Genomic DNA, 57,671 nt, shown 5'->3' with positions numbered 1-57,671 from the left:
CACACCATGGCGAACCCGTCCCCCGGTCGACCGCCATCGCTGCTGCCACGGTTGCCGAGAACCTGGTTGAATCCGAGCGCGTGAGAAACCTCGCGGCGGCGACCCCGTCCATCGAAAGTCGCATGGATCCGACGATCGCCTCGGGAGCGACAAACATGGTGGCGCTCCCGGTCGAGGCCCCGGTTGAAACGGCGGAGCCGAGCGCGCCGCCCAGCGCTTCTCGGCCCATGCCTCCCGAAGCGATCCCACAGCACATTGAATGGTTGGTGGCACGTGGAGGTGGCAGGGCAGAAATTCACCTTCATCCGCCAGAACTGGGAAGGCTATCGATTCAGGTAATCGTGCGGGGCGGGGACGTACAGGTCGTGATGAACGTGCAAGAGGGCGCGGCCCAGACCATCGTCGCCGAATACCGGGACTCTCTCGAAAGCAGCCTGGCGGCGAAGGATCTCAAGCTCGATCAATTCGAGGTTCGCAATTGGTCGAACCGCGATGGATCGGCATCTCGCGACGATCGGGCCGATCGAGATCAATCGGAGTCCGATGGGGGCGGCGACTCGCAAGACGGAGAGGGGCAAGGGGCTCCTCGAGGCGTAGCGAGTGCGTTGATGCATCCGAGCGGCGGCAACGACTCCAGGAATGGCGACGATCGAATCAATCTCAGGGTATAGGACGATACGCTGACCAAAAGAGGTGAACAATCATGAGTTTCGATATTGGAAATGACTTCGGTTTGCAGGCTGCGACGGACGCCGCTGCAGCACGCAAGAAGGCAAACGATGAACTCGGCCGTACAGAGTTTCTTACCATGTTGGTGGCTCAACTCGAACATCAAGATCCCCTGAACCCTCAGGATGCTTCGGAATTTTCTGCACAACTGGCTCAGTTCTCGAGTCTCGAGCAGTTGATCTCCATCAAGGCGAGCATCGACAAGCTCGTCGAATTCCAGATCGCTGGCGGTGACCAGCGAGATACCCTCGGTGAAGATCTCATTGCGGCCAATCTGCTGGGCAAGGAAGTCTCGGTGTTTGACGACCGGCTCGACGTCCCGGCTCCCGGCGAGACGCAGTCGATCAGTTTCTATCTCGATGGACCCGCGAGCAAGGTCGAAATACGAGTGCTCGACGATCAGGGCAACGCCCTATACACGATTCCCGCAGTAAACCCATCCACTGAAGGAAACGACTCGAACACGGTCTGGCAGCGGGGCCTGAACACTTTTGAGTGGACGAGACCCACCGGCGCGGAGGATTACGTGCGCGGACCCGACGAAGTTGTTTTTGAAATCTCCGCCAACCTGGGCGGCAACACGGTCCGGGGGAACGGCGTATCGATCGGAACCGTGGTTGCCAGTTCGATGGGGTTCGACACGACGGTATTGCGACTCGCGGACGGTCGCCGAGTTGACCTCGTGAATGTCTTCGAAGTTCGCAGCAATTCAGAGGAAATCTAAGATGGGTATGAAGTTGCGTGCGCGTCTGGCCCTCGCGGGTGAACGCGTTCTCAAATGGATGGGGCGCAGGGATCGCGCTCTCCGAACTGATCCGGTCGAATTCAGGGACGTATTCGACCAGGTCCTGGAGGAAACTGATTGGGTTTGGCTGCGGGCCGGAGCGCTCGAACGATCGTGGCGCGCGGATCGCGCGAATCGGGATTGAACTGAACGAAATTGAATTGGGCTCGGTCTTCGGGACCAGCCAAGAAACTGCTCTGGAACAGAGACTTCAGAGCCATCAGGAGGCGAGACTGCAATGGGACTTTCAAATGCGTTGTTCAGCAGTGTTACGGGATTGGATGCGACATCTACCGCCATTTCGGTGGTCGGCGACAACATCGCCAATGTAAATACCCCCGGCTTCAAGGAGCGCAGAGCCGAGTTTTCGGACGTGCTGGGGCAAACGATTTCCAGCGTGGGTGGCTTCTCTCAGGTCGGCGCGGGTGTGAAGACCGCGAGAATCTCCACCATCTTCTCCCAGGGAACATTCGAAAATACCGGGCGACCGACCGATCTCGCGATCGAAGGTCGCGGGTTCTTCGTGGTCGATACTCCGGCCGGATCGCGATCGTTTACCCGCGCCGGAATCTTCGGTTTCGACAAGAATGGATTCCTGTCCACTCCGGACGGATTGCGTTTGCAGGGGTATTCGATCGACCAGGCGACTGGCTCAGTGTCCGGGACATTGAGTGCGATCCAACTCAACTCCGCAGTTTCGCCGCCCAGTCAGACCGCCAACTACCAGTTGTCGGTGAACCTTGATGCCCAAGACACCGACCTTGGTGGGTTCAGTCTGTCGACTCCCGACACGACATCAAATTTCCGGACCGTGGCGACCGTTTACGACTCCCTCGGCAATCCCCACGCCGCGACCACCTTCTTCGAGAAGACGGCGACCGACAATGTGTGGAACTACTACGTGGGAATTGATCCGGCGGAAACCGACACCGCAGTTGCGACAGCAGGTGATCTGTTCGTTCAGGTCGACTCGGGTGTTCTCACGTTCGATACTAATGGCATCTTGATCGGCGTCAATCCGGCCTCGGCTGCAGCGCTGATCGATGGGTCCGAGTCGCACTCGATCACCTTCCCCTTCAACGGGGGCGCGGATCCCACTCAGGTCATCGGCTTGAACTTCGGGCCCTTCGCTAGTGGAGGATCCGGCGACGCGACCACCCAGTTCGGTGGCGCGGGCAGCACCGTCAATACATTCTCCCAGGATGGATTCGGTCCGGGAACCCTGCAGTCGGTATCCATCCGACTGGATGGTGTGTTGAGCGGCCAGTTTTCCAATGGCGCCAACATCAATGTCGCCCAGCTCGGTTTGGCGGTATTTCCGAACCTCGAGGGCCTGGTCAGCATTGGCAGCAATCGCAGCATTGAGTCGGATGTCTCCGGACAGCCGCTCTACGGCGGGCCGACCACGGGTAACTTCGGTTCGGTGCGGTCGAGTACGCTCGAGCAGTCCAATGTCGATCTCGCGAGCCAGTTTGTGCGAATGATCATCAATCAGCGTGCCTTCCAGGCCAACACGCGAGTCGTATCGGTGACCAACGAGTTGATGGGGAACCTGGTCGGTCTCGGCGGGTAGGTTCCGTAAGATTCGTGGTGCGCGCCCGAACTCTTTGAGGGTTCGGGCGCGCATCGGGCATCGCTGCAGCGCGCCGGCGTGGTATGGTTTGCCGGGGGGTGGTAGGCGAATGCGATCGACTGCGAGCCGAATTGTGACGGCGATGGCCAGGATTATCCCTGGTGCACGAATATTTCTGGCGCTGACAGCCGCCACATTGGGCGTTTCGGCTCCGGCGATGTCCGAGGTCGGCGATCAGGCGCCATTTAGCCGGGTCATCATCGACGCCGGCCACGGCGGCAAAGACGAAGGTGCCACCAGCACCAACGGGATCCTCGAAAAGGAACTCGTGCTCGACGTCACCTCGCGTCTAGAGCGCTTGCTCAAGGCTCGTGATTTGAAAGTCATCCTCACCCGCACCACCGATCGCTTCGTGCCCCTCGAAGTGCGCACTTCGAGGGCCAATGACGCTCGGGGCGACCTCTTCATTTCGATTCACGCCAACGCGGCGAGCAGTCGCCGCGCCAGCGGTATCGAGACCTACTTTGCTTCTCTAGAAGCCAGCGATTCGGCGTCTCGCCAGGTCGCCGAACGCGAAAACAAAGCCCTCGGCCGAGGTGGTGCGGCGTCCGCGCAATTCGATCCGTTCCTGGCGTTGTTGGGGGACATGATCAGCGCCGATCACATGGCGGATTCCAGCACCTTCGCGAAACTCGCGCAGGCCGAACTCTCCGAAGTCGACTCGACTTCGTCGCGCGGGGTGAAGCAGGCGCCGTTCGTCGTGTTGATGGGTGTCCAGATGCCGGCGGCCCTGATCGAGATCGGTTTTCTGAGCAATGATCGAGATGCTGCCTCGCTTTCAAAATCCGGATATCGCCAGCGGGTCGCCGAGGCCCTCGCCAGAGCGGTGATCGCCTTTGGAAAGCGGTACGATGCGCGTCGCGGCCTCGCCTCCCTGGCGGACTAGGCCGGGCCCAATCGATACCGGAGATTCCATGAGAAAAGACGGACGCGCACTCGATGAGTTGCGACGGTTTGAACTGATACCCGATTTTACCGAGAACCCGCTGGGCTCGGTGCTTTGCAGCATGGGCAACACCAAGGTGCTGTGTACGGTTTGCGTAGAGACCGGCGTACCGCGCTGGCTGAAAGGCAGCGGTGAAGGCTGGATCACGGCCGAATACTCGATGCTGCCGGGTTCGACCGATCGCCGCAGTGAGCGCGAGAGCAGCCGCGGCAAGCTGGGCGGCCGCACCATGGAAATCCAACGTCTGATCGGCCGAAGCCTGCGCGCCGTCGCCGATCTTCGGGCCCTGGGTGAACGCACCCTATGGATCGACTGCGACGTACTGCAAGCTGACGGCGGCACGCGCACGGCATCGATCACTGGAGCCTACGTTTCCCTCGCGATCGCTTGCGGCCGGCTGATCGCCGACGGAAGCATCAAGAGAAATCCACTGCGCGATTCCGTGGGTGCCATTTCCGTCGGCGTCGTCGGCGGCGAGATGATGCTCGATCTTCCCTATGAAGAGGACGTGCGGGCCGACGTAGACATGAACGTCGTGGGGACTGGAAGCGGTGCGTTGATCGAAGTGCAGGGAACAGGAGAAGGCACAACATTCAGCGAAAAGCAACTCCACGAGTTGACGTCGATGGCACTCAAGGGTATCGCCGAGCTGAGCATCCTACAGACCGAGGCGATCAGCGCAGCCCTCGAGAAAAACAAGCGTGGCTGACAAGCCAGTTCTCTGGGTGATCGCAAGCGGCAACCCGGGCAAGCAACGCGAGATTTCCCAGATCCTGAAGGCGATGAACCTCGAAGTCGAAGGCCTCGCCCGCTTCGCCCCGGTCTCATTTCCCGAAGAAGGTCTCGACTACCGGGAAAACGCGATCGCCAAGGCGATGGCGGTGGCGAGCCAGATCGGGGAGATCGCGGTGGCCGACGATTCGGGGATCGAGGTCGATGCCCTCGCCGGGGCGCCGGGGCCAATCTCGGCTCGCTACGGGGGTGAAGGACTGAACGATCGAGAAAGAAGCGCAATGCTCCTGGCTGCTGTGAATGATGTGCCCGGGGCGAAGCGCACGGCGCGGTTTGTTTGTTACGCGGCTCTTGCTACGCCGGACGGCGACACGGTAGTGGCCTATGGCGAATGCAGTGGTTTGATACTCGATGCCCCGCGTGGCGATGGCGGGTTTGGATACGACCCGATCTTTCAACCGAACGGGTACGTACAATCAATGGCACAGATTGACCCTGCGCTAAAAGACCGGATTTCGCATCGGGCGCTGGCAATTCGGGATTTGTATGTGCGGTGGGCGGGGAGCGTGGATTCGTAGGACCCATTCGGGGTCGGGCGCAAGCTAAACCTGTAGGCGATCAATACATTCCGAAATGTATTTCTTCATCCGCTTCTCGTCGCTGCGATCGAGCGGCTCGAAGTGCACCCCCATCCCCAAAGGCAGACCCGGTCGCTGCAAATTCCCGGGAACGTTCGCGTACACGACCTTCGCGGCAGTCAGAATTGGGCCACCCGGAAGGCGAAGCTCGAGACCAAGCTGCGCTCCAGTCATGCTCGCTCTGCGAGTCGCGAGAAAGGCACCATTCGCAGCCAAGCTGTAAATCAACGCTTCCTTTGTGCGGTCCACAATCGTTACCGTGCAACCAAGCTCCGTGGGTATCCGCGGATTGCCGCGATTGCCAAATCCGCTGTGGTTGGCGAAGAGGGCGCGATTGATCTGGAAGCGCAGGTCTGCCTCGCAGATGGGGCTCCACAGGGCGAGTTCTACGCCGGCGTTGCGGAGTTTCTTGCAGTCCGATTTTGTAGCGGCCTTGCCTACGGAGATGAAGTTGATTCCCGCTGGTGGGGCGACGGCGCGCAGGGTCTCGAGTGGTTCGGTCAATGTACCGGGTGAGAAGTGAGTCGGAATCAACAAGGCGCCGACGTCCAGGCCTCCCTTGCTGAGCAATTGCTCGACTTCTTCAAAAGATTCGACAATCGTGGTCGGGGCACCGATCTCGCGTAGACGGCGAGCGAGGTCTGCCGTCGCCATCTCCTCGGGGCTCATCAGGACGAGAACATGCCGTGTGATGGGCTCCGTCGAGACCAACGATGGGACCATGGATCGTACCCTGGGCTGATTGAGAGACATGATTTGCGCTCCGCCAGCGGGTCATCGGTGTAAAACTGTGTCGGCTTTAGGTTGTTTGCGGGGCCGCGATTCGCTCCATGAACTCGTCGGGGGTGGCGAACCGAGGGTTGTAGCGTTCGAGAGCGCGCCGGAGTCGCCTGCGAGAGCGCGGGGTGAGCGGGGTTCCCCCGTGCGCAAGATACGCATCTAAGTGTGTGTCGAAGAAGAAGAGCAGACCCTCTCGGTCCAGCTTCTCAGGGGTGAGACCTCGATCGCACAATTCCAACCACAGCGCATATCTCGCGATACGCCGATCCTGCGCGCAACAAAGCTCTATATAGAAGTGGTTGAAGCGCCGCTGACTCATACCTGTTAGTGGGTCGAACGACCCACAAGTGTCGGCAAAAATGAAGAATTTGACCTGCGGGCAGGGCGGCGGCGCGTCAGACGAATGCAACAGACAGGGTCGAGAGCACGACCCCGAGCCCCGCGGCCGTCAGGGCGAGGGGAAGCTGGGTGCGAACGTGATCCATCAGATCGCAACCGGTAAACATGCTCGACAGAATTGTGGTGTCGGAGATTGGTGAGCATTGATCGCCGAAGACCGCGCCCCCGAGCACGGCGCCAAAGCAAATTTGGATGAACAAAGGATCGGGCAGCACCGACCACGCCAGCGGAAGCGCGATTGGAAAGACAACCGCGTAGGTTCCCCACGAGGTGCCCGTCGCAAAGGCGATAATCATGCAGAGCCCGGTGAGCAGCGCCGGCAATGCCATTGCGGGAATTGCGTCGCCACCGATCGAGACCAGGTAGGCCGCGGTGTCGAGGCTCTTTGAAACTTCGGCGATCGTCACCGCGAGACCCAGGATGATGGCGCCGATCGTCATCTTGCTGCATCCGGTGATGAACCCGTCGAGCACCCGGCCGAGCGACATGCCCCGAGACCGGGCCAGGATCATGGCGCAGAGCACCGACGCCATGAAGGCTTCATTGACGTAGCTCCCCATGCCGAGCATGACCGGGACGATGTTGATGCCGAGCAAGATTCCGAGCGGCAAGAGAAAATCGATCAGTGCGGGCTCGTATCCCGCCCCTTCATTCGGCGCGGCCGTACTCGCGAGTGCTTCGTCGACGATCATTGGCTTTGCATCGGGTGCGTTGAGGCCTTCGCCCCGAATTGCGCGTGCACGGGCCTCGCGCATGGGTCCTGACACGAAAGGCAGTTTGCCGTACGCAAACAGCAGCGTGGAGCCGACGGCGAGGATCGCATAGAAGTTGAAGGGCAGACTCTTGATGAAAAAGGCGTACCCCGCAGCTTCGTCGGGGATTAGTGTGATGCTTCCGGCAACCAGGCCCGCGATGAAGATTGGCCAGGCGTTGAACGGCAAAATGGTGGCGATTGGGGATGCCGTCGAGTCGACGATGTAGGAGAGTTCTTCGTGGCTTACACCGTGGGCGTCGGAGACCGGCTTCACCGTCGATCCGGTGAGCACCGTGCTCACGGTTCCGCCCTGGTGAAAGATGCAGCCCAACAGCCAGGCAAAGAACAGCGACGACTCCCGTGTCTTTGAAAAACGCAGTCCGATTGTGTCGGCAAAGTGACGCGCCGCGCCGGTGGCTTCCCAGATGCCGATCAACCCACCCAGGGACCATAAATAGATCAGCAGAATCTGGGCGTACTTCTTGGAGCCGAGCGCGGGCAAGAAGTAGCGATTGATGAAGTTCAGGTCGGCCGGGTCGCTCGAAACCGAAAACAGCACCAGTGAACCGGTGACGATTCCCGCGAACAGTGCGGGTAGCACCTGGCGAGTCGCAAAGGCCAGACCCAGGGTCACCAGTGCAGGGAGGAGTGAAAGCCAGCCGACATCGATGGTTTCAGTCATGGTGACGGAGAATAACGCCGGCAACTCGAGGCGCACGTTCGAGAATCTCAACGGGAATGCTTCGGATTTGGAGAATGGCGACCGATAGAGTCCGCATCCCCCGGCCAATTCGCGAGGTTGTATGTTCGATACCCGAATGGCCTATAGTGCCGACGCCGTGAAGAAAACCCGATTTACCCTTGTGCGACACGCCGAATCCCTGTGGAACGCCACCGGGCACTGGCAGGGTCACGGAAATCCTCCGCTTTCTGCCCGGGGTTTCGAGCAAGCCCATGACTGTGCTGCGCGGTTCAGGGATTCGGGAGAGCGGATCGACCGGCTGCTTTGCAGCGATCTGCTGCGCACCCGCCAGACCGCAGAGGCGATCGGTGAGAGTCTCGGACTCATCCCACAACCCACGGCCCTGCTGCGCGAACTCGCCATTGGACGCTGGACCGGGATGACCCGCGCAGAAATCGAAGTTGCCGACGGTAGACTGCTCGATGCATTTGATTCCGGGGACCCGAACGTTCGCCCCGGCGGAGGCGAAACCCGAAACGAAATCCGAACCCGGGTGCGGGCAGCCGTCGAACGGCTGTCGGTCGCGCATGCGGGGGAGCATCTCATGCTGGTGGTTCACGCCGGAGTGATCAAAGCCCTGGTTCCGGAAGCCAACCCGGCCAACACCGAAAGCGTCGAGATCACCCTCGAAGGGATTCGCGATGCGCGGCCCCGCGTCCGCTACGACAACGCGAGCTTGCCCGCAGCCAACGGCAACAGTCTCTACTGAGCGTCGGCGTCGGGGTTCGAGAGTACGCGGATGCCTTCGAACATGATCCAGATGTCGAGCACCAGGACAACCGACCCCGCGCATGCGAGCAGCCACAGTTCTTCGAAATTGGTGAAGTAGTCGATCAGGTTGCCCAGCATGGCGAAGGCCGTAACCCCACCGACCAGGATCATGGGGACTAACGTGTAGATCACCGGTCGCCCGAGCTTCTTCAACCAGACCGAGACGATCAGCAATGTCACCCCCGCGACCAATTGATTCGTCGTTCCGAACAGCGGCCACAATGCGAGCCCGCCCTTGCCACCACCCTGGGTTATGGCGAGGACCAACGCGGCTGCAATGCCGAGCCCGCCGGCGATGAACCGGTTGCGGAGCACCTTTATTCCGTAGAGTTCGCCGAGTTCGGAGAGCACAAGTCGTTGGATTCGCGCGCCTGTGTCCAGGGACGTGGCGGCGAAGGCGATGATCACGACCGCCATGAAGGTCTCGGCCATTTCTACGGGAATCCCCAAGCTGCCGACAAAGCGAGCTCCGCCCTCGACAAAGGCGCCGAGCTTCGAGCCCAGCCCGTTGGCGGCTCCCCAACTCGAGTAGTGGCTCGACCACTCGGCCGCGGTGGCGAAGCCTGCGGTGGCGGCGAGGGTGGCCAACAGACCCAGGTAACCCTCGGCGAGCATGCCTCCGTAGCCGATCGCCCGGGCGTCGGTCATCGAACTCACCTGCTTCGATGTCGTGCCCGACGCCACCAAACCGTGAAACCCCGAAATTGCGCCGCACGCGATGGTCACAAAGAGAAACGGAAACATCGACGGCGCACCCTCGGGCCACAAGTTGATGACCGGGGCTACCATGGTCGGTTGCAGGGTGAAGAGGCCGAGGGTCAGAACCACGAGGGCTGTCACGAGTTGGTGTGAGTTCAGGTAGTCGCGCGGCTGCAGGAGCAACCAGACCGGCATGACTGAAGCCGCGAACGAATAGGTGAGCAACAACCAGACCCAGGTCGTGATGGAGAATTCGGTGATGAACGGGAACGCCGCGGCAACGTCACCGCCGATGAAGATGGCACCCAGTAGGATCGCGTATCCCACCAGCGAGGGTACGAGCATCGAGATCCCGCGCTTGTACACCAGCCAGCCGAGGATCATGGCCACCACGATTTGTACGTTGATTGGGAAGATCGAAGCCGGATTGTTCTTGAACAAGGTGGCGATGATGAAGGCAAAGACCGCGAGCACGACCCAGATCAGAAACGAGATCACGATCAAGAACAACACCTGAACCCGGCGATTGATTACATGGCCCGCAATCTCGCCGATCGAGCGTCCCCGATGACGCAGGCTGATGACCAGAGCCGAGAAGTCGTGCATGGCCCCCATCAACAGGGTTCCGACACAGATCCAGATCAGCGCCGGGAGCCAGCCCCAGATTACAGCGATCGCGGGCCCGACAATCGGCGCGGCCCCGGCAATCGACGCAAAGTGGTGTCCCCACAAGACATGCCGGGGGGTCGGGACGTAGTCGACCCCGTCCTCCAACTCCCGGGCGGGCACGGGTTCGCTGGCGTCGAGCTGGAACACGACGTCCGCGAGAAACTTGGAATAGAAGCGGTAGCCGAGGGCAAACGCGACGAGAACGATGACGGCGAGCAGCGCAGCGTTCATTCGGCAGCTCCTGTGTGGGTGTCCTCAGCGGACACAGTCTTTGAGATCCCCGGAGCCCAATCTACCAACCCCCTTCGTTTCCAAACTCGCGTACATAATAGAAGAAGGACGATTCCGGCCGCCGCCCCAAACCCATCGAGAGCAACGTCCCAGACCGACCCCAGCCGAACCGCCGAGAGACTCTGACGCGTTTCATCCGCGGCGGCAAAGGCAGTGGCGAGCCCCAGGGCGGCGAGTGCAGGCCTGATGATTGCAGGCCGCCGCCCCGCCGACAGCGCGCGCAGGATCAGCACGGCCAGCACGGCGTATTCCGCGACGTGTGCGGTCTTGCGGACATAGAACTGCACCAGCTCGCTATCGACCTGGGAAACGTTTGGGAGCAGCCATTGGATCAGCTGGCCGAGGAAGCGGGACGTGCTCTCCATGGATAGATATTCGGTTCCGAGCGCCCAGATGAACGCTGCCCATAGGGCTGCCCAGATCCAGGACCGGACGGCGCGCGAGTGGCTTGTGGGATCGGGTGGGTTCACAGAGGAGGAAGATAACAGCGTGCCCGATGGCCAACACCCTTTGCTCGCGCAGGGGGGCAAGGGAGGGGGAGGTTGAGGGATCAAGGGTAAGCCATTGTCTCATTGACAGGCGCATGAGTTCGTATACGCGTTGGATGACATGACGGGTCGACGAAGTGCTTGGGCTTGGATGGGTTCTCGACTTATCTCGCGAATATAATTAGGCTGTCATACATCCAGCTCGATTGGGGGCTGGGGGTTGAATGGTAGTTGGGCCGCCGGGGAGGTGAATGAAGCGAGTCATTCGGATATTCGTGGGCGTCATTGTCCTGGCCGTGATCTTCTACGCGAGCCTCTTTGCCGTCGCAGAGGTTTACACGGAGATCGTCGTGCTCCGGACCTACGACTCTGATGGTCTTGCGCACGAGACGCGGGTCACGGTCATCGATATCGCCAATACGCCTTGGGTGCGAGGTCGGCCATATCGAGGCTGGTTTCGGCGTATCGAGGCGAACGCTATCGCTGAACTCTATCGTGGCGGCGCCTGGCTCCCAGTCCGTGCATCAGTCTCTCGCAACCCCGCGGATGCGGCAGAGTTCGACCGAGTGATGCTCGAGCGCTATGGACTCGTGTATCGCTACCTTGATTTCATCGCACGAATGTCGTCCAACGAGACCCCCGTTCGCCTAGATTCACGAGTCCCACAGCGGCCAGCAGCCTAACACCTGTCAGGCCCCCGTCTGTCAACAGGCACTGTCGTCCCTTGACGCCTGCCAAGTAGATCGGCGTTAGCAAGGAGCAAAGCGTGATTTTGGGTAGCTGCCTTTGCGGAGCAATTCGCTACGAGCTCACTCAGGAGCCGGTCTGGGCTCATAACTGCCATTGCCAGCGTTGTCGGAAGATTCGCGGGAGTGCGTTCGCATCGAATCTGTTCGTTCCACTCGAGTCCTTTCGCTATACGCAGGGCGAGGAGCTCCTCAGATCCTACAAACTACCCGAGGCAGAACGCTTTACTCACGTGTTTTGCGACGAGTGCGGGTCTAGCCTTCCATTCCGAAATGAAGCGCGAGGACTTGCCGTCATCCCGATGGGTAGTCTCGATGACGACCCTGGCCATACGCCACAGGCGCACATCTTCGTCGGATCCAAGGCGACGTGGTTCACGATCACGGATCAACTGCCGCAGCACCGATTCAATCTCGGGGAGGACTGAGAGCCCAGAGGCTTACCGCAGGCACGCCCCGCCGTATAACCAGGCGTTGCAATCGGGCCGGCCAGGGCTTCGTCCCATTTTAATGGTGTTAGCATGCAAACGTCTACGGTGTGTCAGCTGCAGCGGAAAATCGACGCGGGCCGCTGAACGCCAATCCGCTAAACGGCACCGGCCTCGATTACCGGGAGTTCAATGAACGATCCGATTGAAGCACTGATCCTCGATCTTCTCGAGTCGCTTGCTCCCGAGCCGCGGGCCTATTCAGAGGTTATAGAGGTTTGGCGTACCTCCTGTCCTCGCCTGCCCGTATGGGAAGAAGCGAGCGATCGGGGCTTGATTAGTCGAGACGGCTCGTTGGTTGCTTTGACGCCCGTCGGCCGGGAGCATCTTGCAAAGCGTCGCGGGCGATGACTTCAGATAACGTCTATCAGCTACCCGACGACTTGCCCGCTCCTCCGGACGACGGTGCAGCGCGGCACTTGCCTGGGACTGCCTTACCGGATCTTGATCTTCCGGCGACCAACGGAGCTGTCGTCTCACTCGCGCAACTGACAGCCCGGACCGTTGTGTATTGCTACCCGCGGACCGGAAGGTCGGGCGAAGAGCTGCCGCCGGGATGGAATGAGATTCCCGGAGCCCGTGGCTGTACTCCGCAGGCATGTGCATTCCGGGATCATCACAATGAACTCCAACGGGCCGGTGCGCACGTCTACGGGCTAAGCACGCAGTCAATCGAAGATCAGCGTGAGGTCGTAGACCGACTGCACCTCCCGTTCCCGCTCTTGAGCGACGCGAGCTACCACCTCTGCGATGCGCTGAGGCTTCCGACCTTTGAAGTGGAGGGGATGAGGCTTCTCAAACGCCTTACGATGATCATCGAGAGCGGCAAAATTGATCACGTCTTCTACCCTGTATTTCCTCCGGATCGTCACGCAGAGGAAGTCTTGAATTGGTTGGGCGGCATCAGAAGAGAAGGAGCGTAGATCTACAGTGCTGAGGCTCTACGACTACTGGGAATCCGGAAACTGCTACAAGGTCCGCCTGCTGCTCAGTCAGCTCGGGCAGCCCTTCGAACGGGTGCATCTCGACATCCTCAAAGACGAAACACGCCAACCCGAGTTCCTTTCCAAGAACCCGAACCATCGTGTTCCCCTGGTCGAGTGGCCAGATGGCCGGCTCCTCGCCGAGTCGAACGCGATTCTTTTCTGCCTCGCTGAAGGTTCGCCCTATTTGCCCGATGATTCTTGGGAGAGGGCGCAGATCCTTCAGTGGCTCTTTTTTGAACAATACAGTCACGAGCCCTACATCGCGGTCGTGCGTTTCTGGCACTTCTCCAAAACCCTCGATGAAAACAAGGAAGCGTTATCTGACAAGATGGACGGCGGATACGATGCCCTCGGCGTCATGGAGCGACACTTGTCGAGCAACGAGTTCTTTGCTGCCAATCGATACTCCATCGCCGACGTCGCACTTTACGCGTACACCCACGTAGCCCAGGAAGGAGGTTTTGATTTGAGCCGGTTCCCTTCGGTGACAGCGTGGCTTGAAAGAGTGGCGTCTCAACAGGGACATGTACGCATTACAGATTCGGTGGGTGAGCTCCTGGCCTGGCCCTAGGCGTATCGAGCGAAATTCAATCGACCTCTGGTATTGTTTGGCATCAATCATTCATGAGGTACGGCGAATGGAACCGCAGGTCATCCTATTTCCCTCTGTCGCGATGTTCCTTCTCACTTTTGGCGTAATCGTGCGAATGGGGTTGGCGCGGTACCTGGCCATTCAAAGTGGCGCGGTGAGCATCAAGTTCTTCCGGACATACGACGAGGGCGAACAGCCCGCGCGCCTTCATCTCCTCTCGCGTCACGTTCAGAACCATTTCGAAGTTCCACCGCTATTCCACCTGGGCGTAATCATGGCTTTCGTAGTTGGAGCCGTTTCACTGGCATCCGTTGCATTTGCGTGGTTGTTTTTCGGGGTCCGTTGTTTCCACACCTACATTCACCTCGGGTCCAATGACGTCAGCGTCCGCTTCTTCACCTTTGTAACGAGCCTTGCTGCACTCGCAGGTCTTTGGGGCTGCGTCTTGTTCGAGTTGTTCCAACAAACTGCCTGACGAACCGCTGAACGTGTATCGCGCCATCGATCGTTACGCCCGGCTAGGGCTGACGAAAAGTCGGCAATAGGCTCGGGGTGGGCCTCTGGGTTTTCGAGGAAATCACTCCGTACTTTCCACTACTTTTCCCAGCGCTGTTTTATGCGCCCATCCGCGCGCAGGTTTTACTCATTAGACACCTCCGCCAAACCGAGAAATTTACAGTTCTTGTTCAGGAGAAACGAAGACTCTCTGTCGGATTTGATTCAAATCCAAACAAGAAGGGGCGTTGGAGCGCGCGACACGGAGAGAAGATCCACCGCAGGCAGAGAGAGAGAATGACCAACGGAGATCACGGCAGTGCAACACCGCCACCTCACCATTTGCCTTACGTTGTTTTGTGTCTGTTTCGCAACAGCTTCCTGGGCTGAAGACAACGATCTCGACGACTTCTTTGAAATGTCGCTGGACGATCTGGCAGACATCGAGATCTCTGTGGCGTCGATCAAAGCCAAGACGATCAGAGAGCAGTTCGCCATCGTGAGTGTGATTACCGCCCAGGAAATCAGGGCCACCGGCGCCCGTGACTTGATCGACGTTCTGTGGCTCGTTCCCGGCTACCACTTCGGAGTTGACGTAGAAGGCATTACCGGCGTGGGGATTCGAGGGTTTTGGGCCTACGAAGGCAAGTCTTTGATCACCCTGGACGGGATCGACATTGTCGAATACCTGTTCGGAGTCGTCCCTCTCAACGAACACATCCCAGTCGACATGATCGAGCGCATCGAAATCATCCGCGGGCCGGGCTCCGCGATGTACGGCGGCAATGCCGAACTTTCGGTCATCAACATCGTGACGAAGGGCGCTAATCTCAACGGCGGCTTCGTGAACTTCGCGAATGGTACCGACGGCGATGACGTCTCCACTCGAGTTGGTGTAGCAGTTGGTGGCGGCGGTGACGATTGGCACGCGCATCTCAGCGGCTCCTGGGGTACGAGCTACCTCTCTACTTCGAAGTACACCGACAACGATACTCCTCCAGTCTCAATCAATTTGAACGGAAATTCCGACATCAATTCTCTCTTCTTGACTGGTTGGGGTGGACTACAAGGATCTCGAATTCAGGATCTTGTATGACGTTTACAACGTCGATGACGTCGTGAATTACGGTTGGATCGTGCCCCGCTATAGCGACAACTTTGAGTCCGTCGGGATGTCGGCGAAATACGATTACAAGCTTTCGGAGGCGGTGAGCATTACTCCAAAAATCATCTACGCCTATCAGGAGCCGTGGAAAATCGACCTGGCGGGAGAGCCCTTCAAAATTTCGACGCAACGCACTACTGCAAACGTAACGGCTGTAGGCAGCCTGGGCGCGCTTGGCCTGTTTGAATCGATCGACCTGTTGGGCGGAGTCGAGTTCTACTATGAGAGCGCAAAGGCGGGAGACTTGCCTGGTACAGACGAGAACACTTACTACGGTGGAAATAGCACCCAGGGCCACGAGAACTACTCGGCCTTCCTGCAGACCGAGTTCAATACCGAATGGGCCGATCTGACCGTAGGGGGTCGATATCACTATCACAGCAAGATCGGCGGAAAGTTCGTTCCTCGTTTGGCTCTCACAAGGGTTTGGGAAAAGTTTCACCTAAAGGGGCTCTTCAGCCAGGCTTTCCGCACGCCGCAGATCGAGATCATCACGTATGGTGGCGTCGATGGGAATGGAGACCCGACGATCAAATCAGAGACGACGACCTCAGTTGAAGTGGAAGCTGGCTACCGCGTCTCGGAGCACATGTCTGTCGTAGTCAACGCATTTTATATCGATATTACAGACATCTTGGTTTATACGTCCCTTACCAATTCCTATTCGAACTTCGACTCTGTAGCCAACTACGGTTTCGAGGCAGAAATGCGCTTCGCAGATACCTGGGGAAGCTTCACGCTCGGATATTCATATTACCGCAACTATAGAAACGACGTCCCTGCCTTCTGCACATCTGGGGGCGTAAACGGGGATCCGGACTATGCAGACTGCGGCACAACCAAGGGGCTGTTGCTCGGTTTTCCCGCACACAAGTTGACATACAACGGTACGTACCTGCTCACCGATCGCCTGAGTATCAACGTGAACGGTGCATTGATCAGCAAGCGCATCACCTATGAAATCGGCATGGCGACGCGCACCGCGCTCAACCCGCAGCTCTATACGAACGTGTACCTGCAATATCGGGGCGATCACATCAACCTCGGAATTGGCGTCAGAGATCTCTACAACAACGAGTACGAATACGTTCAGCCCTTTGACAGCGGGATCCGCGAACTCCCCGGAAGGGGGCCGCGAGGTTTTCGTAAAGGCCTCGTACGCATTCAACAGCATCCCCTTCATGGGCAATTAAGAGCTGCCCTTGCAGCGGAAGGAGCTGGGGAACGATCCCGCCTGACCTTCACTCGTACTACTACGTGAACTGCGCGTGCAGAACACGGGTAGTACGTCTGCAACACGTGTGATTGGTGTCCGGCGATCGTCCGGAGTACCCTGCGGTGGTTCATTGGTCGTTGTCATTGCGAAATGCTGCAGTTGCCCGGAGTCTCCCATCGTGATTTCCTTTCTCCAAACGCAGTGGCGAAGACTTGCGCCCCGATCGCCGCTACTGATTCTGCCGTTCGCTGCAATCGCCTTCAGTGGATGCAGCACGATGTCCGTTTCGGATCTGGCGACAACGCCGGCGGTGGAGCGGGCGGCCGACAGCGTCGTGTTGGTGCGATCGGGCCGCTTCGATTCCAATGGTGTCGTGGTCTCAGCCTCCGGCCTTGTGCTCACCGTTAGCCACGGCGTCGGTTTGGGTACGACGTGGGTACGGCTCCCGAACGGTTCCCGCGTGCGCGCCGAGGTCATCTACCGCGATGAACTGCGGGACATGGCGGTGCTGCAGCTACCGAGAAATCGCAGCTATCCCCATCTCGAACTGGCTTCTCATCACACGCTCAAAGAGTCGGTGGTGGTATTGGGTAAGCACCGGGACGAGGAAGGGCTGACAGTGGAAACGGGCACACTCGTCATTTCCGGTATCAACATGCTGCAGCGCGCACGCGCGGGCCTTCAGCTTCACACCGATCTCGAGCCCAAAAACCCCGATCAGCTGTGGCGCATCGAGAACGGCATGCTTCACACCGCACGGATCAAGCTGGGGTTCTCGGGGGGGCCTCTGCTGAACTTGGACGGGAAGCTACTGGGAATCAACACCGCCACTGGAATGTACAAGGACAGGAGCCTGACCTTTGCCATTAGTGCCGAGAGCTACCGGCCACACTTGCTTCATCATCTTCACCGACCTCATCCCCGCGGCGACCTGCCGGAGGTTTCGGCGGGGTCAGGCAACACACAGGCCACCGAGCACGACGATCTGGAGGGGGTTCGCTCTCCTTTGATCGAAGGGCTCTGGATGGTGGAAGGTCTGGATCGATTGGCACTGGCGACGGGTCTTACTCCAGAGCGCGTGGAATCCCTGTCGAAGCAAGTCGCCAGTGATCTTCACGAACGCAGCACACAGGGCGATCCGGCCATACGCGATCTCGTGACCTGGGTGTGGAAACGCTACCTTGCCGCGCTCGAAAAGGAGCACCGTGCGCTGAAGCAGGAATGACCCCCGCCGCTTTCCCCTAGTGACGCTTCCGCACGCGGGGACAGTTGAAAGTGTTGATCGAATCGGATCCCGAAATGGAATAATTTTCGAAGGTGCGCCCGTACAGGCTCTCCTGGCCTCCGACCTCAGGGAATGGGACGCCCTCGGGGTCCCGACGTACCTCGAATCGTCAAACCCCGCCAATGACTCCCTCGATACCCGCGCGGGGTTTCAGCCGGTCGGGGGATTTGAAGCGGTACGCAATAATGCGCGAGTGACCGCGATGTGGCGATCGGGGGCCGAAGCACCCATGGTATAACTAATTGGTGTATACCGACAGGTTTTAGTGTACATATTGCTGGGTTCTGGTACTGTATAAAGTGTAGGGTGCTCCGCGTCCGGTAATGCGGCCGGTCGTCGGCTGCTGAACGACCATCTGTTGAACGTTGTGTCTAGAGACTGGTCGAGGGTCCATTTGATCTGAGGCCTGGTTGTGGAAGAACACATGTTGCGTTCCGCCCGCCCGGCGGAAACAGGGAATGCTCCCGATTGGCGGATCGCGGTCTTTGGTATTGCGATCTCTGGGGCCGCCTTTCTCATCTTCCTCGTCCAACCCATGGTGGCCAAGCGAATCCTGCCCTGGTTTGGCGGAACGCCCGCGGTCTGGATGCTCTGCCTCACCTTCTATCAATCCGCGCTCTTTGTCGGCTACGTCTACGCCCATGCCCTGGTCCGGTGGGTGCCGCCCGGGATCCAGGCTGGCATTCACGGCTGTCTGCTGCTGGCGGCAATTATGGCGCTCCCGATCCTGCCCGCGGACAGCTGGGCCAGCGTTGCGGTCGAGGAACCGACGCTGCGGATCATGACCTTGCTCGCGAGCGAGATCGCGCTCCCCTTCGTCGTCCTCGCCGCCACGGGGCCGCTGGTTCAAGCCTGGTTCGCTAGACGGCATCCAACCCGCTCTCCCTACCCACTCTATGCACTTTCGAATTTAGGATCGATGCTGGCCCTTTTCGCCTTTCCGTTCATCGTCGAGCCGCGTTGGCCTCTCTCACTGGCAGGCCGAGGCTGGGGCGTCGGGCTCGTATGCGTCGCGCTTGCGATCATCGCGTGTGGTGTGATGGCGCTTCGAGCAGGCCCACGCGGTCGTGCGCCCGACAGAAGTGCGGGTGTGCAGGGTGGGGCGGGCCGGGATCCGGTCGGGCTCTGGCTCGTGCTCTCGGCAGCGGCCGTGGTGCTCTTGATGGGTGTGAGCAATCAACTCTGTCTGGACATCGCAAGCATTCCCTTTCTCTGGATCCTGCCACTCTCGATCTACCTTCTTACGTTCATTCTGTGTTTTTCCGACAGACGCTGGATTCGACCTGGCCCCTTTCTCGTTCTCGCGCTCCTGGCACTCGCGGCCATCGCCGTCAAGGCACTTAGTTACTACTGGATCGTCACCATGGGCTGGGACGTCGAGGCTGCCACTGTCGAGAGAGTCCGGATGCTGGGCTCGGTCTATATTGAAGTGTGCATCTATAGCTTGTTGCTTCTTTCAACATGCATGCTCTTACACGGTGAGCTGTATCGCCGCCGCCCGCCTCCAGAGCGACTGACCTCCTTCTATCTCTACGTGTCCGGTGGCGGCGCGCTCGGCGGTCTTTTCGTCGGGTTGCTTGCCCCGCGCATCTTCCCCGACTATTACGAATTGGAGGCGGGCCTCATTCTCGCGCTGGTGGGCTTGGCGTAGGCCCATCGTTCGAAGGTCTCCCCGGACGCGCCGACAGGGGACGATTCGACTCTTTCGCGAGCGACGGGCACCCGAACGGCGGGGAACTGGTCATTGGGCATCGGTGTGCTCGCCGCGATTCTGGTCGTTGCGGATGTGGGCCTCTCGCTTCGCGAATCGGAGGGTCTCATCTGGAGAGAACGCAGCTTCTTCGGGGTTTTGCGTGTGATGGAAACCGGTGACGGGGACACTCGGCAGCGCCTCCTGCGACATGGATCCACCGCCCATGGTCTCCAGTTCCTCGAGCCCCCGAAGATGCGTTTTCCGACGTCTTACTACGGCCGGGTGACACCCCTCGGCGCCTGGATGTTTATGCGTGCCCCGGAATCGAAGCGGCGAATCGGTGTGGTCGGCCTGGGAGTCGGCACCATTGCCGCCTACGGGCGCCCTGGAGATCTCATTCGCTTCTACGAGATCGACCCCGGAGTGGTCCACGTGGCTGGCCCCGACGGTCTCTATCGCTATCTCTCGGACTCGGCCGCCACCGTCGAAGTCGAATTGGGAGACGCGCGCCTGGCTCTCGAAGAAGAGCAAGCGGAAGGACGCCGACAGGATTTCGACCTGCTCGTGATCGATGCTTTCAGCAGCGATTCCATCCCCGCTCATCTGATGACCCAGGAGGCCTTCGAGGGTTATCGGGCAGCGCTCGCGGATTCCGGCATGATCGCAGTGCATGTGTCGAACCGACATCTCCAACTGAAGAACGTCGTGTCCAGACTGTTCGGGTCGATCGGATTTTCGAGCGTCCATCTGTCGACCTACGCGGTCCCCCGCTATCAGAGTAAACGCACAGATTGGGTCTTCGCGAGCGAAAGGCCGGTGCAGCTGATCGATCTTCAAATCGCTCTGGGCAAGCTCCACCAGCGGTTTCATCTCGGCGAGAATTCGTATCAAGTCAGTCGACTGAGATCGAGTGAACTCGGATCCATCCCGCTCTGAACGGACGATTTTGCGAACCTCTTGGACGTCCTGAAGCCCCTCTGGCCCTGAAAGGCCGAATGTGCTCCGTATTCATTGGATCCTTCCAGTTGATTGGAGGGTGCTAGCGTGCGAGGGCCGACCGACTAGTCAGCAGAGAAGACGATGAACATCCCAAGTCACGTTCAAGCATTCTGGAAACAGTTCGAAGCTGCCGTGGGCCGGGATGTTTCAGCGCGATTTTATGAAGCGTTTCACTTCGACGACAATGAGGCGGATGCAAACGAGCTGGGTGACTTGGTTTTACAGGGCACGAAACGAGCGACGGCCAGTCTGCTTTGGCTCAACGAAGCGAAAAATCAACCTGTCCCGCAAGTCGGCGCCCTCAGCGTGGTCACGAACTGGCAGCAAGAACCGCTATGCGTCATTGAAACGATCCAGGTGGATATTGCGCCTTACGAGGAAGTGGGTGAGGCCTTTGCCGCTGCTGAAGGCGAAGGGGATGGGTCGCTTCGCTACTGGCGAGAAGTGCACTGGCTGTACTTTTCAAGGGAGTGCGCGCGTCTGGGCAAGCAGCCGAGTTTAACCATGCCGGTTGTTTGTGAGCGTTTTACGCTGGCCTTCTCATCGAAACAATAGACTGGAGCAATCGAGCAGGGCGCGTCTTGCATCCACTCCCGGCACCTGTACCGTCTGGCATCAGCTTTTTCAGGCGCGGCCGCGTTGGCGGCTAAGGTGAGATTATGGTGAATTGGGAAGCAATCGGAGCGGTCGGAGAATTCGTTGGCGCGCTTGCCGTGGTTCTTACCCTCATGTACGTCGCGCGAGATATTCGCCAGAATTCGAGATCCCTGGCGATGACTGCTCTACGGGATTCCACGGCGCAGTGGAATCACTGGAGCGAAATGATCGCGACTTCAAGTGACCTGGCCGATATCGTCGTAAAGGGAAACGCGTCCTACACCAGCTTGTCCGAAAGCGAAACGCTGCGTTATGGAGCCTACGTGCAGTCGTTCTTTGACAACATGGAGAGTGCCCGGTCTCTCGTGGTCGATCATCGAGTGGACCACGACCTGGACGTGATCGAGCTGATCGTGGGTCGGCGGCTCAAGATATCGGGCTTCGCCATATGGTGGCAGGACAATTCTTCTGACTACGACCCCGGCTTCGTGGCATGGATCGACGATTTCAGTGACGACGGCTAACCAGCTGCCAGCGATCGAAGCGGCATCCGTTGGGCGACGTGGCAGCGGGGAGAATCGAAGTGCTTGATATCGAGGGTGTCAACCACATCGGAATCCGGGTCAGGGACAAATCGCGGTCCGTCTCGTTCTACGAGTCTCTCGGCTTCGTACAAATTGCCGATGCAGGTTTTGCTGAAGGGCATCCCATCATCATGCGGCACCCCAGTGGAGTCGTTTTGAACCTGTTGGGTCCCGCAACCTCGGCTGGGGATTCGAATGTTCTCATGGATATCAGCGAGAAGCACCCGGGCTACACGCATATTGCGCTTACCGTCTCTTCGCTTTCAAAAGCCCGCGACTTTGCCGCAGCGCAGGGTATAGAAATCACGGGGTCTTTCTCGTTTGGTGAGATGTCGGCGATCTTCATTCGGGACCCCGATCGCAATGTCATCGAGCTCGACTCTTATGGCAATTCAGTCGGAGACGAAACTGAGGGATACTCGAATCACCCATAGTTGGCTGAGGGCATAAATCGTTGATCGAGACGGACTTACTCTTCTTGCTCGCAGAGATTAGTGTCGCACTGGCCGGCTTCTCGGCGATCGTCGGTGTTCTGGGCTCTCGCTCAGGCATGTCCAAGGTTCGAGTCGATGCTCTACGGCTCCAGGCCATGCTCGAGGCGAACCTCGTCGTAGCTGCGCCTTCGACCTTCATGCCGTCCAAAGAGTAGAGGGGGGGGGAGAATTGGAGCGCGAACTCGCCCACTGACGATCCTGGCCGAGGTAACCATCGCCTTCGTCGCCTTCTCTGCCATTGTCGCTTCGCTGAGAGTGACTCTTGGAAAGAAGTTGACCGACTTCCAAAACCTGTTGGTACATTTCTTCACGGAAAGCGGCATGCTCGCCGTGAGTGTTGCCCTGCTTCCCCTGGTGCTGTCGGGTTTCTGGCAAGATGAGCGAATCGTCGCCCGCTACACGATTGTGTACACGTTGGTCGCGACCGCCACGTACCTCTCCTTCTACTATTCGTCGCAGGCTAAAAATTGGAATCGTATTCGAAGGCTTTGATGCCTATCCCCGGCAACCCGGAGAACCCGACGACTACGCGGCCGAGTACGAACCCGAGAGCACCGTGACGGCGATCGAAGTTGCGATTCGGCAACTGGGGCACGAGCTGGTTCGGCTCGATACGCCTGCGCGAGATCCCCCACGTCGAGATCATCCGGCTGGGCACGCGGCTACCCGTGACCTTGCCTTACCGTGTAACGGACGAGTTGTGCGCGATGTTGAAGCGTCACCATCCGATCTGGCTGAACACGCACTTCAACCATCCGCGCGAGATCACCCCGGCTTCGATTGCCGCGTGCGAAAAACTGGCCGACGCCGGAATCCCGGTGGGCAACCAGAGCGTGTTGCTCAAGGGCATCAACGACGACGTGGAAACAATGAAGCAATTGAATCGAGCGTTGGTCGCCATGAGAGTTCGACCCTATTATTGCTATCAGGCGCAACTGCTTGCTGGCACTGCGCATTTTAGAGTCCGTATCGAAGACGGTATCGAGCTCTTTCGACAGCTCCGCGGCCGCACCAGCGGCTTTGCCATTCCGCAATACGTGCTCGACACCCCGCACGGAAAAGTCCCCATCACTCACCAGACCAGCCTCGGCCGGGACGGCGACGACTACGTGGTCGAAACCTGGAACGGGGAGATCTGGCGCGAGCCCAATCCCTGACTGACGTGCGGGGATTTGTGCGCCAAGGTCTCACATACTCGGGGAGGGGGATCGGGTGGTGAACGACCTGGGGCGGGACAAAGAACAGAGTAGTGGCGGACGCGGCCTCGGAGAAGCGAGTGCTTCCGGCCTGGGTGCGGCGGCGCTGCTGTTGGCCGCGAGCGTCATGCTGTCGCGGGTCATCGGATACCTGCGCGAAGTCGCGCTCGCCTATCAAGTGGGCGTTGGGAGCGACACCGACGCCTTCTACACCGCGTTTCTAATTCCAGATCTTCTCAATTATCTACTCGCTGGCGGCGCTCTCGCGATCGCCTTCATTCCGCTCTACAACCGAGTGCGCAGACGCGACGGCGCCGAGGCCGGGGAGGCGTTGCTGGCCAACGTCCTCGGCACACTCGGTGTGGTGACCGTCGCCGCCACCGTGCTCTTGTGGATTGCGGCGCCGGATCTCATCGCGTTTGCCTTTCCCAAGTACGGTCCCGAGACGCAGGAACTCACGGTAAAGCTCACGCGTATCGTGTTGCCCGCGCAGATTTTCTTTCTCACCGGCGGGTTGCTGCGCGCGGTGCTGATGGCTCACGGACGCTTCGGCGCCCAGGCCCTCGCGCCCGTTGTCTACAACGGAGCCACCATCGCGGGCGGCTTGCTCACGGGCAGCGTCGAAGGATTTGCCTGGGGAGTCCTGGTTGGAGCCTTTGTCGGAAACTGGTTGATCCCCATGGTCGAGATCATTCGGGTGCAGCCGCTTCGCATCCGCTTCGCTCCGTTTTCCGACCACTTCAAGAGCTACCTGTCCCTGGCACTTCCGCTGATGCTCGGGGTGTCGCTGATCACGGTGGACGAATGGTACGAGAAGTTTTTCGGTGCCCAGTTGGCAATGGGAACGGTGGCCCAACTCGGGTTTGCGCGGAAGCTGATGATGGCTCCGGTGGCCGTGGTCGGGCAGGCGGTGGCCGCGGCGGCCCTGCCGTTGCTCGCGAAATTCTACGCCGACCACCGCGAAGATGAACTCAACGACACGCTTCAACGCACCCTCGCAAACAGCCTCGGACTCGCGGCCCTGGCCGCCGGCGGGTTTCATGTTTTCGCGCAGCCGTTGGTCCAGGTCGTCTACCAATACGGCCGCTTCACCCAGGAGGCGACGCTTCCGGTCGGGGCTCTGCTCGCGATCTTGAGCCTGGCCGTGCCGGGTTGGGTCGCCCAGCAGATCGGGGTCCGGGCCTTCTATGCCCGGGAAGAAATGTGGCGGCCGATGCTGCTGGGGACAGGCGTCGCCCTGCTCGCACTGCCCCTCTACTTCACCCTCGGGCAGCGCCTGGGCGCAGCGGGTCTGGCCTGGGCCGGGACCGCGGCCATCTCGATCAACGCGCTGGTGACTCTCGTCTGGGCCCGGATGCGCTTTGGAGCCCCAGATCTTTCCAAACTGGCCGTAGCGGTACTGCGCTCACTGAGTGTTGCGCTGGTCGCTGCTGTCGCCGGCGGCCTGGCCGCAGAACAGGTGCCAGTCTCGCTGGGCGCGTGGGGACAACTCGGAATCGGAGGCGCGGTGTACGCCGGGACGGCGTTGCTGCTGGGAAAGTTGTTCGGCGAATCTGCAGTCAACCAAGTCATCCTGTACCGCCTGGCACGCAGAGGTCGCGGTCGAGAACCGAGCTCGTGAGCGATTCGGGTTGGGAGTTCTGGATCGATCGCGGGGGCACGTTTACAGACTGCATCGGTCGCGCCCCCGACGGCAAATTACATCCCACCAAACTTCTCTCGAGCGACCAGGCACCGGTCGAAGCGATCCGCCACATCCTCGAAGCCCAGGGAGTGATCGCGCCCGGGGATGCGTTGCCCGCTTGTCGGGTCAAGCTCGGATCGACGGTCGCGACCAACGCGCTGCTCGAGCGCCGTGGGGCGCCAACCCTGTTGATCGCAAACCGGGGCCTCGGTGATGTGATTCGCATCGGGACCCAGGAGCGACCGCATCTGTTCGACCTGAACATACAACGGCCCGACCCTCTGCACGCGGAGCAGGTTGAAGTCGCGGGTCGCGTCAGCCGAGCGGGCGAGGAGCTGGAAGCATTCGATCCCGCGGAAACCCTGCGCACCCTCGAACGTGCGAGGGCAGGGGGGATGACCTCGGCGGCCATCGTCATGATTCACGCCTACGCGTATCCCGACCTCGAACGGAAGCTGCACGAATTGGCCACCGCCGCGGGTTTCGATTACGTCGTGACGTCCCACGAAATTGCTCGCGAACTCGGTCTGCTCGCACGGGGAGAGACCACGGTCGCGGACGCCTACCTGACCCCGCTGTTGCGCCGCCACGTCGATGCGCTCTGCAGTGCGTTGCCGGGATCTCGCTTGCGCTTCATGCAATCGTCGGGCGGTCTCACCGACGCCGCCCGTTTCCGCGGCCCCAACGCGCTACTCAGCGGACCGGCCGGTGGTGCCGTTGCGGCCTCGGTGGTTGCGATGAACGCGGGTTGGTCCCACGCGATTGCGTTCGATATGGGCGGGACTTCGACCGACGTCTCCCTGATCGAAGACGGGGAGGTCGATCGGGCTTTCGAAAGCGAAGTGGGCGGAATCCGCGTGAAGGCGCCGATGATGCGCATCCACACCGTGGCCGCAGGTGGGGGGTCACTGTGTCGCTTTGACGGGCTGAGTCTCAGCGTCGGCCCCGAAAGCGCGGGCGCTTGGCCGGGTCCCCTGTGTTACGGGCGCCGTGATGATCGGGGGGATGCGGTGGCCAGCGAACTCGCGCTCACCGACATCAACTTTGCCCTCGGCCGGGTGCAGCCCGATCGTTTTCCTTTTGCGCTCGAGCGGCCGCCGGTGGTCGAGGCGCTGGAGCGCCAGCGCGAGATGTTCGAGAAGGCCGGAACTTGCCGCACACCAGACGAGATTGCGGCGGGCTATGTCGAGATCGCCAACGCCAACATGGCCGAGGCCATCGCCCAGGTCTCAGTGGCTCGGGGAGTCGACCCGCGCGACCACGCGCTGATCGGTTTTGGCGGCGCCGCCGGCCAGCACGTCTGTGGGATTGCGCGCCTGTTGGGGATCCCTCGAGTGATTCTTCATCCCCTGGCAGGTCTGCTCTCCGCCTATGGCATCGGTTTGTGTGAGCCGAGTTGGGACGGCCAGCGCGACGTGGGCCGCGAGCCCCTGCCGCCGGATGGCGAAGGGTTCGCATCCAAACTGCTGGACATCTTCGCTGCGCTCGAAGCTTCTGGGCGCGCGGCGCTGGTTGCCGAGGGTGTCGACTCCGCTGGCTTTCACAGCGAACGCTGGCTCGATCTGCGCTACGAGGGGACCGACGTTCCACTCTCGATTCGCGAACCACATCCGAACGGAGACTCCGATCAAGCTGATGCCGGGGCCTGGCGCGCCGCGTTTTCTGGAGAGCACGAACGTCGCTTCGGCTACATCCGCGAAGGTCACAGCATCGAAATGGTGACGGCCCGGGTGCGCTGTGGTGAACGGTCCGGTCGGGCCGCAAGCGAGAGTAGATCCGCAGCCATGGACATCAGCGGGGCCGCCACTTCATCGTCCCCCCAGCCTCGACGCGAAGAGTCGGTGTACTTCCCGAGTCTCGGCCGGGTTGCGACGCCCGTCTACGATCGCGAATCCCTCACCCCCGGCTGCGAGATCAGTGGCCCCGCCCTGGTGCTCGAGGACGCGGGTACGATCGTCATCGAGGCGGACTTTCGCGCGCGGGTCGACCCGGGCGGAGTCCTGGTGCTGTGGGATGCGGCGCGTCCGGTGCGGGAGCCCACGGTCGATTGGAGTGTGGTCGATCCGGTGCGGCTCGAAGTCTTCGGCAATCGTTTCATGTCGATCGCCGAACAAATGGGGGCATCGCTCCGCAATACTGCGGTCTCGACCAACATCAAGGATCGCCTCGACTATTCGTGCGCGGTCTTCGACGGGCAGGGCGGGCTGGTGGCCAACGCTCCCCATATCCCGGTTCATCTCGGCGCGATGGGAGAGACGGTGCGCGCCGTTCGCGAGCGCTTCCCCAATCTCGACGACGGCGATGTGATCGTCACCAACGACCCGTTCGAAGGCGGATCGCACCTGCCGGACATTACCGTCGTCACGCCGATCTTCATGGCGGAGTCCTCGCTCAGCACTCCGTGTTTCTACGTTGCGAGCCGCGGGCACCACGCGGACATCGGCGGCACCACCCCCGGCTCGATGCCACCAGACTCGCAGACCCTCGAGCAAGAGGGTGTGGTCCTCAGTGCGTTTCGCCTGGTGAAGCGCGGTGTCTTCGACGAAGCCCGCCTGCGTGCTGCGCTCTCGGGGGCCCGCTATCCCGCACGGCGACCCGACGACAACGTGGCGGACCTCGAGGCCATGGTGGCGGCCAATCGAACCGGGGTGCATCTGTTGGCGCAGTTCGTGGCCGAACAGAGCTACCGGGGTGTGGCTGAAACCATGGCGCAGTTGCAACGCGCCGCCGCGGACCGCGTTGCGCGGGAGATCGGCAAGCTACCCGACGGCGTGCATCGCTTTGCCGATCGTTTGGATGACGGGACGCCGATCGAGGTCAGTCTCGAAGTGCGCGGCGAGCGGATGCGAATCGACTTTGCTGGCACGGGAGCGGCTGTGCCCGGCAATCTCAATGCGCCCCGCGCCGTGGTGCACGCCGCCGTGATCTATGTCTTGCGGTCGCTCGTCGCCGAGCGAATTCCGCTCAACGGAGGCTGTCTTGACCCGGTGGAGATCGTGATTCCCGAGGGCTCGATTCTGGATCCACCTGAGGGTTCGGCCGTGGTCGGGGGCAATGTCGAGACTTCTCAGCGCGTGGTCGATGTCCTGCTGGGTGCGCTCGGGATCGCGGCGGCGAGTCAGGGCACCATGAACAACGTCACGTTCGGGGACAGCCACTTCGGTTACTACGAAACCATCGGTGGCGGCGCGGGTGCCGGTCCGGGCTTTGCGGGAGCTTCCGCGGTCCACACCCACATGACCAACACCCGCATTACCGACGCCGAGATTCTCGAAGATCGCTACCCGGTCCGCCTGGTCCGGTTTGCGCTGCGAAAAGAGTCGGGTGGGGCGGGGCGCTACCGCGGTGGCGATGGAATCGAACGCTGTTACGAGTTTACTGCGCCGGTGCGCGCGAGCCTGTTGACCGAGCGCAGAGTTCATCCTCCGTACGGAATGGCGGGGGGCTCGCCTGGGAAGCGTGGCCGCAACCGAGTCATCCGCGCCGGGGCAAGCCCAGAGGATCTCGCGTCAAAGTGTTCAATCGCACTCGAGCCGGGGGATCGACTCTTGATCGAGACCCCGGGCGGCGGCGGGTTCGGCGATCCCGACAGCTCGTAGTCCAGATCTGCAACGAGTGTGCACGCGCGGTGGTCCCCCCGTTTGAGAAAACCCCGAGGACTCTTGCCGGGGTTCCCCCAGCATTCTAAGGTCCGGCCGGGCGCGTAGCTCAATTGGCAGAGCAAGTGGCTCTTAACCACTAGGTTCGGGGTTCGATGCCCCGCGCGGAGGATAGGAAAAAGAAGCTGATGTTTAGATTCCGCCGATAAGTCGCAGTATGACAAATTGCGCGGAATCCCTGGTAAATTGCTCCGATGCGGGCGGCCCGAAGAATACGGAGACAAGTTCGAAGACTTCCGACCCGCACCGCCAGGACGACTAGTTGCTCAAGTCGCGCAGGTGTCGTTCGGCTCTCTCGACGTAGCGACTGAGTCCCCGCTTGCGTCCCATCTCACCGACGGTGCGCCAGGCGTCGATCATTCCCAGGTGTGAGGTGTTCGGCTGCTCACCAGGTATAGCTGGCACCTATGTGGAGACCGTTGTCCTGGAGATCATCCCCGACAGTTTCCACATCGTTCAATGCCTTGCCCCAGTTGACGTCGACAAGGATGTTCTCGTTGATCGCGAGGCGGCCGCCGATGCCGGCGCTCAAAAGGGTGGTGGCGCCGATCTCCATTCGATCCGTGTTCCACGAGTAACCGGCGTCGAAGAAGGGAGTCAAGGCGAAGTGCGGCTGCCATCCCCCCCAGCTTGGAAACGGCACTGGTACCCGGATCTCGAGCGAGCCGACCAGACCATTGTCCCTGACGAGTCGATTCTCGCGATAGCCGCGGACGGTAGCGTGGCCACCCACCGCGAACTGTTCAATGCCCAACAGGGGACGGTCCGAGAGCTGGACGTCCGCCCGCGCCAGGATTTGCACGTCCCAGAAGTTCGGTAGGCGCTCGGCCCATTGCACCTGACCTAGCCACGAAAAAAACTTCCCGTCGGGAATGTCGCCGGAGTGATCAGTAGCGCCGAAAATCGGCAGCCCGATGTTGAAGACGCTGCGCGCCGCCAGCACATGACCATCCGCGCGCCAGGTCCAGTTTCCTCCGAGGCGCAGTACCGCCAGCTTGCTGACCCCGGCGTCTGGCCCGGACACGAAGGAGAATGGTTCGCCGAAAAGAAAGGTCTTGCTACGGCGCCACTCTCCGCGCAAGAAAGTCTCCACCGTGGTCTCGGGTGTGCGATAGAACGGGTGCCTCAGACTGAACCCGTAGGTGGCTGTCTCTCCCTTGATCCCGAAGTCGTCGAAGGGCGCCTCTACTACATCCGTCCAGGTGCGACGCAGGTGTAGCCCGAAGCGGGTGTCGTAGGCGTTGAGCGGAACCTCGTAGCGTACCTGCACGTCCTGGAGCCCTACTCCACCTTTGTATTCCACCTGCATGGCGTCCCCCCCGCCGGATACATCGTTCCATCCGAGGAGAATTTCGCCTCGGCCAGAGCCGATGACGGGCGAGCTGTAGTTGTTGCCGCGGAATCGTGCGTAGTACGGACGCGCCTCGATGACCCGCACGCGAAGCACTGCCTCCCCACGTTGTTGGCCCGGTAGCAGTGACGCCTCGAGGGCTTGGATGCGTTCGTCTTGCTGAAGCACCCGCAGTCGCCGTTCGAGATCGTTTACGTTTACGATGGCCTCCGCCATACTGGCAATGCGCCGCTCAACGTAGCTTCGATGCAATCGACCGTCGGTGTGGACCTGAATTTCAGTCAGCCTTCCCTCGATGATCCACACCTCGAGCACACCGTCGGTCAGAGACTGGCTGCGCACGACTGCGCCGGACGTCACATAACCACGCTCCACGTAGGCGGCGGTGAGTGCATCACGCAGCTCCTGCAACTCTTCGAAGCCAAGCTCCCGACCCAGGTATGGGCGTCGCACAGTGTCTAGGGTTTCTTGTAACAGTACGGTGTTGCCCAACACGCGGATCTCGGTCAGGGTGACGAGACTGCCGCCCCGAAGCCCGTCTGTATCCTCGCCCTCGGCCAGCGGAAGGGGAGGCAGGACGTCTCCCGGAGTTATAGGAGGCGGCTCGAAGCGAGGCACCAGCGGCAACTGTAGAACCTGCGACTCGAGTTCCGGCTCGGAGTAACTCGGGAGTTCGGGACGATCTTGCCCGGGCAGGACGTCCTGGGCGCTTGCAGTCCAAGCGCAGAGGAGGACCCACGCGGCGATCCACAGGCTTTCGCCCGTCCACCGGCGTTGGGTTCTGAATCTCATGGCCGTATTCATGCGCCTCATTGCCAATTACCAATGAGAAGGAAGGCCGACCAGTAGTAGGGGGCGGAGAAGCGGTGACTGTCCAATAGCTCCAGCTGGGCACGCCGCAACGCCTCAGTCTTGGAGATGCTTCCGGCCCGCAGCTCTCGGTAGAAACTCAGCATCAACTTATACGTGGCATCGTCCTGGATGGCCCACAGGCTCCCCAATGCACTGCGCGCGCCGGAGCGGATCGCAACGCCTGCGAGACCCAGCGCGGCGCGTTCGTCCCCCGCCGCAGTTTCGCATGCCGAGAGCGTCAGCAGCTCGATGGGTTGCCTCCTGTAGTTCGTCGGGGCGACGATCTGGGCAATTTCTTCCATCGTTATGCGCCCGTCATGGGTGAGCACGAAGCTCGTCGCGGCGTCGCCAGTGAAGACCGCGTGGGACGCCAGGTGCACCAGCGCAGGTTCCCCCGACTCCAGCTCATCCGCGAACCGTGCAGAATTGAAGGCCTCGTTCAGTAGTACCTGACCGCCGTAAATCTCGTGGAGGGCCTCGACCTCTCGCGCCGCGCCGGGAAGCGCCCGGAAGCCCTGCACTGGCTCGCTCACTCCGACTGCAAGCAGCTTGGCGTTCGCAGCATCGTGCTCCTTTGGATCGAGCAAGGAGAGTCCCGGGGCCACGCTCACTGCGTAGCGCCGCACCAGGTAATCCTCGCCGTCGTGGAGAGCCGCCATGGGGACCGTGCGCAGGACACCATCCGGGACGAACACCAGCGACTCGACAGCTTGCTCGGACAGGAGGTTGACATAGGGCTGCACGAGCCAGGTGTAGAGCTGATGCGCCTCCGCGGGGAAGCGCGACCAACGCAGCATCAGCTTCTGGCGGTAGGCCTTCACCACCGCAGCGAGTTCGATAGCGTCTACGGGAACAGTGAAGCGTTCGAGTCCCGAGGGCAGGCTCACCAGAAGCTCCAGTCGGTCCGGTAGTAGGATCGGGTACACCACTGCGGCTCGCGTCTCGCGGGATATCAGGTCGAGATCGACTTTCCGGGCCTCAAAATCGGCGACGCACATGTCCCGGAAGTAATCACGGAGTTCTGCCGCCTTGAACGCCTCCATGGTCGCCCGCGCCTCGATCCAGAGACGTTTCCTGTCCGCTGATTCGGTCGTCAGGTCCGACGCGCGCAGCAATGCGTCGGTATAGGTGATATAAGCTGGAGCCATCATCCGCCGGAAGTGAAGTACCGGCGAGCCGTATTGGGCCAGGGTTTCCTGTCGCGACTTCTCGAGGATCCGCACGGCTCGGCCATAGGAGGCCAGTGCCTGATTGGGCCGGCCCAGGGCCCAGAGAAGCTCCCCTTCCTGGTAGTTCCAGCGGTAGACCGACTCGGACGCGGCTTTTTCTCCCACTTGCAAGGCCTCGCGCGTCAAGTAGAGCGCCTCGCGGATTCGATTCTCACGTTGGTAGAGGGAGCCCAGATACCCCAGCGCGTAGCTGAGCGCCCGGTCATCACCGAGTTCCTTGGCTTGCGAAACCGCCCGACTGAGTTCCCGGTGAGCGGAGAGAAGGCCGTCCTCGCGGTGGGAGGTCGAACTGTCGGCGAGTCGCATGTAGGAGCTGCCCAGTTGAATCCAGATCGAAACGGATGCGTGACTGGCGGAAAGTTCCGCCGCCTGAGTGCTGGCACTCTCCATCAGTGACCACGCTCGGCTCGTCTGACTCGCTTCTAGCGCAGTGAGGGCGGCATTTGCGAGTGCTCGAGCCTGCTCCTCAGGCCACCGTGCCTCCCCCGCCAACCGCGCGCTCTTTCCGTACGCGGCCAGCGCTGCTTCGAGTTGCTGCTGGGTAGCGTGGAGGTTTCCCAGGTTGTTGTGAAGCCGGGCGAGGCCCGGATCCGAACTCTGGCGAGCGAAGTCGATTGCTTTGCGCAGGTACTCCTCTGCCTTGTCGACCTGGCCGAGCGCTAGGTAGGCGTTGCCCAGACTTCCGTAAAGCGACGCCAACGAAATGGGCTTCCGTTGGGTTCTCGCGACGGACACGGCTTCGTTCAGGGTCTTCGCGGATTCGGCGTATCGTCCTTTCGCCAGTTGGCTCTGGGCCAGCCCGCGCAGGGCGGCGACCCGCGCCGCCGGCTCCGCCACCGCGGCATAAAGATCCGATGCGCGCAGGTATTCGACTTCCGCCTCCGCAAAGTGGCCGCTCCGAAAGGCGTGCGCACCGGCTGTCAACAGGCGATTCGCAGCCGACACAGTTTCATGTTTCGCAGCGACAGCCGTGAGGAGATCCGCGTCGATTGGTCCGATGTCCTCAAACGCGATTAGCGGGCCGTCCGGCGCGGCCGGCAGCCCGGGGTGACTTGAAACCGTGAAGGTACCCACCGGGCCCGCGCCGGTTCGAGCAGCGCAGGTCGGCTGCAGCTTGGAGGCGGCATCCAAAAACTTCGTCTGCAGCGGACTCAGCTGACTCTCGAGATCGTTGACGGGGGAAGTAATTTCCACCGTTCCCTGAAACTCCGGGCCGCCGGGGGCCGAGGCGGTAACTTGACTGTCGGGCGCGGCGAAGAACGCCCCGGTGGTGAACTCGATGCGGCCACCGGTACCCGGTGACGTCGCTGCGCTTGCGCTGACGACGCTGGCGTCGCGGAGCAACACGAACTCGGGCTCGCTGATTGTGACGCTGCCGCCCTCGCCGCCTCCGACACTGGCTGAAATCCGACTGCCGTCTCGGAGCGTCACCCCGTTACTTGCGGTGATGTTGATGTCGCCCCCATCGGACAGGGGAGCCGATGTCGCGATGGTACCGCTCGAGAGTACGAGGTCACCGACCTCGAGCGTCACGCTTCCAGCCAGCGCATCGCTCAGGCTTCCGCTACTGATCTCGCCCCCGTCGAAGATCTCGACGGTGTCGGCCCGGATGTCGATACTGCCGGCTGGCCCCTGCGCCCCTGGCTGGGAGAGAGCTGTGATACCGGAGAACTCCTCATCCGACGTCCGGCCTGAAATGCGCAGAAGTTCCAGAGGCTGGTCTCGGCCGATGAAAATTTCTCCGCCGTCCCCCGTGCCGCGGGTGCTGCTGTCGATCCTCGCGTTCCCAGTGAGGATGAGTTCCCGGGCATTCACCACGATCTCGCCGGCATCGCCCGCGTCATTGCGGGTCTCCGCCACGACCGCTGCTTCGTCAGCGAGCTCGATACGCGGCGCCTGCAGCAGGATGCTTCCGGCTTCTCGTGTTCCCTCGGCGTTTACGAAGAGCGCGCTGCGGATTCCGCCTGGCCCCCGGCCCACAATCTCGATGCTCTCTTCGGCGCGCAGCTCGATGGCGCCGCCCGGGCCGTCTGACTTGCTCACGCTGGAGATCACGGCGCCGTTCTCCAGTAGGATGTTGCGAGCCGCGATCAGCACGTCACCGGCAGCGCCGGTTCCGCCGAAGAAGAAGAACGGTGTCTGAACACCATTTTGCGTATCAATGCCGACACGATTCTCCGACACCACCCGTCGCAACACGACATCCCCGGTAACGTCGATGTCGACCGTCCCCCCCGCCAGCGAACCGCCGGTAAATGCCCGGATCTCCGAATCCTCGACGAGCAGGCTCCCGCCCCGGACGTTGATGTCCCCGGCCCCGGCCAATACGATCGAGTTCAAGAGCCCAGCCCCAGGCGACACGCCGCCCGAGCTCACCACGAAGTCGTCGACAATCTTGATGTCGCCCAGCTCCGAGAAGCCGTCCACTTCAATGCCCGATTCGGTGATGAGTGCCTCGCCCGGCGAAGCGACACTTACCAGCTCGATTTGCCCCACCTGGGATGACAGGTAGGCGAGGCTCCCTCCCACCCCTCGTCCCTCGAACAGCAGATCCCCGCCGACGAAGGCCACGCCTTCGAAAAGCTGTTCTGGATCCGTAATGTTGATACTGGGCGCTTCGAGCCGGCTCCCGTGCACTTCAATGGGTTCCGGCGCTCCTACGAAGCCATAGGCCGACGGGTCCTCGAAGCTCAGCAGCGAGAGTTCGGGCTGCGTGGCGTGGAAGATCCCGCCCCCCGCGAGACTTCCGAGTCTCAGGTAGTCCGACGTAGTGACTGCGAAGGTGCCCCTGACATCGAGAGTGGCGTCGGGACCGAATATCACACCGTTCGGGTTCATGAAGAAGACATTCGCGCCGAAGATGGTGGAGCGGAGCCTTCCATCCAGGTCGGAGCGCTGGTCTCCGGTCACTCGGATCAGCAGGTTTTCGATCGAATCGGGGCCAGAGAACTCGGCATTCTGACGATCGCCATTGCCATCGAGGCCCAGGCTGAACTCCGAGAAACTGTGGAATAGATTCCTGCCCCCCACGATTTCACCCATCGTGGATGGGATCAGGTAGTCGGGACCGACGGGCTGGACTTCGACACCGGGGCCGAGTGTGCCGTCACGGATCACGTCGGCGGGCGCAAAGGTCGAATAAAGAAGAAGCAGCCCGACGCCGAGCGCAATTTTAACCAATGACATCGGCAAGGTTCGGATCACGGGATCTTGATCAGGAGCGTCGGGAAAATCGGCCGTCGGGCAGGCCGGGAAGGATGAATACAGACCCAATGCCCAACAGTAGAAGCACTAGCAATGACTGGAGGGGTCGCGAGAGCGCGGGCACTTCTGGGCTGCCCGGCTGGGAGTTGAAATCGTTCGGGTCCGTGCCTGCCTGCACCTCCTCCCAATCCCCGTAGCCGTCCCCGTCAGTGTCGAACAGCAGCGGATCCGTGCCCGTATCGCTGGGGGATACGTAGATTCCCGTTCCAGTCTCCGCGGTGTCGGGCAGCCCGTCGTTGTCGTCGTCGTCGTCGCAGAGATCAAGAAGTTCGTCGGCATCATTGTTGGGCGTAACCGGAAAGCTTCCTTCCGGGAGCTGGAAGACGACGTAACCCACCTCGGAGTCGACGCCGTCGAGGCCTGTCCACTGGTACGTGCAGCAATCCCAGCCCGTGGCGCCTGCTTCCAGGATGTATTCGTAGGTGGCGATGTCTCCGTTGCCGGTCATCGGTGGGCCCTGTTCGTCCGGCCCGGTGCAGATACCCTTTCCGTGGAGCGAGGCATCGTCCAGCCAGCGGAAGTCCCCGCCCTCTTCGGGAATGAAATTGGCCGCCGCCCTGTCGGGATCCTCCAAAAGTCCGCCGCACTCCTCCCCGGTGCAAACGACAATGGGAGGGTCCGCGCCTGCCTCCGGTATCCGAGTCTCGCCCCCGATCGTCACTGCAACAATCCCCACGGCTCCGGGCAGTCCACTGATCTGGTAGCCACAGACCTCACCGTCCCGTTCCCCTGCCGATTGGAAATAGTGGTAGACCTTGGAGTAACGCGTGCCGTCCTCCTCGCGCTCTACGTCGAGATTGGAGATGAAAGTTGCGCCTCCCGTGTTTCCCAAGCAGTCGCTGAATTCGATCCGTACCAGCGGCTCGAGACTGGCGGGGGTGATGGTGAAGGTAACCGCCGGTCGATCCGGCAAATCGGTGAGCTCCACGGGCACGAGCGTCGTCTGGGCCAGGTCGATGTTGTTGATGACAGGCGAATCGATTGCCCGTACGCGACTGAGTACGTTGCATGCTTCGACCGTGCCGGCAACGTGGCCGAGGAAGGAACGATGAAGCACGACCTGATCGACCAGAAGAGCAGAGTCGACTGACGCATCTCTTACGTCGGCGACACCTAGCGACACGAAGTGGCTGCCGATGGGTAAGAACTCTTCGAAATAACCTGCGCCTTGTTCGGCGAACGTTGTGAAGTAGGACGGGTCGAATGACGAGTTGTTCGTGTCGGAAAACAGCGACGCCGTGCCGGTACTCACGAAGGAAAAATCGTTGAACGAGCTCGGCGTCCCCTCATTGGTCAGAAATTGACCGCGGACAAACAGAATTGCGGCCATCTGGGTCTCGAATTCGACCCGCATGGCCGAGCCTTCGACCACGGTGTCCGTGGCGATGGATGACAGCGGTCCACCCGCCAAGCTATCCAGGGTTGCGGCGTCCACCGGAGCCGGACCGCCAAGCGAGGCCGTAGACAAATATGCCAGGTGAGCACCGATTTGGCTCTGTACGCCAAAATCCTCGGTAACAGCCTCTACGGCACCGACGCTGGTCCAACTCGCCACGCCGGGTCCGAAGCCGGAGTTGGGAATTCCGTGAACCGTGCACGCCGAGAAGGCCAACGCGTCGAGGTTATTCACCGTGTTGCCAATCGGGGTCGCCGCGGCGGTGTTGGAGCCGATCGAAATCAGCATTCGGTTCGCGCCCGCGAGCTCGACGGAAGCTACTAGCGCTCCGTTCTTCCAGGAGCTCATGGCGTTGATACTTCCGGTCTGACCCGATCCCGAAATGGTGGCGACGCTGGTCGCGACTCCGGCGACGGTAAGAGTATGCAGGAGACCGTTCGCACCATAACCCGAGAAGAAGAGGGTTTCGTCCGGCTGTGTCGCCAGCCCCACCCCGGCGGGGTTGATCAAACCCGAATCGCTGAGCTGGGTGGCCGCGCCCGTCTCCATGTCGATACGGAAGAGCCTGTTCTTGGGTGCGGATGCCGATGCAGTGAACTCGGTCCAGCCCCTCAGCTCAAAGACTGAGCCGGTGTAGGCCACGGTGAGGTCGGCCATCGTGTGGTCCGCAAGTCCGAAGTCTCCCACCAGGGTCCCCGCCCCGGTGATCGGGTTGATACGAATGAGATGCCCCGGTGACACAGGATCGTCAAGGGAAGTAGAACCAAAGAGTACACCGGAGGGATGCAGTGCCAGCCCGGTGACGGAATAGCCAATGGGACCAATCACCTGCTCCACCAAACCCGTTAAGGCGTTCAAGAGCATCAGGTTGCTGAGGTTGCCGCCGGAGCCATCTGCGGCGAACAGATACGGATTCTGTCCCGGAAAAACGTCGTAGCCCTGCCACTGGTCGGCGTTGACCAGCCAAACCATTCCCCTCGCGTAGCTCAGGGTCCACTTGTCACCGAATAGAGTTCCCGCATCGACGAGGGCCGTCTGGTCGAGACGGTTGCCACTGCTGTTCCAGGCCGAGAGCACGCCGTCACTCGAGGTCAGCCAGAGATCGCCAACTGCGGCCAGGCTGACGTTGTTCGGTACATCGTTCTCCCCGGCGACGCTGCCGTAACCGGACAGTGAGACCGTTCCCAATGAGTTTCCGTTCAGATCCCAGCGACTGATCGTGCCACCGCCCGACCCTCCAGTGCTGGGGCCGTGAGCGATGTACTCGGTTCCCGCACCGTTGAGGACGACAGTAGACTGTGGGTCGAGTGAGTTGGCTGCGAGAGTCGCATGCGCACTGAAGACACCGGGCGACGTCTGCTTTTCAATGGCAGGGGAGTTGTAACTTCGAGAGAACGCTTCACCTGCCTGGTTCCTGAAGATGGAGCGAAAGTCTCGCCCGGGAGAGAATTTGGAAATCAGCGCCCCGTTGGTGTCGTACTGCGCTAGACGTTCACCAGAGGAAAATCCACCGGTGACCGTCCAGTAGTTCGTTCCATCGTACGCGAGTCCCATCTTCGTAGTTCCGAGGGCGTCGGTGAAGGACAAGGTGTAGGTCGTAGTTGGCGAGACGAAGACCTGGGCTGAACCGGGGCTTGCGGTGAGGAGGAGAAATCCGGCGATTAGCAGAAACCGTATCATGACAGCGTGCATCAGTCTGAGGGGCAAGCTCGATCTCGGTCCGCCCCTGTAGTTTGGGGTGATTGGCTCAGGAGTCTCGCTAATACTGTCTTCAAGGCACTGCAGCAGTATACACGCAGTGTGCGTCGGAAAAAAATTTCGGATAGGGACAGAGAGTCGGCTCTCTCTGCGAGACGGTCTTCGGTTCCTGCCTGGAGATCGGCCGATAAAGCGCTCGAATTTGCCGCATAACTTGGACAAGAGGCCGCTTAGACATTAAAGAATTCAAGCGGCCTTTTCGCGCTCGCCGATAAATTCCCGTTGGACAAATCGCTCGAAATTGCCGATAAATTGTACCAGTGCTGTGACACCGTCTCTCATTCGAACGTTGTGCATCGTCATTAAGCCAAATCCAGCCTAGGCAGCCCTTCGAAGTTCGCGCGAGTAGCGATGATGCAGCCCTCCGACCCGCGAAATCGCGATGACCTCACCCATTTCTCGGGGTTCGATCGGTCGATTTTCTGGAGCATCCTTTTCCAGTCCGAGCTGCGTTCGGTCTTCGTGGTAGTAGGCCCCATGCGACCGAATCACTCGGCGGAGCTGACGCCAGAAGAGCCGGAACCCCTTGCGATGCCTGGCCAGAACGGTGGCCGGCTTCACCATAACCAGACGTTCCTTCCAACCATCCCAGCAGCGAGAGAGCAGCACTCAGAAGACACGATCGACGTGCCGAAGCCTGGGGCGAGGTCCTCGGTGAATGAAGCACGAAAGTTGGTGGCGCAGCGCAATATTCTCGGCGACGAGATCTGCACGATCCTTGAATACGGCGGCAACAATTGAGAGAACCAGTGGGAGCTTGAACGACATCTGGCGGATCATAGCCTCAGCCCCAATCACTGAAATAAAGTCAGCAATTTCACAGCCGTATCGAATAATGACGAAGCACATCCAAAATTTTCTGAGAAATTTACGCGCCCAGTGAAGCGCTTCACAGCAGAGATCGTTGGGGGGAACGATGATGCTTCTCGTGGTTGGCGACAGGGGTTGCCAACGAAACGAGAGAACGAACGAAAAATTGGAGAACACGATGAGTTACTTCCACGAACTCGACAGCTACTACGACAATCTAATCCCGGCCTCCCCCCGACCCCACATCGATAGGCGCTTCGCGGCCGAGCTCGCTGGCATCATGGCGTTGGGTGTTGCCGTGGCATTCGGTACGCCCGTCGCCGTGGAGGCGTATAGGGGCCACCAGGCCGCGCAGGTCGAGGCCGCCGCAGCGAGGGCCGCGAGGGCGCCGGCGGAACTCCCGCGCGAGTGGAGGTGGGAGCCCAAGACCGTGAAGTTTGAACACATGTATATGAGCAAGCGCTGACGCATCGGGTTTCGCGCCCTGCAGAGGTGTAAAACTCCTATCGCGCCGGTGAGTAGTGTAAAATGTTCCGGAATCAGGGGAGGCTCTGGCGAAACAGATGTACCCGCTGTGAAGTAATTCACTGCCGGCGGAGCGCGTGGTTCCGATATTGGGATTCGTACGGGGAGGAATTCAACGCGCGAATTTGCGACAGGAGTACCAAGCAAATGACGAGAATCGGATGGGTTCTGCAGGTCGGACTGGTCGCCACGGTGCTTGCGACAATTTCCCTCTCCTTGAGTGTGGCCGATGCGGCCGCCCAGCAGCAAAAGCCAAGCATCATTGTGCTGGCATCGACCAGCCAGGCGCAGCTTCAGCGCGCAGTTGAAGGGGTTGCGATAAGCGGTGAGGTCGAATCCAGTCCACAGGCGACCGCGATCCCTCCAGTGAATGCGGCTCCTCCGTTCTTTGTGCCGCGTATCCGCCGCGGTGCGCCAGCCTTTCGCATTGGCGGAGCCACACGAGGTTTCAATACAGAGGTCACCATCCAGACCCTGGTGCCCGAGATTGACGAGGCGGCGTTGACGCTGGCGGCGCAGCCCAACCTCTACTGGCATCTATCTGCGGATACTCCCCACTCCGTGAACTTCACCTTGCTCGATCCGGATCTGATCGAGCCGATGGTCGATGTCATGCTTCCGGGCCCGTTCCGGGCGGGATTTCATCTGCTGTCATTGGCCGACCACCAGGCGAAGTTGGAGTCGGGCAGACACTACGAATGGTTTGTCGCCGTGGTGCCGAATCCAGAGAAACGCTCGGCGGACGTGGTTGCGCGCGGTGCGATCTCGCGTGTTGATGATGCTGCGCTGGCATCTCGAGTCGCCCAGGTGGAGCCTGCCGCTGTGGCCGGGCTGTTTGCCGGGTCGGGTATCTGGTACGAGGCTCTCGACGCATTGAGCCAGGGGGGCCGGCAGAGCCCGGATGATCCCAGCGCACACGCGCGCCGCGCCGCGATGCTCGAGCAGGTGGGACTCGTGCTCTTTCGGGACTACTGAAACGGTCGCTCGCGTCTCGCGCGGGTTCAGTCTCCGCTTGGGCCCACGACCCGATAGATCTTGGTAGGCATCTGTTTCCCTTTGAGCGAGTGCGCTCCCAGATCGAGAAATTCGAACGCATCTCGGGTTCGAAGCCAGGTCTCCTCGCTCACCAGCACACGTGACACTACCCCTGGTGCCTCACTGATAAACTGCGTCTTGTCGAAGCTCTCGAGTCGGGCTGCGGTATTCACGGTGTCGCCGACGGATGTGTATTTGAGACTGCTGGCGGCGCCCACGCACCCCACCACGGCAGGCCCGGTGCAAATGCCCACGCGACAGCGGCCAACGCGAAGACCGCGTGCTTCCCAACTCGCATTCAGCTCGCGCATTTTCACGCCCATGGCCACCGCGCAACGAACCGCCGCGGTGGCGTCACCTGCGATCGCTTCATCGGTCTGGCTGGGCACCGGAAAGCCAAAGTTGGCCATCACTCCATCCCCTGCATAGTCATCGACCACGCCACCGTGCGCTTCGACGAGCTCGGCCATTGCCGTCATGTATTCGTTGATCCAGCTCATCAGCTCTTCGGGCTCCATCTGCTCCGAAGCCGCGGTGTAACCCTCGAGATCCGACATCAGCGCCGTCAACACCACGGTGCGAGCTACCGGTCGGTCTCCCTCGCCAATGAATTCCGAGCGTCGCCGCCAGATTTCGTCGGCCACGACTGCTCCCTGGAAGCGTGAGAAGAGTCCAGCAATCTGACGACGCTCAGCGCGTTCGAGCACCGACAAGATCGCCACTGCCGCCGCCGCCGAGATCAGCACCGCCAACAGCGGTGGCACGACCGGGATCCACCAACCCAACTCGAATAGGGCGCGGCCGGCATAGACAACCGTCGCGGTGATGGCGAGGAGCCCAGTGATCTGCAGCCATAGCGAGCGACCAAAGAGCCCGAGTCCAGCACCCACCAGGGCGAGAATGAAGATCGACGCGTAGGTAAGGACCCAGCCGGGTTCCGCAAGTGGTCGACTGGCACCATGGCCAAAGCGGATGAGTTGATCGACCGCCTGAGCGTGGACCTCGACCCCAAAGGTTGTCCCACCATTCACACCGACATTGAGCGGGGTAAGGAACGAGTCCTTCACCGAGTGCGCGGCAGTACCCAGCATGACAACTCGGTCCCGGAACAATTCGGGATCGAAGTCTCGCTGCAAGACGGGTGAAAGTTTTATCGATGGCAGCGGTCTCGAACCCCAGCGATAGTCGAGCAGGAACTGATAGCCGGCATCGTCTGCCCGCACGTAAGGTCCGAAATCTCCTTGCAACGGAGGCAGTGAAACCGGACCCAGCATCATGGCGTCGGGATCGTTTGGGTCGGCTTCGGGAAAGATTCCGTCGAGGGCGAGGTAGCGGAGGGCCAGCTGCAACGAGATGGAGAGCCGTGGAGAGTCGCCGTCCCACAGGTAGAGGAGCCCCCGGCGTACGACCCCGTCCGGATCGACCGGCAGGTCTGAGAAACCCACTTGCGCCGTACTCTGGAGAAAACGCGGCGGTGGGGTTCCTTGCGAGTTCGGATCGGGAAACTTCATGATCATTACCACCCGCGGATCGCTGATGATCGTTTCACCAAGCATGCGGTAGGCCGGGGAATCGCTGGCCTGATCGCCTGTGGTAATCGGAGGAACTGGAAGATCCCGGTAGAGATCGATCGCCAGGGCACGGGGCCCGGCGGCCAGGATGGTTTCAATCAGTGTGCGCAGGATTTCGTCGCGCAAGGGGTGACCGTGACGACGGATGTCGGCTTCGTCGATCAAGACGAGTGTGATGGGTGGTTCGGGGCTGGAAGCTAGAGAGGCGAGACCGCGATCACGATCGTAGAGCGCAAGTTCTGGTGCCTCGAGCAGGCCGAGCAATCGCGCGGACCCGAGTGCGAAGAAAACCGCCAGAGCGATCGCGCAGGCCAGCGCTGGGCGCGACTTCGCGATACCCCACCGATAGCCCATCAGATCACCACGCAGGCTGCCATTTTTTCAATCTCGTCGAGCTTGTGAATCACGACCTTGCCTGCCTCGAGGGAGATCAGGCCCTCACTGCTCCAGGCGCGGAACTGTTTATTGACGCTTTCGCGTGTCGTTCCAACCAGATCCCCCCATTCTTCCTGGGAGAGCTTGACGTCAATCACGAGAGCGTGGCCCGAGCTTCCCGAGCCGCTCTTGCCGTGAAGGTTTGCGAAGTTGATGAGTTTCTTGGCCAGCCGGGCTGGGAGATTCAAGAACTGTGTGTCTTCCACAAATTCGCTGACTCGAGCGAGTCTGCATGCCAGCACCGTTAGCAGTTCGAAGGCAACGTCGGGCCGTGTGCGCAGAAGCGCCCGAAAATCGCGGCGATCGATTACGATGAGTTCGCTGTCCTTGATGGCCGTAATCGTGGCGGTGCGCGGGCGATTGGCCAGCAGGCCCAATTCGCCGATCACTTCCCCCGGATCGAGAAGGCAGAAAATCAGGTCGTCCCCGTCGCTCGAGGTGGTGACGACCTTGAGCTGCCCGCTCGCGACGACGTAGACGTGCGTCCCCTCATCACCCTGGTGGAACAGTTCTTCCCGGGCCTTGATGCTGCGGCTGATCGCGACCGAGGCGATGGCTGCGAGATCCTCCTCCGCCAGCGACTCGAACAGCGGAACTTTCCCCAGGATTTGCACTTTCTGTGAGAGTGCGAGACTGGTCATGCCGAAATCATACCGAGAAACCCCGGCGCTCCAATGCCCCACAAAGGGGCCCTGTTGACTGAGCGCGGGGTTCATCCTCCGTAAGGGATGGAGGGGATCGACTCTTGATCGAGACGCCGGGTGGCGGCGGGTTCGGCGATCCCGAAAGCTCGTAGTCTAAATTTGCGACAAGTGTGCTCGCGAGATTGTCTCCCCGTTTGAGAAAACCTTGAGGACTCTTGCCGGAGTTCCTCCAGCATTCTAAGGTCCGGCAGGGCGCGTAGCTCAATTGGCAGAGCAAGTGGCTCTTAACCACTAGGTTCGGGGTTCGATTCCCCGCGCGCTCACCAGCCCGTTTTTTTGCAAGACCCCTCTGCTTGGTCTTGCTGCTCTGCCGTTGTGTTGGGTCGCTAAGCTACTCTGCACGTGTGCCGGGATGGCGGAATTGGTAGACGCAGTGGCTTTAGGAGCCACCGCCCTTTGGGCGTGCAGGTTCGAGTCCTGTTCCCGGTACCCAACCCGTTCCCTCCCAGGTCGTTGCGTCGCACGCAGCGCGTCCAGATTGCCTGTGAGAGTGAATTTGCGAGTTCCCAACGCGAGCGATTCCGGCTTCGTGTGGCTATCCTGCCCGCCGACCGCGAGCGAGGCCGAAGCTTCATCGCCGAGACCGGGCGCAAGTTTGCGCGTCCCGAGATCGAGCTGGATGCCGCACTGATTCCGACCGTCTGGCGCAGGTACAAGCTTCGCCTCCCGAACTAGTCGAGCCGTAATCACCGCGCCGTCAGCAACGCAACGAATGATATTGCCGCAGTACAGTCAGCCCAAGAAAACAAGCACACGAGAAGTGATTTGAGATAGAGAGGATCGCAATGAGTCCGAGCGCAAAGAAGGGGGCCGCTGCGGCCAAAGAAGCGACTACAGAAGCGGCCGAAATCCGGGTCGAGACCCAGCAGGGTAGTGGGGTCGTGCGCAGCGTTGGCGTCACTATTCCACAATCTCAGGTGCGTCGCGCATTTGATCGGACCTACCACCAACTCGCGCGCACGGCCTCGGTCCGCGGCTTCCGCAAGGGCAAGGTGCCGCGCTCGGTGCTCGAGAAGCTCTACGGAGCCTCGATCCCCGAAGAAATCGAGCGATCCCTGGTGCATGACACGATCCAGGACGCGATCGAAAAAACGGGTCTGACTCCGCTGGTGCAGCCGGAAGTCGAAGCGACCCCGCCGCAGCCGGATGCCGATTTTGAGTACACCCTGCGAATCGAAGTGAAGCCCGAGATCGAGTTGCCCGATCTCGAAGGGCTCCCCGCCAAGGCGCCCAAGATTTCTGTCGATGCCAAGGAAGTAGACGAAGAACTCGAACGCTTGCGACAGCGCAACGCGCCGTTGATCGAAGAAGCCGAGGATGTCCAGGTCGCCAAGGGCCACACCGTCTCGATTGACTACGAAGGTCGCGTGGACGGCGAACTCTTTGACGGGGGCAAGGCGGAAAACGTCGATCTCGAAATTGGATCGGGGCGCATGATTCCGGGCTTCGAAGACGGCCTGATCGGCGTCCGAGCCGGTGAAGACGTTACACTCAAAGTGACCTTCCCCGAGGAGTACGGAGCAGCGAATCTGGCGGGCAAAGACGCCGAGTTCAGCTGCAACGTGCACACGATCAGGCGTCAACAGGTTCCCGAACTAGACGACGAGTTTGCAAAGGATCTCGGCGAGTTCGACACCCTCGACGAACTGCGCGCAAAGATCACCGGCGACTTCACCAAGCGTCAGGAACAGGCGGCCGAGTCGGCCGTGCAGCGCAGTGTGATGGATTCACTGCTAGAACGAACCGATTTCGAGGTCCCGCCGGGTGTCGTCGAGCGCCAGTTGAACAGCCAGATCCAGTCGATGCAGCAGCAGTTCCAGGGGCAGCTCCCACCGGACATGCTCCAGCAGCAGCTGTCTCGCATGCGCGAAGACAGTCGAAGCAGTGCGGAGCGGCGGGTACGCGAGTCCCTGGTGCTCGAAGCCATTGCAGTTGCGAAAGAATTCCAGGTGACGCCCGAGGAAACCGATGCGCGGTTTGACGAGATGGCCGAAGCGCAGGGCATGGATGTCAAAAAATTGAAGCAGATGGCGGAGACCCAGGGTTGGGGCGAAGCGATCGAGGCAGAATTGTTGGACCAGAAGGCGCTTGCTTTCCTTGTCTCCAAGGCTACGGTCGAAGAGTTGGTTGAAGAGGAAGTTGCGCAGGAAGCGGAAGCTGAATAGAAAGCCGAACAGGAGTAAGGCACGGCATCGGAGTCGTAAATTGCTTCGAGCTTTACTTCAGGGAAGTGCAATGAAGTGTCCGGAACCCCAACGAGAGATGGGTGCAGGTTCTGGGCAAGGCGAAGGCAGGTGAAGCGCACAGTCAACACGAGTAGGCAAGAGTCGCAAACGGGAAGAACTGTTCAGGCCCGCAATCGACTCGCGAAAGGTACGGCAAGTCTCCAACCAACTTCCCGTTTTTCCCCGCAATCCCCCCCCGAGAAAGCACCACTTAAGCGACGCAACAGGAAACGCCGCATTACTCAGATGATGAGCATCAGTCCGGTCATCCCGTCTATACTCAGGTGGCGACGGATGAACCGGACTGGCCGGCATATTCCGACGGCAACGCGCGTGTGAGAGAAGAAAATATGACCCTTATCCCCATGGTGATCGAGCAGAGCCAACGCGGGGAGCGTTCGTTCGATATTTACTCTCGCCTGTTGAGAGACCGCATCATCTTTCTCGGTTCTGAAATTGGTGACGACATCGCAAATGTCGTGGTTGCCCAGCTGTTGTTCCTGGAGGCTGACGACCCCGAGAAGGACATCCATCTATATATCAATTCGCCGGGGGGCTCGGTGACTGCTGGGCTCGCGGTCTACGACACCATGCAGTTCGTCCGGCCGGATGTAAACACGACCTGTATCGGCCAGGCGGCCTCGATGGCGGCGTGGTTGCTGGCGGCGGGTACCCCGGGCAAGCGCACAGCGCTCAGCAACGCGCGAGTGATGATTCACCAACCGATGGGCGGAGCCCGGGGTCAGGCAACGGACATTGACATCCAGGCCACAGAAATCTTGAAGCTTCGCTCCCGCCTGAACGAGATCCTGGCACAGCATACGGGGAAGACCGTCGACCAGGTGGCCACGGACACCGAGCGCGACTTCTACCTGTCCGCGGAAGAGTCGGCCAGTTACGGGATCGTCGACAAAGTAGTGAGTCAGCGCCCCGTCGGGGCGGACAGCTCAGCGACCGGTGACTCCCGCACGAACGGCAGCGGCAGCAAAAAAGGTTCAATTGGCGCGTCCCGCGGAGCGACAAAGAGTACCGGCAAGGCAATCAAGAAGGGCGGCGACGACACCTGAGGTCATCGAACGACGCAATGGAAGACCGACGACCCGATGGCGAGGGAGCTACAAGGCACTTAGTCGATAGACGGGTACCCACACAGGTAAGGAAGTGGTCATGAAGAAGCGGGACGACAAAGGAAACCTCTCCTGTTCTTTCTGTGGCAAGAGTCAGAAGGAAGTCAAAAAACTGATTGCCGGCCCCACGGTGTATATCTGTGACGAGTGCATCGAGTTGTGCAACGACATCATCGCTGAGGAGTACGGGCAAGAAGAAGCACCGGCCCAGGCCTCGCATCTTCCCAAGCCGCACGAAATCAAAGCTTCGCTGGACGAGTACGTCGTAGGCCAGGAAACGGCCAAAAAGGTTCTCGCGGTCGCCGTCTACAATCACTATCGGCGCATCGAGTCGGAAGCCGGAGTCGGCGAGGTCGAACTGCAGAAGGCGAACGTGCTTCTGCTCGGTCCCACGGGGAGCGGCAAGACTCTGCTGGCCCAGACCCTGGCCAAGATTCTCGATGTTCCCTTTACCATCGCGGACGCAACGACCCTCACCGAAGCAGGTTACGTCGGCGAGGACGTAGAGAACATCATTCTCAGTCTGTTGCAGGCGGCAAACTACGACGTCGAACTCGCCCAACGCGGCATCATCTATATCGACGAGATCGACAAGATTGCACGCAAAAGTGAGAATCCGTCGATTACCCGAGACGTGTCGGGTGAGGGCGTGCAGCAGGCGTTGCTCAAGATCATCGAAGGCACTACGGCAAGTGTTCCTCCCAAGGGGGGGCGAAAACACCCTCAGCAAGAATTTTTGCAAATCGATACCTCAAACATTCTCTTTATCTGTGGCGGCGCGTTCGTGGGCCTCGAAACCATCATCGAGCGGCGAATTGGAGTGAAGGGTTTGGGATTCGGGGCCGATATACAACTAAAGAAGGAACGTGACCCCGGGGAGGTGTTGCTAGCAGTTCAACCTGAGGATCTGCTTCGTTTCGGGTTGATTCCCGAGTTCGTGGGCCGCCTGCCCGTTACGGCGACCCTCGGATCCTTGGACGAGGAAGCACTGATCCAGATTTTGACCGAGCCCAAGAACGCGTTGGTCAAGCAGTATCAGAGGTTGTTCGAGTTCTCGGATGTTCAGCTTCGCTTTACCGACGACGCGCTGGTCTCCGTGGCGAAGGAAGCGCTGAAGCGAATGTCGGGAGCGCGGGGTCTGCGGGCAATATTGGAAAGCGCCATGTTGGACATCATGTACGATATGCCGTCACGCGAAGATGTGGCCGAATGTATCATCAATGAGGATGTAATTGAGCACGGAAAGAATCCGTTGCTTGTGCTCAAGCAGGAGGCTGAGTCCGCCTGATCAACATGTACCATCAATATGAAATCGGATATTGCACGCAAACGGAAGCAGGCAGTTTAAGGGGCAGGGAGAGTAATCATGGTGTTCTTTCGCGATGAAGACGGGCCGGACGACGAGCTCGAGTCGGATGAAGGCACCAGTGTTGTAGACACGAGTTCGATCCCGCTACTGCCATTGCGAGACATCGTCGTATTTCCGCACATGGTGGTCCCACTCTTCGTGGGCCGCGAGAAGTCCATCCAGGCACTAGAAGACGCAGTCGAGGGCGGACGCCAGTTGATGCTCGCCGCCCAACGTCAGGCGGGCCTGGAAGATCCGACCGAAGACGAAATCTACAGCGTCGGAACCCTCGGTAAGATCATCCAATTGCTGCGGCTCCCCGATGGCACCGTCAAGGTGTTGGTCGAAGGCAAGGCGCGTGCCCGCATCGACAGCTACGTGAGCAGCGACCCCTACCTCAGGGTTTCGATTACCGTGCTCGACGAAACGACCGCGGATGAGTCCGAGTCCGAGGCCCTGGTGCGCAGTGTGCACAGCACGTTCGAGGACTACGTAAAGCTGAACAAGAAGGTTCCCCGCGAACTGCTCGGCACAGTGGCCGCAATTACGGCACCGAGCAAGCTCGCCGACACCGTCGTGGCGCACCTGAATCTCAACCTGGAAGACCGGCAGAAGCTGCTCGAGATCACCAGCCCCAGTGAGCGCCTTGGAGACGTCTACTCGCGCATGCAGGCCGAGATCGAGGTACTCGAGGTCGAGAAGAAGATTCGCTCTCGGGTCAAGAAGCAGATGGAGCGCTCCCAAAAGGAGTACTACCTCAACGAGCAGATGCGGGCGATCCAGAAGGAACTCGGCGATCGCGACGAGTTCAAGAACGAAATGCAAGAGCTGGAAGAGCAGCTCCAAGCCAAAGACCTGCCCGAGGAGGCCAGGGAACGCGCCGACAAGGAACTGAAGAAGCTCAAGATGATGTCGCCCATGAGTGCCGAGGCGACCGTGGTGCGCAACTACATCGATTGGATGCTGGACCTTCCGTGGAACAAATATAAAGACGAGAACGAAGATCTCGCCGAGTCGGAACGAATTCTGAACGCCGACCATTACGGTCTCGACAAGCCAAAGGATCGCATTCTCGAATACCTGGCGGTGCAGACCCTGGTCAAAGTCATGAAGGGCCCCATCTTGTGTCTGGTCGGCCCCCCCGGTGTCGGCAAGACCTCGCTTGGCAAGTCGATCGCACGGGCGACCGGGCGCGACTTCGTCCGGGTAAGCCTCGGAGGCGTTCGGGACGAAGCCGAGATTCGCGGTCACCGACGCACCTACATCGGCGCGTTGCCGGGCAAGATTCTGCAGAGCCTGAAGAAGGCGGGTTCCAGCAACCCGGTCTTCCTGCTCGACGAAATTGACAAGATGGCGATGGATTTCCGAGGCGACCCCTCGTCGGCGCTGCTCGAGGTGCTCGACCCCGAGCAAAACCACACCTTCAACGACCACTACATGGACCTCGACTACGACCTGTCGAAGGTGATGTTCGTTTGCACGGCAAACGTGCTCAGCGAGATTCCGCGGCCGCTTCAGGACCGGATGGAGATCATCCATATCTCCGGCTACATCGAAACCGAAAAGCTCGAAATTGCGAAGAAGCACCTGGTAGATAAGGTGCTCGAAAGCAATGGTCTCGACGATAAACTGATCGAGTTTACCGACGCCGCGATTCTAGAAGTCATCCGCTACTACACCCGCGAGTCGGGAGTGCGAAACCTGGAGCGCGAACTCGCATCGGTAACGCGCAAGGTGGCTCGCGAGGTGGTGACCGCCGGTGGCGACGCCAAGCGCACGAAGGTCACGCCAAAGCTCATCAAGAAGTATCTGGGCGTTCACCGCTATCGCTTCGGCAAGACCGAGACCGAGGACATGGTGGGTGTGACCACAGGTCTGGCCTATACGGATACCGGTGGCGAGTTGCTGCAGACCGAAGTCTCGGTGACAGCGGGCAAAGGCAAGCTTCAGTTGACCGGGCGACTCGGCGACGTGATGCAAGAAAGCGCCAACGCCGCAATGTCCTACATCCGCAGCCGGGCCAAGCAGTTGGGTCTGGTGCGCGACTTCTACTCGAAGGTCGATCTCCACATTCACGTGCCCGAAGGCGGAACCCCCAAAGACGGACCGTCGGCGGGTATTACCCTGGCCACCACCATCGCCTCGGCGCTGACCAAGGTTCCGGTGCGTTCCAACGTGGCGATGACAGGTGAAATCACTCTGCGCGGTCGGGTGCTCCCGATCGGCGGACTCAAGGAGAAGATGATCGCGGCCCATCGCGGTGGGGTAGACACGGTGATCATTCCCAAGGACAACGAAAAAGATCTCAAGGATCTGCCGGCCGAGATCAAAAGGGCCATCACCTTCATCCCAGTGGAGCACATGGACGAAGTCCTCGCCCACGCCCTCGCGGTGGCCGACCCGGCGAGTTTCTTGAAGGACGGCATTCACGACATCGACGATATTTACGAGGTCCCCAGGACCCCGAAAGGAACCGAGGTCGCCCATCCAGCTGGGGTAAACTGACCCGGCGCAGCCTCACGGCTGAATAGATCGATCGATTCCAACAGAGCAATTTGCTCTTTGGGCGTGTAGCTCAGTTGGCTAGAGCATCTCGTTTACACCGAGAGGGTCCGCGGTTCGAGTCCGTGTACGCCCACCATATTGACATCCTAGGAGATCCTGGGATGTCTTTTTCGTTTCTGAAATCAATTAGTTATTAGTATTTTCGGTCTATCAAGGTCCCGTGATGTTTGTTGACATCTGGGGGCACTTGGGGGCATAATTGGGGGCATCTGAGTCATCTCAAATGGAAATGCCCCCATGTCGCTGACCAACACAGCAATTCGAGCTGCAAAACCTTCAGAAAAGGCCAAGAGGATGTTCGATGGCCGGGGGCTGTATTTGGAGGTGTCCCCTAGCGGAGGAAAGTTGTGGCGGTTTAAATACCGCTTCGGGGGCGTGGAAAAGCGCCTGGCGCTTGGCGTGTATCCCGAAGTTTCTCTGAGGCTAGCCCGCGACCAGCACGTCGAGGCCCGCCAGCTGCTGGCCAACGGAATCGACCCTGGTGAGAACCGCCGGGCGCAAAAGGCAAACCGTGTAGCTCGCGCCTCGAACAGCTTCGAGGTGATCGCGCGAGAGTGGTTCGACTCTCACACTAACAATTGGTCAGCCAGTCACAGGATCCGGGTCATCCGCCGGTTGGAACAAAATGTTTTTCCGTGGATCGGTGGCACTCCTATTGCCGACGTTACCGCCCAGCAATTATTGGACGCCATCCGGAGGATCGAGAAGCGTGGAGCCTTGGAAACAGCCCACCGCATTCTGAATAGCTGTTCGCAAGTGTTTCGCTATGCCGTGGGAACCGGGCGCGCCAAGCGCGATCCCTCAGTCGATCTACGTGGAGCACTGCCGCCAGTCAAAGGGAAACACTTCGCATCTGTTACCGATCCGAAGCGGTTCGGTGAAGTTTTGCGAATGTTGGATGGCTGCAAAGGCACGCTGGTCGTGTGCTGTGCGCTCCGTTTCGCTCCCTTGGTATTTGTACGTCCGGGCGAACTGCGCCAGGCGGAATGGGCGGACGTTGACCTGGATGCGGCAGAATGGCGTTACACCGTCACGAAAACGGACACCCAGCACATCGTTCCGCTTTCCCGCCAAGCGGTCCAAATTCTTCGCGAGCTCTATCCTCTCACCGGGAGCGGGCGATATGTGTTTCGTGGTGCTCGTAGTGCGGCGCGTCCTATGAGCGAGAACACCGTCAACGCCGCTATGCGACTCCTTGATATCGACAAGAGGGAATTAAGCGGCCATGGTTTTCGCGCGGCGGCGAGAACGATCCTCGATGAGGTGCTGGGTTTCCGGGTTGACTTCATCGAACATCAGCTTGCTCACGCAGTACGGGATCCCAACGGGCGCGCGTACAACCGAACGGCTCACCTACCTGAACGCCAGAAGATGATGCAAGATTGGGCTGACTATCTCGACAGGCTGAAAGCTGACGCGGACGACGGACCCTCAAGTCATAGTTCCTGACCAACACCCGCAGATTGGCCGTGACTCGGCATCCCCGGCGTCGAGAATCAATCTGGTGCATACCTCTCTCTTTTCTGGCTACCAGAAAATGACTGATTTTTTGCGTCCGCATCGTCCGCACCATCCACGACTTGTGGAATCATTGACGTTTTGCGAGGACGGTAGGGCGATCGTACCGTCCGCCTGACCGTGTTTGCGTCCGCCCCGTACCGTTGGAATCCTCGCGGTGTTCACGGCTTGGCGGCGGGTTCGTAGGATCCAAGTATCCGTTTGCAGCCGGCGACGCCCTCCGCGCCGCCACATCGCCAACCGAGCCCTATCTCGAAGCGCCCTCACTCGCGCCTCTAGCGGGTCCTCCTGGGCCCTCCCGCCAGGCGGGTGACGCGGAGTCGCGAAGTACGGCTAGAAAATCGATTTTTTGGAGGGGGGTCCGCTTCACGCATGGCAGCGTCCGAGAAATTTCCAGATCAACTACCGACGGCGGTCCTCGCCGACATGGCCGACGACTACAATCCGCGGAAGATCACGGATCAGAAGTTCGCGGGGCTTCGAAAATCACTCCGGAAGTATGGCCACGTTCAGTAATCCCGACCATTAGTGACCTACACCTGGGATGAGCTGATCGTTCTCGGGAACACGCCAGCCCCGTTGTACGGCGGGTCGATTGGCGATCGATTCATACCAACGTCGAACGTTTGGGTAGTCATCAAGTCCGATCCGTTGCCACGGGAACCTGGCGATCCAGGGCCATATGGCGATGTCGGCGATCGAGTACTCGTCGGCGACATATTCATGCTCGGCCAGCCGCTGGTCGAGCACGCCGTAGAGCCTGCGGGCTTCGTCGGCGTAGCGTTCCTTTGCGTACTCCGAAGCGTCGGGCTGGTAGTGGCTAAAGTGGAGGTGCTGGCCCAGCATCGGACCCACTCCACCCATCTGCCACATCAACCACTCGATGGCCCGCCAGCGCCGGTCTTCGTCCTTGGGCATGAGCCGGCCAGCCTTCTCAGCCAAATAGAGCAGGATGGCCCCCGACTCCATCAGGGTTCGATCGCGAGCATCGCGATCGACGATCGCGGGGATCTTCCCGTTCGGACTGATGACTATGAATTCGGGAGTCTTCTGTTGGCCACCGGTGATGTCGATGGGAATGACCCGGTAGGGGAGCTCGATTTCCTCGAGCGCGATGGACACCTTGCGCCCGTTGGATGTGTGCCACGTGTAGAGATCGATCATGACGTTGCCTCCTGCAAAGGCGCCCGGTTGATGGCGTCGACTGGACCGAACGCGCCGACCGCGAGGCCGACGCATCCGGAGCACTTCAATCGGCCCAGGGCAGCAACGCGAGATTGCCCGCCACCTTGTTGCTGGCGATCAGCCGGTGGGCTTCGGCGGCCTCGCTGAGCGGAAACGCCCGGTCGAGGACCGGCCGGATCTTTCCGGTGCGGACCCACTCGAGGCCGAGCACCAGATCCTCCTTGTCGCTCGCCATGGATCCCTTGAGTTGCTTCTGCGCGAAGAAGAGATCGCGCACATCGAACGAGACCTCCGTGCCGGAAGCGAAGCCATAGACGACCACCACGCCCTGCGGCTTCACGGCCGCGATGCTCTGCTTCAGTATGTCGCCACCGAGGTTGTCGATTACGACGTCGGCGCCACGGCCATTGGTCCACTTCTCGATGCTCTGCAGTAGGTCCTCATTGCGAACGTCGATCACCAAATCGGCCCCAAGTTTCCCGGCGAGGTCGGCTTTGTGCGTACTGCGCACCGTCGTTGCAACCTGGGCACCGAGCGCCTTCGCCACCTGGATCTGCATACTCCCCGAGCCCGACGCGCCCGCTTGCACAAGCACTCGGTCGCCGGCCTTTACCTCGCCGACGCCCTTCACCGCCCGGATGCTTGTTCCAAGCACCATGGGTAGGGTCGCGACCTCCTCTGGTGCGAGACCGGTGTCGTCGGGGATGACGAAGTGGACGGGTACGTGCATGTACTGGGCGTAGGTGCCCCAGCTGCCGAGGCCGGGGAGGGTGAAGCTTGGCGCCAGGGCAGCGGGGCGCACGTCGTACTCAGACTCGTCCGTCGGGAAGCCGGGTACCGGAATCACGCGATCGCCGATTCGGACCTCGCTCACGCGGTCACCCAACGCGACCACCTCACCGACGGCATCGGCCCCGAGAATGTGTGGAAAGGGCAGCTCGGGGGCGATCGAACCCTCCCGGATGTTGTGGTCCAGGCGGTTGATGCCGGCGGCGAGCACCTTGATCAGAACGTGGCGCGGCTGGACCTGGGGAGTCTCAACCTCCTCGATTTGCAGAACTTCGGGTCCACCAAATGTACGAATGATTGCGGCCTTCATGGGATTCTCTCCTTGTCTCTTGGCTGTCTGAGGTCCGGGATCCGTCCCGAACAGGTGGCAGTCTGCACGCGATTGTCCTTTGTGATAAGTGGTCAAATCGGGTAAAGATCTATGCGAAATTCGCAAAGGACAGGATCGGCAGAGGTTTCGACACATGGACACCATCGCGGCTATCCGAGTCTTCGTACGGGTTGTCGAGGCAGGGAGCTTTTCCGGCGCGGCACGCCATCTCGGCTTGGCACCCTCGTCCGTATCCCGCCAGATCTCTGAACTGGAAGACCAGCTCAGTGCCACCCTGTTCCACCGCACCACCCGCAAGCTGAGTCTCACGGAGGCTGGGCACACCTACTTCGAGCGGGCGGAGCGAGTTCTCCACGAAGTCGATGAAGCCGAACTCGCTGTCGCGCAGCTGGATGGAAGTCCGACGGGGGTCCTGCGCATCACCATGCCTTCGGGCGTCGGCCGCTTCCTGCTCGCCGAAACGATTCCGGCATTCTGCGCCCGCTACCCAGCAGTGAAGTTCGTTCTCTCGATGACAGACCGTCTCATCGATCTTGTCGACACGGGCTTCGACCTCGCGATCCGCGTCGGCCAACAGCGCGACTCGAGCTTGATCGCACGAAAGATTGCGGAGAGCGCCAGGATAGTGTGTGGCAGTCCCGCCTACCTCGAGCGAGCCGGCGAGCCGACGCTACCCAGCGAGCTCGCGGATCACGACTGCCTCACGTGGAGGGAGCACCCCGGTAGCAACCTCTGGCGCTTCGAGGGGAAGGATGGACGGTCAGAGGTCAGGGCGTCGGGCAGCCTTTTTGCCGCCAACGCGGACGCCCTCGTTGCGGCGGCGGTGGGCGGCCTTGGCCTGGTCTTGCTTCCGGACTGGAACGTCGGGATCGAACTCCGTGAAGGGCAACTCCGACCCGTGTTGTCGAGCTACCGGGCGGTTCCAGCGACCAGCACAATCTATGCCGTCTACCCACGCGATCGCCATCGTCCGCCCAAGGTCCGAGCCTTCATCGACTTCCTGGTAGAGCACTTCTCCAGCCAAGGCCGGGCTTCACGGATGCAATGACGGCACTTGGTGACGGTGCCATCGATATAGAAGCACCACGGCAGCGCAATCAGTGATCTGAGAGATTCCAGTCGTACTCGCGCTCGACTCTGGCAATATGGATTCGGTACCAACGGAAGAACTCTTCCCGACCCCGTTTTTGGATGCGCATATGCTCTGGATCCACGCGCCAAGCGGCCATCGACTCTGCATCGCGCCAATAGGAGAGTGTCACCTGGTGGTTTGGATCGGAGACGCTCTGACACGGCTCCTCGCCAAGAAAGCCGTCAAAGCTCCGAACCCGCGCCTGCATCGCCTTGAGTGCCGCCAGGAACTCCGGCTCGGCGCCTTCACGAAGAGCGAATTCGACTGTAACTACCAGCATCGTGCACTCCAGTTCCGCCCGCAGGTTGGCGCGGGGAGGTTCGTTCTGACTACCGGCTGGCTCAATACTAGTCTCCGAGGTGTCCACTGCTTTGGGGGAAGTCCATAGGCTTAACTCAACCGTCCGTGGAAAAGGGGTAGAACCCCCGTCCGTTGAGGCTGGCACCGCCGCCCTGGATTGCAACGTTGCCGGATTGAGTTGGCAATTCCCAGGCAACTGGGGCGCTTGACTTTGGTGATCGCGACGGTGCTTAATCTCTCCAAAATAGTGAGGAAATCACCGATGCGGAACTGGACGACTGGAATACTCCTTTGTTCCCTTCTGAGCGCCGGCTGTAGTAGTGAAAGCGGTAGCAGCGCAGTTGACCCCTTGACTGACTCAGAGCTGCTGCCAGTCGCGCAATGCACCGCGCTGCACGTGAGGGCGTTCTCCCGTTTTATCGATGGGATGCAGGATCTCTTCGACCACTTCAACGGCGCCCCATTGGCGGCGGGCATTACCGAGATCGACCCGGACAAGGAGTACCAGTTTGCGTTGGACCTCGAGCCCGACGGCACGCCGGACTTTACCGTCGACCTCGTGGTCACAGGCGGAGACAGCATCAGCGATGGAATGCAGGTAAACGAGATTATCATGATCAGCATCACCTTCCAGGGTGCCATCGTCGGCGCGAATGCGGTCACCTTCTCCCGCGGCCCCTCACATCTCTTCATCTCCGGGCCTTTCAGCCTGGAGAACAGCAGCGGAACCTGTTCTTTCTCGACGGCCAACGTGACGACATCATGGGAGGTCGGAGATACGGACACCATCGTGCCAAGTCTCGTCTTCACCAGTACCGAAAGCAGCAGCGGAACCACGAGCTCGTTCAGCGGCCAGCTCTTCTTCGATTTCGAGGACGAAGTCCTCCTCGCATTCGGTGAGCTCACTGTGGGCGGCGGGGCCCCCGTGAATAAGGGATTCTCAATCGACCCGGATACTTTCGAGGTTGGCGAAGACTAGGTTGAACAACTAGCTCTGGCCCGTGGGTCTTGCTCTGCCCGCATCGAGGATCTCCGGCAGCTGCGAACCGCGTTCTGCCGCGGACGGCCTGCTCGTGGTGTGGTGTACGTCGTCAAAGCAATTCGGAATCGAGACGGCTCTCCGGAAGTCAAAGCCAGAAGTGCATCGGGGCCACCCGCTACCATGTACCGGGCCGTGTCGGGCCGTTGCCCTATGGCGTGGCCCACAATCGGACGCATCGGTGATCGAAACCGGCCGAGTGGCTCGTGCGAACGTGGCTGGGCCCTGGCCATTGACGGCCGCGAAGC

51 protein-coding genes and 4 tRNA genes (1 of these 55 running past the window's edge) are annotated in these 57,671 nt (G+C 60.4%); 43 read left to right on the top strand and 12 right to left on the bottom strand.

Annotated elements, in window-relative coordinates:
• The 7 genes from IH881_00980 to IH881_00950 all read left to right on the top strand — a co-directional run.
• Positions 1 to 671, top strand: partial view of a flagellar hook-length control protein FliK gene (locus tag IH881_00980; GenBank protein ID MCH7866238.1) — the end only. Its footprint begins 901 nt before the window's first position; only the last 671 of its 1,572 coding nucleotides appear in the window; the start codon falls outside the window, past its left edge; it ends in the stop codon at positions 669 to 671.
• Positions 672 to 703: 32 nt separating this feature from the next.
• Positions 704 to 1,453, top strand: coding sequence for a hypothetical protein (locus IH881_00975; GenBank protein ID MCH7866237.1), 750 nt, complete (start codon positions 704 to 706; stop codon positions 1,451 to 1,453).
• Between the two features lie 7 nt (positions 1,454 to 1,460).
• Positions 1,461 to 1,658 (top strand): hypothetical protein, encoded by a 198-nt coding sequence (locus tag IH881_00970; protein MCH7866236.1) that lies wholly within the window; start codon positions 1,461 to 1,463, stop codon positions 1,656 to 1,658.
• A gap of 93 nt (positions 1,659 to 1,751) precedes the next feature.
• The gene (locus IH881_00965) at positions 1,752 to 3,086 is read left to right on the top strand and encodes a flagellar hook protein FlgE (protein MCH7866235.1); all 1,335 of its coding nucleotides are present in this window, start codon (positions 1,752 to 1,754) and stop codon (positions 3,084 to 3,086) included.
• Between the two features lie 142 nt (positions 3,087 to 3,228).
• A complete protein-coding gene (locus IH881_00960; GenBank protein ID MCH7866234.1) occupies positions 3,229 to 4,032 on the top strand; it encodes an N-acetylmuramoyl-L-alanine amidase in 804 nt (267 codons plus the stop codon).
• A gap of 28 nt (positions 4,033 to 4,060) precedes the next feature.
• Positions 4,061 to 4,801, top strand: a complete 741-nt coding sequence (gene rph, locus IH881_00955; protein ID MCH7866233.1) for a ribonuclease PH — start codon at positions 4,061 to 4,063, stop codon at positions 4,799 to 4,801.
• Between the two features lie 16 nt (positions 4,802 to 4,817).
• The gene (locus IH881_00950; GenBank protein MCH7866232.1) at positions 4,818 to 5,402 is read left to right on the top strand and encodes a non-canonical purine NTP pyrophosphatase; all 585 of its coding nucleotides are present in this window, start codon (positions 4,818 to 4,820) and stop codon (positions 5,400 to 5,402) included.
• A 24-nt stretch (positions 5,403 to 5,426) separates the two neighbouring features.
• Here the strand turns inward: IH881_00950 and IH881_00945 are convergent, their stop codons facing one another.
• The gene (locus IH881_00945; protein ID MCH7866231.1) at positions 5,427 to 6,215 is read right to left on the bottom strand and encodes a PilZ domain-containing protein; all 789 of its coding nucleotides are present in this window, start codon (positions 6,213 to 6,215) and stop codon (positions 5,427 to 5,429) included.
• 422 nt (positions 6,216 to 6,637) lie between these two features.
• The gene (locus IH881_00940; protein ID MCH7866230.1) at positions 6,638 to 8,128 is read right to left on the bottom strand and encodes a sodium:proton antiporter; all 1,491 of its coding nucleotides are present in this window, start codon (positions 8,126 to 8,128) and stop codon (positions 6,638 to 6,640) included.
• 70 nt (positions 8,129 to 8,198) lie between these two features.
• Between IH881_00940 and IH881_00935 the strand changes: the two genes are divergently transcribed.
• Positions 8,199 to 8,846, top strand: coding sequence for a histidine phosphatase family protein (locus IH881_00935; protein MCH7866229.1), 648 nt, complete (start codon positions 8,199 to 8,201; stop codon positions 8,844 to 8,846).
• On the opposite strand, the gene IH881_00930 is transcribed toward IH881_00935, so the two are convergent.
• Both IH881_00930 and IH881_00925 read right to left on the bottom strand, forming a co-directional pair.
• Complete coding sequence (locus IH881_00930) at positions 8,840 to 10,507, bottom strand: carbon starvation protein A (protein ID MCH7866228.1); 1,668 nt, start codon at positions 10,505 to 10,507, stop codon at positions 8,840 to 8,842. The genes IH881_00935 and IH881_00930 overlap by 7 nt on opposite strands.
• On the bottom strand, positions 10,504 to 11,037 hold the full coding sequence (locus IH881_00925) for a VanZ family protein (protein ID MCH7866227.1): 534 nt from the start codon (positions 11,035 to 11,037) through the stop codon (positions 10,504 to 10,506). The genes IH881_00930 and IH881_00925 overlap by 4 nt, the downstream gene beginning before the upstream one ends.
• 269 nt (positions 11,038 to 11,306) lie before the next feature.
• Between IH881_00925 and IH881_00920 the strand changes: the two genes are divergently transcribed.
• The 20 genes from IH881_00920 to IH881_00825 all read left to right on the top strand — a co-directional run bounded on the left by IH881_00920 (position 11,307) and on the right by IH881_00825 (position 29,043).
• On the top strand, positions 11,307 to 11,738 hold the full coding sequence (locus IH881_00920; protein MCH7866226.1) for a hypothetical protein: 432 nt from the start codon (positions 11,307 to 11,309) through the stop codon (positions 11,736 to 11,738).
• An 83-nt stretch (positions 11,739 to 11,821) separates the two neighbouring features.
• Positions 11,822 to 12,229, top strand: coding sequence for a GFA family protein (locus tag IH881_00915; GenBank protein MCH7866225.1), 408 nt, complete (start codon positions 11,822 to 11,824; stop codon positions 12,227 to 12,229).
• A gap of 192 nt (positions 12,230 to 12,421) precedes the next feature.
• Positions 12,422 to 12,640, top strand: coding sequence for a hypothetical protein (locus tag IH881_00910; GenBank protein ID MCH7866224.1), 219 nt, complete (start codon positions 12,422 to 12,424; stop codon positions 12,638 to 12,640).
• Positions 12,637 to 13,212, top strand: coding sequence for a peroxiredoxin (locus IH881_00905; GenBank protein ID MCH7866223.1), 576 nt, complete (start codon positions 12,637 to 12,639; stop codon positions 13,210 to 13,212). Before IH881_00910 ends, IH881_00905 begins: the two co-directional genes overlap by 4 nt.
• A 7-nt stretch (positions 13,213 to 13,219) precedes the next feature.
• On the top strand, positions 13,220 to 13,846 hold the full coding sequence (locus IH881_00900; protein MCH7866222.1) for a glutathione S-transferase family protein: 627 nt from the start codon (positions 13,220 to 13,222) through the stop codon (positions 13,844 to 13,846).
• Positions 13,847 to 13,913: 67 nt separating this feature from the next.
• Positions 13,914 to 14,342, top strand: a complete 429-nt coding sequence (locus tag IH881_00895) for an MAPEG family protein (protein MCH7866221.1) — start codon at positions 13,914 to 13,916, stop codon at positions 14,340 to 14,342.
• 339 nt (positions 14,343 to 14,681) lie between these two features.
• The gene (locus IH881_00890; GenBank protein ID MCH7866220.1) at positions 14,682 to 15,458 is read left to right on the top strand and encodes a TonB-dependent receptor plug domain-containing protein; all 777 of its coding nucleotides are present in this window, start codon (positions 14,682 to 14,684) and stop codon (positions 15,456 to 15,458) included.
• Complete coding sequence (locus tag IH881_00885; GenBank protein ID MCH7866219.1) at positions 15,421 to 16,788, top strand: TonB-dependent receptor; 1,368 nt, start codon at positions 15,421 to 15,423, stop codon at positions 16,786 to 16,788. Before IH881_00890 ends, IH881_00885 begins: the two co-directional genes overlap by 38 nt.
• Before the next feature lie 232 nt (positions 16,789 to 17,020).
• On the top strand, positions 17,021 to 17,968 hold the full coding sequence (locus tag IH881_00880; GenBank protein ID MCH7866218.1) for a serine protease: 948 nt from the start codon (positions 17,021 to 17,023) through the stop codon (positions 17,966 to 17,968).
• Between the two features lie 484 nt (positions 17,969 to 18,452).
• A complete protein-coding gene (locus IH881_00875) occupies positions 18,453 to 19,679 on the top strand; it encodes a hypothetical protein (GenBank protein ID MCH7866217.1) in 1,227 nt (408 codons plus the stop codon).
• Positions 19,680 to 19,772: 93 nt separating this feature from the next.
• The gene (locus IH881_00870; protein ID MCH7866216.1) at positions 19,773 to 20,657 is read left to right on the top strand and encodes a fused MFS/spermidine synthase; all 885 of its coding nucleotides are present in this window, start codon (positions 19,773 to 19,775) and stop codon (positions 20,655 to 20,657) included.
• A 144-nt stretch (positions 20,658 to 20,801) separates the two neighbouring features.
• Complete coding sequence (locus IH881_00865; protein ID MCH7866215.1) at positions 20,802 to 21,275, top strand: ASCH domain-containing protein; 474 nt, start codon at positions 20,802 to 20,804, stop codon at positions 21,273 to 21,275.
• 218 nt (positions 21,276 to 21,493) lie between these two features.
• Positions 21,494 to 21,841, top strand: a complete 348-nt coding sequence (locus IH881_00860; GenBank protein ID MCH7866214.1) for a hypothetical protein — start codon at positions 21,494 to 21,496, stop codon at positions 21,839 to 21,841.
• Between the two features lie 59 nt (positions 21,842 to 21,900).
• Positions 21,901 to 22,335: a VOC family protein gene (locus tag IH881_00855; protein ID MCH7866213.1), complete on the top strand. Its 435-nt coding sequence runs from the start codon at positions 21,901 to 21,903 to the stop codon at positions 22,333 to 22,335.
• A 44-nt stretch (positions 22,336 to 22,379) separates the two neighbouring features.
• Entirely contained in the window at positions 22,380 to 22,550 is a 171-nt protein-coding gene (locus IH881_00850; GenBank protein MCH7866212.1) for a hypothetical protein, read from the top strand.
• Positions 22,551 to 22,668: 118 nt separating this feature from the next.
• Entirely contained in the window at positions 22,669 to 22,887 is a 219-nt protein-coding gene (locus IH881_00845; GenBank protein MCH7866211.1) for a hypothetical protein, read from the top strand.
• An 80-nt stretch (positions 22,888 to 22,967) separates the two neighbouring features.
• Entirely contained in the window at positions 22,968 to 23,552 is a 585-nt protein-coding gene (locus tag IH881_00840; GenBank protein ID MCH7866210.1) for a hypothetical protein, read from the top strand.
• Positions 23,553 to 23,607: 55 nt separating this feature from the next.
• A complete protein-coding gene (gene murJ / locus IH881_00835) occupies positions 23,608 to 25,212 on the top strand; it encodes a murein biosynthesis integral membrane protein MurJ (GenBank protein ID MCH7866209.1) in 1,605 nt (534 codons plus the stop codon).
• Positions 25,209 to 28,874 (top strand): hydantoinase B/oxoprolinase family protein, encoded by a 3,666-nt coding sequence (locus IH881_00830; protein ID MCH7866208.1) that lies wholly within the window; start codon positions 25,209 to 25,211, stop codon positions 28,872 to 28,874. The genes murJ and IH881_00830 overlap by 4 nt, the downstream gene beginning before the upstream one ends.
• 103 nt (positions 28,875 to 28,977) lie before the next feature.
• Positions 28,978 to 29,043, top strand: a tRNA-Lys gene (locus IH881_00825).
• 276 nt (positions 29,044 to 29,319) lie between these two features.
• Here IH881_00825 and IH881_00820 read toward each other — a convergent pair.
• From IH881_00820 to IH881_00810, 3 genes are read right to left on the bottom strand one after another with little or no spacing between them, the layout of a single operon-like run.
• Complete coding sequence (locus IH881_00820) at positions 29,320 to 31,077, bottom strand: ShlB/FhaC/HecB family hemolysin secretion/activation protein (protein ID MCH7866207.1); 1,758 nt, start codon at positions 31,075 to 31,077, stop codon at positions 29,320 to 29,322.
• A gap of 17 nt (positions 31,078 to 31,094) precedes the next feature.
• On the bottom strand, positions 31,095 to 35,552 hold the full coding sequence (locus IH881_00815; protein ID MCH7866206.1) for a CHAT domain-containing protein: 4,458 nt from the start codon (positions 35,550 to 35,552) through the stop codon (positions 31,095 to 31,097).
• Between the two features lie 28 nt (positions 35,553 to 35,580).
• On the bottom strand, positions 35,581 to 38,706 hold the full coding sequence (locus IH881_00810) for a hypothetical protein (GenBank protein MCH7866205.1): 3,126 nt from the start codon (positions 38,704 to 38,706) through the stop codon (positions 35,581 to 35,583).
• 432 nt (positions 38,707 to 39,138) lie between these two features.
• Between IH881_00810 and IH881_00805 the strand changes: the two genes are divergently transcribed.
• The 3 genes from IH881_00805 to IH881_00795 all read left to right on the top strand — a co-directional run bounded on the left by IH881_00805 (position 39,139) and on the right by IH881_00795 (position 41,094).
• A complete protein-coding gene (locus IH881_00805; GenBank protein MCH7866204.1) occupies positions 39,139 to 39,525 on the top strand; it encodes a hypothetical protein in 387 nt (128 codons plus the stop codon).
• Between the two features lie 247 nt (positions 39,526 to 39,772).
• Positions 39,773 to 40,060 carry a hypothetical protein gene (locus IH881_00800; GenBank protein ID MCH7866203.1) on the top strand — a complete coding sequence of 96 codons (288 nt, stop codon included), beginning with the start codon at positions 39,773 to 39,775 and terminating at the stop codon, positions 40,058 to 40,060.
• Between the two features lie 206 nt (positions 40,061 to 40,266).
• Entirely contained in the window at positions 40,267 to 41,094 is an 828-nt protein-coding gene (locus IH881_00795; GenBank protein MCH7866202.1) for a DUF928 domain-containing protein, read from the top strand.
• Between the two features lie 26 nt (positions 41,095 to 41,120).
• On the opposite strand, the gene IH881_00790 is transcribed toward IH881_00795, so the two are convergent.
• Together IH881_00790 and IH881_00785 are read right to left on the bottom strand one after the other, a co-directional pair.
• Entirely contained in the window at positions 41,121 to 43,079 is a 1,959-nt protein-coding gene (locus tag IH881_00790; GenBank protein ID MCH7866201.1) for an adenylate/guanylate cyclase domain-containing protein, read from the bottom strand.
• Positions 43,079 to 43,801: a Crp/Fnr family transcriptional regulator gene (locus IH881_00785; protein ID MCH7866200.1), complete on the bottom strand. Its 723-nt coding sequence runs from the start codon at positions 43,799 to 43,801 to the stop codon at positions 43,079 to 43,081. Before IH881_00785 ends, IH881_00790 begins: the two co-directional genes overlap by 1 nt.
• A 253-nt stretch (positions 43,802 to 44,054) precedes the next feature.
• Between IH881_00785 and IH881_00780 the strand changes: the two genes are divergently transcribed.
• From IH881_00780 to IH881_00735, 10 genes are all read left to right on the top strand, one after another.
• Positions 44,055 to 44,130, top strand: a tRNA-Lys gene (locus tag IH881_00780).
• 80 nt (positions 44,131 to 44,210) lie between these two features.
• A tRNA-Leu gene (locus tag IH881_00775) sits at positions 44,211 to 44,293 on the top strand.
• Positions 44,294 to 44,395: 102 nt separating this feature from the next.
• The gene (locus IH881_00770) at positions 44,396 to 44,539 is read left to right on the top strand and encodes a hypothetical protein (protein MCH7866199.1); all 144 of its coding nucleotides are present in this window, start codon (positions 44,396 to 44,398) and stop codon (positions 44,537 to 44,539) included.
• Between the two features lie 110 nt (positions 44,540 to 44,649).
• Positions 44,650 to 46,029, top strand: coding sequence for a trigger factor (gene tig, locus IH881_00765; GenBank protein ID MCH7866198.1), 1,380 nt, complete (start codon positions 44,650 to 44,652; stop codon positions 46,027 to 46,029).
• A 410-nt stretch (positions 46,030 to 46,439) separates the two neighbouring features.
• Entirely contained in the window at positions 46,440 to 47,156 is a 717-nt protein-coding gene (clpP, locus tag IH881_00760; protein MCH7866197.1) for an ATP-dependent Clp endopeptidase proteolytic subunit ClpP, read from the top strand.
• A gap of 100 nt (positions 47,157 to 47,256) precedes the next feature.
• Positions 47,257 to 48,504, top strand: coding sequence for an ATP-dependent Clp protease ATP-binding subunit ClpX (gene clpX / locus IH881_00755; GenBank protein ID MCH7866196.1), 1,248 nt, complete (start codon positions 47,257 to 47,259; stop codon positions 48,502 to 48,504).
• Between the two features lie 78 nt (positions 48,505 to 48,582).
• Positions 48,583 to 51,069, top strand: coding sequence for an endopeptidase La (gene lon, locus IH881_00750; protein ID MCH7866195.1), 2,487 nt, complete (start codon positions 48,583 to 48,585; stop codon positions 51,067 to 51,069).
• Between the two features lie 59 nt (positions 51,070 to 51,128).
• A tRNA-Val gene (locus tag IH881_00745) sits at positions 51,129 to 51,205 on the top strand.
• 161 nt (positions 51,206 to 51,366) lie between these two features.
• Positions 51,367 to 52,578 carry an integrase arm-type DNA-binding domain-containing protein gene (locus IH881_00740; protein ID MCH7866194.1) on the top strand — a complete coding sequence of 404 codons (1,212 nt, stop codon included), beginning with the start codon at positions 51,367 to 51,369 and terminating at the stop codon, positions 52,576 to 52,578.
• Positions 52,579 to 53,019: 441 nt separating this feature from the next.
• Entirely contained in the window at positions 53,020 to 53,163 is a 144-nt protein-coding gene (locus IH881_00735; GenBank protein MCH7866193.1) for a hypothetical protein, read from the top strand.
• Between the two features lie 9 nt (positions 53,164 to 53,172).
• Here the strand turns inward: IH881_00735 and IH881_00730 are convergent, their stop codons facing one another.
• Entirely contained in the window at positions 53,173 to 53,811 is a 639-nt protein-coding gene (locus IH881_00730) for a glutathione S-transferase N-terminal domain-containing protein (protein MCH7866192.1), read from the bottom strand.
• An 85-nt stretch (positions 53,812 to 53,896) separates the two neighbouring features.
• Complete coding sequence (locus tag IH881_00725; protein MCH7866191.1) at positions 53,897 to 54,931, bottom strand: zinc-binding dehydrogenase; 1,035 nt, start codon at positions 54,929 to 54,931, stop codon at positions 53,897 to 53,899.
• 154 nt (positions 54,932 to 55,085) lie between these two features.
• On the opposite strand from IH881_00725, the gene IH881_00720 reads away from it, so the two are divergent.
• Complete coding sequence (locus IH881_00720; GenBank protein ID MCH7866190.1) at positions 55,086 to 56,000, top strand: LysR family transcriptional regulator; 915 nt, start codon at positions 55,086 to 55,088, stop codon at positions 55,998 to 56,000.
• 49 nt (positions 56,001 to 56,049) lie between these two features.
• On the opposite strand, the gene IH881_00715 is transcribed toward IH881_00720, so the two are convergent.
• Positions 56,050 to 56,364, bottom strand: a complete 315-nt coding sequence (locus IH881_00715) for an antibiotic biosynthesis monooxygenase (GenBank protein ID MCH7866189.1) — start codon at positions 56,362 to 56,364, stop codon at positions 56,050 to 56,052.
• Positions 56,365 to 56,595: 231 nt separating this feature from the next.
• On the opposite strand from IH881_00715, the gene IH881_00710 reads away from it, so the two are divergent.
• Complete coding sequence (locus tag IH881_00710) at positions 56,596 to 57,363, top strand: hypothetical protein (protein ID MCH7866188.1); 768 nt, start codon at positions 56,596 to 56,598, stop codon at positions 57,361 to 57,363.
• Positions 57,364 to 57,671: the final 308 nt, after the last annotated feature.

It is taken from the genome of Myxococcales bacterium, assembly GCA_022563535.1.
Classification (GTDB): Bacteria; Myxococcota_A; UBA9160; order UBA9160; family UBA4427; genus DUBZ01.
The sequence above is the reverse complement of the archived record's forward strand: the minus strand, read 5'-3'. Positions and strand labels throughout refer to the sequence as shown.

Bases quoted from the DNA above. Each gene is read 5' to 3' on its own strand.
- IH881_00875 (MCH7866217.1), top strand. From the start codon at position 18,453: ATGTTGCGTTCCGCCCGCCCGGCGGAAACAGGGAATGCTCCCGATTGG.
- IH881_00725 (MCH7866191.1), bottom strand. From the start codon at position 54,931: ATGAAGGCCGCAATCATTCGTACATTTGGTGGACCCGAAGTTCTGCAA.
- IH881_00945 (MCH7866231.1), bottom strand. From the start codon at position 6,215: ATGTCTCTCAATCAGCCCAGGGTACGATCCATGGTCCCATCGTTGGTC.
- IH881_00730 (MCH7866192.1), bottom strand. From the start codon at position 53,811: ATGATCGATCTCTACACGTGGCACACATCCAACGGGCGCAAGGTGTCC.
- IH881_00880 (MCH7866218.1), top strand. From the start codon at position 17,021: ATGTCCGTTTCGGATCTGGCGACAACGCCGGCGGTGGAGCGGGCGGCC.
- IH881_00910 (MCH7866224.1), top strand. From the start codon at position 12,422: ATGAACGATCCGATTGAAGCACTGATCCTCGATCTTCTCGAGTCGCTT.
- IH881_00865 (MCH7866215.1), top strand. From the start codon at position 20,802: ATGAACATCCCAAGTCACGTTCAAGCATTCTGGAAACAGTTCGAAGCT.
- rph (MCH7866233.1), top strand. From the start codon at position 4,061: ATGAGAAAAGACGGACGCGCACTCGATGAGTTGCGACGGTTTGAACTG.
- IH881_00810 (MCH7866205.1), bottom strand. From the start codon at position 38,706: ATGATACGGTTTCTGCTAATCGCCGGATTTCTCCTCCTCACCGCAAGC.
- IH881_00895 (MCH7866221.1), top strand. From the start codon at position 13,914: ATGGAACCGCAGGTCATCCTATTTCCCTCTGTCGCGATGTTCCTTCTC.
- IH881_00715 (MCH7866189.1), bottom strand. From the start codon at position 56,364: ATGCTGGTAGTTACAGTCGAATTCGCTCTTCGTGAAGGCGCCGAGCCG.
- IH881_00905 (MCH7866223.1), top strand. From the start codon at position 12,637: ATGACTTCAGATAACGTCTATCAGCTACCCGACGACTTGCCCGCTCCT.
- IH881_00720 (MCH7866190.1), top strand. From the start codon at position 55,086: ATGGACACCATCGCGGCTATCCGAGTCTTCGTACGGGTTGTCGAGGCA.
- IH881_00975 (MCH7866237.1), top strand. From the start codon at position 704: ATGAGTTTCGATATTGGAAATGACTTCGGTTTGCAGGCTGCGACGGAC.
- IH881_00960 (MCH7866234.1), top strand. From the start codon at position 3,229: ATGGCCAGGATTATCCCTGGTGCACGAATATTTCTGGCGCTGACAGCC.
- IH881_00935 (MCH7866229.1), top strand. From the start codon at position 8,199: ATGTTCGATACCCGAATGGCCTATAGTGCCGACGCCGTGAAGAAAACC.
- clpP (MCH7866197.1), top strand. From the start codon at position 46,440: ATGACCCTTATCCCCATGGTGATCGAGCAGAGCCAACGCGGGGAGCGT.
- IH881_00820 (MCH7866207.1), bottom strand. From the start codon at position 31,077: ATGAGATTCAGAACCCAACGCCGGTGGACGGGCGAAAGCCTGTGGATC.
- IH881_00805 (MCH7866204.1), top strand. From the start codon at position 39,139: ATGCAGCCCTCCGACCCGCGAAATCGCGATGACCTCACCCATTTCTCG.
- IH881_00930 (MCH7866228.1), bottom strand. From the start codon at position 10,507: ATGAACGCTGCGCTGCTCGCCGTCATCGTTCTCGTCGCGTTTGCCCTC.
- IH881_00785 (MCH7866200.1), bottom strand. From the start codon at position 43,801: ATGACCAGTCTCGCACTCTCACAGAAAGTGCAAATCCTGGGGAAAGTT.
- IH881_00735 (MCH7866193.1), top strand. From the start codon at position 53,020: ATGGCAGCGTCCGAGAAATTTCCAGATCAACTACCGACGGCGGTCCTC.
- IH881_00860 (MCH7866214.1), top strand. From the start codon at position 21,494: ATGACTGCTCTACGGGATTCCACGGCGCAGTGGAATCACTGGAGCGAA.
- IH881_00795 (MCH7866202.1), top strand. From the start codon at position 40,267: ATGACGAGAATCGGATGGGTTCTGCAGGTCGGACTGGTCGCCACGGTG.
- clpX (MCH7866196.1), top strand. From the start codon at position 47,257: ATGAAGAAGCGGGACGACAAAGGAAACCTCTCCTGTTCTTTCTGTGGC.
- IH881_00920 (MCH7866226.1), top strand. From the start codon at position 11,307: ATGAAGCGAGTCATTCGGATATTCGTGGGCGTCATTGTCCTGGCCGTG.
- tig (MCH7866198.1), top strand. From the start codon at position 44,650: ATGAGTCCGAGCGCAAAGAAGGGGGCCGCTGCGGCCAAAGAAGCGACT.
- IH881_00790 (MCH7866201.1), bottom strand. From the start codon at position 43,079: ATGGGCTATCGGTGGGGTATCGCGAAGTCGCGCCCAGCGCTGGCCTGC.
- IH881_00970 (MCH7866236.1), top strand. From the start codon at position 1,461: ATGAAGTTGCGTGCGCGTCTGGCCCTCGCGGGTGAACGCGTTCTCAAA.
- IH881_00815 (MCH7866206.1), bottom strand. From the start codon at position 35,552: ATGTCATTGGTTAAAATTGCGCTCGGCGTCGGGCTGCTTCTTCTTTAT.
- IH881_00800 (MCH7866203.1), top strand. From the start codon at position 39,773: ATGAGTTACTTCCACGAACTCGACAGCTACTACGACAATCTAATCCCG.
- IH881_00740 (MCH7866194.1), top strand. From the start codon at position 51,367: ATGTCGCTGACCAACACAGCAATTCGAGCTGCAAAACCTTCAGAAAAG.
- lon (MCH7866195.1), top strand. From the start codon at position 48,583: ATGGTGTTCTTTCGCGATGAAGACGGGCCGGACGACGAGCTCGAGTCG.
- IH881_00965 (MCH7866235.1), top strand. From the start codon at position 1,752: ATGGGACTTTCAAATGCGTTGTTCAGCAGTGTTACGGGATTGGATGCG.